39 protein-coding genes and 1 pseudogene are annotated in these 42,084 nt (G+C 72.7%); 26 read left to right on the forward strand and 14 right to left on the reverse strand.

Translation table 11 applies throughout. The annotated features are described in order from the left end of the window. The first annotated feature begins 176 nt into the window (after positions 1-176). The 9 genes from rapZ (at position 177) to pgi (ending at position 9,491) form a co-directional block, all read left to right on the forward strand. Positions 177-1,130 carry an RNase adapter RapZ gene (rapZ, locus tag A2U95_RS16590; RefSeq protein ID WP_166023310.1) on the forward strand — a complete coding sequence of 318 codons (954 nt, stop codon included), beginning with the start codon at positions 177-179 and terminating at the stop codon, positions 1,128-1,130. Beyond that, positions 1,127-2,215, forward strand: coding sequence for a gluconeogenesis factor YvcK family protein (locus A2U95_RS16595; RefSeq protein ID WP_166023312.1), 1,089 nt, complete (start codon positions 1,127-1,129; stop codon positions 2,213-2,215). The genes rapZ and A2U95_RS16595 overlap by 4 nt, the downstream gene beginning before the upstream one ends. Then, positions 2,206-3,195, forward strand: a complete 990-nt coding sequence (whiA, locus tag A2U95_RS16600; protein WP_166023313.1) for a DNA-binding protein WhiA — start codon at positions 2,206-2,208, stop codon at positions 3,193-3,195. Before A2U95_RS16595 ends, whiA begins: the two co-directional genes overlap by 10 nt. A 251-nt stretch (positions 3,196-3,446) precedes the next feature. Beyond that, positions 3,447-4,454 (forward strand): type I glyceraldehyde-3-phosphate dehydrogenase, encoded by a 1,008-nt coding sequence (gene gap / locus A2U95_RS16605; protein ID WP_166023315.1) that lies wholly within the window; start codon positions 3,447-3,449, stop codon positions 4,452-4,454. Positions 4,455-4,586: 132 nt separating this feature from the next. Beyond that, entirely contained in the window at positions 4,587-5,798 is a 1,212-nt protein-coding gene (locus tag A2U95_RS16610; RefSeq protein WP_166023317.1) for a phosphoglycerate kinase, read from the forward strand. A 4-nt stretch (positions 5,799-5,802) separates the two neighbouring features. Further along, positions 5,803-6,579 carry a triose-phosphate isomerase gene (tpiA, locus tag A2U95_RS16615; protein ID WP_166023319.1) on the forward strand — a complete coding sequence of 259 codons (777 nt, stop codon included), beginning with the start codon at positions 5,803-5,805 and terminating at the stop codon, positions 6,577-6,579. A gap of 177 nt (positions 6,580-6,756) precedes the next feature. Beyond that, on the forward strand, positions 6,757-6,993 hold the full coding sequence (gene secG / locus A2U95_RS16620) for a preprotein translocase subunit SecG (protein ID WP_166023321.1): 237 nt from the start codon (positions 6,757-6,759) through the stop codon (positions 6,991-6,993). Positions 6,994-7,310: 317 nt separating this feature from the next. Continuing rightward, positions 7,311-7,598: an RNA polymerase-binding protein RbpA gene (locus tag A2U95_RS16625; protein WP_004002138.1), complete on the forward strand. Its 288-nt coding sequence runs from the start codon at positions 7,311-7,313 to the stop codon at positions 7,596-7,598. A gap of 240 nt (positions 7,599-7,838) precedes the next feature. Then, positions 7,839-9,491, forward strand: a complete 1,653-nt coding sequence (gene pgi / locus A2U95_RS16630; protein ID WP_166023323.1) for a glucose-6-phosphate isomerase — start codon at positions 7,839-7,841, stop codon at positions 9,489-9,491. A gap of 286 nt (positions 9,492-9,777) precedes the next feature. Here the strand turns inward: pgi and pgl are convergent, their stop codons facing one another. The 5 genes from pgl to tkt are packed head-to-tail and all read right to left on the reverse strand — an operon-like array spanning position 9,778 to position 16,413. Further along, positions 9,778-10,533 carry a 6-phosphogluconolactonase gene (gene pgl, locus A2U95_RS16635; protein ID WP_277350902.1) on the reverse strand — a complete coding sequence of 252 codons (756 nt, stop codon included), beginning with the start codon at positions 10,531-10,533 and terminating at the stop codon, positions 9,778-9,780. After that, positions 10,530-11,633: a glucose-6-phosphate dehydrogenase assembly protein OpcA gene (opcA, locus tag A2U95_RS16640; RefSeq protein WP_166023325.1), complete on the reverse strand. Its 1,104-nt coding sequence runs from the start codon at positions 11,631-11,633 to the stop codon at positions 10,530-10,532. The genes pgl and opcA overlap by 4 nt, the downstream gene beginning before the upstream one ends. Continuing rightward, entirely contained in the window at positions 11,630-13,168 is a 1,539-nt protein-coding gene (gene zwf / locus A2U95_RS16645) for a glucose-6-phosphate dehydrogenase (RefSeq protein WP_166023327.1), read from the reverse strand. Before zwf ends, opcA begins: the two co-directional genes overlap by 4 nt. A 3-nt stretch (positions 13,169-13,171) precedes the next feature. After that, a complete protein-coding gene (tal, locus tag A2U95_RS16650) occupies positions 13,172-14,290 on the reverse strand; it encodes a transaldolase (RefSeq protein ID WP_166023329.1) in 1,119 nt (372 codons plus the stop codon). A gap of 35 nt (positions 14,291-14,325) precedes the next feature. Then, positions 14,326-16,413, reverse strand: coding sequence for a transketolase (gene tkt / locus A2U95_RS16655; RefSeq protein ID WP_166023331.1), 2,088 nt, complete (start codon positions 16,411-16,413; stop codon positions 14,326-14,328). Positions 16,414-16,834: 421 nt separating this feature from the next. On the opposite strand from tkt, the gene A2U95_RS16660 reads away from it, so the two are divergent. Both A2U95_RS16660 and A2U95_RS16665 read left to right on the forward strand, forming a co-directional pair. Beyond that, positions 16,835-17,791 (forward strand): heme o synthase, encoded by a 957-nt coding sequence (locus A2U95_RS16660; protein ID WP_166025292.1) that lies wholly within the window; start codon positions 16,835-16,837, stop codon positions 17,789-17,791. A 97-nt stretch (positions 17,792-17,888) separates the two neighbouring features. Beyond that, positions 17,889-18,239, forward strand: a complete 351-nt coding sequence (locus A2U95_RS16665; protein WP_166023333.1) for a hypothetical protein — start codon at positions 17,889-17,891, stop codon at positions 18,237-18,239. A 744-nt stretch (positions 18,240-18,983) separates the two neighbouring features. On the opposite strand, the gene A2U95_RS16670 is transcribed toward A2U95_RS16665, so the two are convergent. The 4 genes from A2U95_RS16670 to A2U95_RS16685 are packed head-to-tail and all read right to left on the reverse strand — an operon-like array spanning position 18,984 to position 22,600. Further along, entirely contained in the window at positions 18,984-19,991 is a 1,008-nt protein-coding gene (locus tag A2U95_RS16670) for a COX15/CtaA family protein (protein ID WP_166023335.1), read from the reverse strand. A 55-nt stretch (positions 19,992-20,046) separates the two neighbouring features. Continuing rightward, entirely contained in the window at positions 20,047-20,817 is a 771-nt protein-coding gene (locus A2U95_RS16675) for an ABC transporter permease (protein ID WP_166023337.1), read from the reverse strand. Then, positions 20,814-21,746, reverse strand: a complete 933-nt coding sequence (locus tag A2U95_RS16680; protein WP_166023339.1) for an ABC transporter ATP-binding protein — start codon at positions 21,744-21,746, stop codon at positions 20,814-20,816. The genes A2U95_RS16675 and A2U95_RS16680 overlap by 4 nt, the downstream gene beginning before the upstream one ends. Before the next feature lie 11 nt (positions 21,747-21,757). Beyond that, on the reverse strand, positions 21,758-22,600 hold the full coding sequence (locus A2U95_RS16685; protein ID WP_166023341.1) for an AAC(3) family N-acetyltransferase: 843 nt from the start codon (positions 22,598-22,600) through the stop codon (positions 21,758-21,760). 158 nt (positions 22,601-22,758) lie between these two features. On the opposite strand from A2U95_RS16685, the gene A2U95_RS16690 reads away from it, so the two are divergent. The 8 genes from A2U95_RS16690 to A2U95_RS16725 all read left to right on the forward strand — a co-directional run bounded on the left by A2U95_RS16690 (position 22,759) and on the right by A2U95_RS16725 (position 29,328). Beyond that, on the forward strand, positions 22,759-23,499 hold the full coding sequence (locus A2U95_RS16690) for a helix-turn-helix transcriptional regulator (protein ID WP_166023343.1): 741 nt from the start codon (positions 22,759-22,761) through the stop codon (positions 23,497-23,499). Continuing rightward, a complete protein-coding gene (gene sufB, locus A2U95_RS16695) occupies positions 23,496-24,917 on the forward strand; it encodes a Fe-S cluster assembly protein SufB (protein WP_166023345.1) in 1,422 nt (473 codons plus the stop codon). The genes A2U95_RS16690 and sufB overlap by 4 nt, the downstream gene beginning before the upstream one ends. 61 nt (positions 24,918-24,978) lie before the next feature. After that, positions 24,979-26,163, forward strand: coding sequence for a Fe-S cluster assembly protein SufD (gene sufD, locus A2U95_RS16700; RefSeq protein WP_166023347.1), 1,185 nt, complete (start codon positions 24,979-24,981; stop codon positions 26,161-26,163). Continuing rightward, positions 26,160-26,492, forward strand: coding sequence for a non-heme iron oxygenase ferredoxin subunit (locus A2U95_RS16705; protein WP_166023364.1), 333 nt, complete (start codon positions 26,160-26,162; stop codon positions 26,490-26,492). The genes sufD and A2U95_RS16705 overlap by 4 nt, the downstream gene beginning before the upstream one ends. 7 nt (positions 26,493-26,499) lie before the next feature. After that, positions 26,500-27,264 carry a Fe-S cluster assembly ATPase SufC gene (gene sufC, locus A2U95_RS16710; protein WP_166023366.1) on the forward strand — a complete coding sequence of 255 codons (765 nt, stop codon included), beginning with the start codon at positions 26,500-26,502 and terminating at the stop codon, positions 27,262-27,264. Beyond that, positions 27,261-28,520, forward strand: a complete 1,260-nt coding sequence (locus A2U95_RS16715; RefSeq protein ID WP_166023368.1) for a cysteine desulfurase — start codon at positions 27,261-27,263, stop codon at positions 28,518-28,520. The genes sufC and A2U95_RS16715 overlap by 4 nt, the downstream gene beginning before the upstream one ends. A gap of 17 nt (positions 28,521-28,537) precedes the next feature. Further along, positions 28,538-28,999 (forward strand): Fe-S cluster assembly sulfur transfer protein SufU, encoded by a 462-nt coding sequence (gene sufU, locus A2U95_RS16720; protein WP_166023370.1) that lies wholly within the window; start codon positions 28,538-28,540, stop codon positions 28,997-28,999. Continuing rightward, positions 28,996-29,328: a metal-sulfur cluster assembly factor gene (locus A2U95_RS16725; protein ID WP_166023372.1), complete on the forward strand. Its 333-nt coding sequence runs from the start codon at positions 28,996-28,998 to the stop codon at positions 29,326-29,328. The genes sufU and A2U95_RS16725 overlap by 4 nt, the downstream gene beginning before the upstream one ends. 103 nt (positions 29,329-29,431) lie before the next feature. Here A2U95_RS16725 and A2U95_RS16730 read toward each other — a convergent pair whose 3' ends face one another. Next, positions 29,432-29,791, reverse strand: a complete 360-nt coding sequence (locus tag A2U95_RS16730) for a DUF2200 domain-containing protein (RefSeq protein WP_206282896.1) — start codon at positions 29,789-29,791, stop codon at positions 29,432-29,434. Positions 29,792-29,847: 56 nt separating this feature from the next. Further along, the gene (locus tag A2U95_RS16735) at positions 29,848-30,726 is read right to left on the reverse strand and encodes a winged helix-turn-helix transcriptional regulator (protein WP_166023374.1); all 879 of its coding nucleotides are present in this window, start codon (positions 30,724-30,726) and stop codon (positions 29,848-29,850) included. A gap of 184 nt (positions 30,727-30,910) precedes the next feature. Between A2U95_RS16735 and A2U95_RS16740 the strand changes: the two genes are divergently transcribed. Then, positions 30,911-32,107 carry an MFS transporter gene (locus tag A2U95_RS16740; protein WP_166023376.1) on the forward strand — a complete coding sequence of 399 codons (1,197 nt, stop codon included), beginning with the start codon at positions 30,911-30,913 and terminating at the stop codon, positions 32,105-32,107. Positions 32,108-32,113: 6 nt separating this feature from the next. On the opposite strand, the gene A2U95_RS16745 is transcribed toward A2U95_RS16740, so the two are convergent. Further along, positions 32,114-33,307 carry a hypothetical protein gene (locus tag A2U95_RS16745; RefSeq protein ID WP_166023378.1) on the reverse strand — a complete coding sequence of 398 codons (1,194 nt, stop codon included), beginning with the start codon at positions 33,305-33,307 and terminating at the stop codon, positions 32,114-32,116. A 227-nt stretch (positions 33,308-33,534) separates the two neighbouring features. Here A2U95_RS16745 and dapD point away from each other — a divergent pair, with 227 nt between their 5' ends. Next, positions 33,535-34,527 (forward strand): 2,3,4,5-tetrahydropyridine-2,6-dicarboxylate N-succinyltransferase, encoded by a 993-nt coding sequence (gene dapD / locus A2U95_RS16750; protein ID WP_166023379.1) that lies wholly within the window; start codon positions 33,535-33,537, stop codon positions 34,525-34,527. Between the two features lie 296 nt (positions 34,528-34,823). On the opposite strand, the gene A2U95_RS16755 is transcribed toward dapD, so the two are convergent. Continuing rightward, entirely contained in the window at positions 34,824-35,090 is a 267-nt protein-coding gene (locus A2U95_RS16755) for a hypothetical protein (RefSeq protein ID WP_166023381.1), read from the reverse strand. Positions 35,091-35,449: 359 nt separating this feature from the next. On the opposite strand from A2U95_RS16755, the gene A2U95_RS16760 reads away from it, so the two are divergent. Together A2U95_RS16760 and A2U95_RS16765 are read left to right on the forward strand one after the other, a co-directional pair. Continuing rightward, positions 35,450-36,001 carry a SigE family RNA polymerase sigma factor gene (locus tag A2U95_RS16760; RefSeq protein WP_166023383.1) on the forward strand — a complete coding sequence of 184 codons (552 nt, stop codon included), beginning with the start codon at positions 35,450-35,452 and terminating at the stop codon, positions 35,999-36,001. Continuing rightward, a complete protein-coding gene (locus A2U95_RS16765; protein WP_240957347.1) occupies positions 35,998-37,245 on the forward strand; it encodes a WD40 repeat domain-containing protein in 1,248 nt (415 codons plus the stop codon). Before A2U95_RS16760 ends, A2U95_RS16765 begins: the two co-directional genes overlap by 4 nt. Before the next feature lie 243 nt (positions 37,246-37,488). Here A2U95_RS16765 and dapA read toward each other — a convergent pair whose 3' ends face one another. Beyond that, positions 37,489-38,376, reverse strand: a complete 888-nt coding sequence (gene dapA / locus A2U95_RS16770) for a 4-hydroxy-tetrahydrodipicolinate synthase (protein WP_166023385.1) — start codon at positions 38,374-38,376, stop codon at positions 37,489-37,491. A gap of 203 nt (positions 38,377-38,579) precedes the next feature. Between dapA and A2U95_RS16775 the strand changes: the two genes are divergently transcribed. The 3 genes and pseudogenes from A2U95_RS16775 to A2U95_RS32065 all read left to right on the forward strand — a co-directional run. Then, a complete protein-coding gene (locus tag A2U95_RS16775) occupies positions 38,580-40,103 on the forward strand; it encodes a hypothetical protein (protein ID WP_166023387.1) in 1,524 nt (507 codons plus the stop codon). 226 nt (positions 40,104-40,329) lie between these two features. Continuing rightward, on the forward strand, positions 40,330-41,748 hold the full coding sequence (locus A2U95_RS16780) for an alkaline phosphatase PhoX (protein ID WP_166023389.1): 1,419 nt from the start codon (positions 40,330-40,332) through the stop codon (positions 41,746-41,748). A 122-nt stretch (positions 41,749-41,870) separates the two neighbouring features. Continuing rightward, positions 41,871-42,084 (forward strand): annotated as a pseudogene (locus tag A2U95_RS32065) (hypothetical protein); the annotation flags it as partial.

Genomic DNA, 42,084 nt, shown 5'->3' on the forward strand with positions numbered 1-42,084 from the left:
GAGCCCGGGCCGCGGCCGCGGACGGCCGGGGGCGGGGAACCGCCGCGGCCCGCTCCGGCGGACCCGGCGGCCCGCCCCGGCGGCGAGGGCGTGGGCGGGGAAGCGGACGGGAAGGCGCGCGACGGAGACCGGGAGCGGTCGCCGGACGGCAAGGACGAGAGACGGGGGCAGCACGCATGACACAGCAGCAGCCGGGGCAGACGGCCCGGACGGACGACGGAGCGGAACAGGTGACGACGGGCACGGACACTCCCCAGGCGGCCGACACGGCCACCCCGGAGCTGGTGATCATCTCCGGCATGTCCGGGGCCGGCCGTTCCACCGCGGCCAAGTGCCTGGAGGACCTCGGCTGGTTCGTCGTGGACAACCTGCCGCCCGCCCTCATCCCCACCATGGTGGAGCTCGGCGCCCGCAGCCAGGGCAACGTCGCGCGGATCGCCGTGGTCGTCGACGTCCGCGGCCGCCGCTTCTTCGACAACCTCCGCGAGTCCCTCACCGAGCTGGACGCCCGCCAGGTCAGGAGGCGGTTCGTCTTCCTGGAGTCCTCCGACGACGCCCTGGTGCGCCGCTTCGAGTCGGTGCGCCGCCCGCACCCGCTGCAGGGCGACGGCCGCATCGTCGACGGCATCGCCGCCGAGCGCGAACTCCTGCGCGAGCTGCGCGGCGACGCCGACCTGGTGATCGACACCTCCGGCCTCAACGTGCACCAGCTGCGCGCCAAGATGGACGCCCAGTTCGCCGGCGAGGAGGAGCCCGAGCTGCGGGCCACCGTGATGTCGTTCGGCTTCAAGTACGGCCTGCCCGTCGACGCCGACCTCGTCGTGGACATGCGCTTTCTGCCCAACCCGCACTGGGTCCCCGAGCTGCGCCCGTACACCGGCCTCAACGAGGAGGTGTCCTCCTACGTCTTCTCCCAGCCCGGCGCCAAGGAGTTCCTCGACCGGTACACCGAGCTGCTGCACATGATCGCGGCCGGCTACCGCCGCGAGGGCAAGCGCTACGTGACCGTGGCCGTCGGCTGCACCGGCGGCAAGCACCGCTCCGTCGCCATGTCCGAGAAGCTCGCCAAGCGCCTGGCCGCGGACGGGGTCGAGACGGTGGTCGTCCACCGGGACATGGGACGCGAATGAGACGCCACACCCCGCGGCTCACCGGCCTGCGGCGCAGCGCGGTCCCCGCCTTCCGCGGGGAGGCCCGGACGGCCGCGCGCGCCGCCGCGGAGACCCGCGGAGCCCGGCCGCGCCGCCGCGGCGCACAGCCCAAGGTCGTCGCCCTGGGCGGCGGCATGGGCCTGTCCGCCTCGCTGGCGGCGCTGCGCCGGATCACCGGCGACCTGACCGCCGTGGTCACCGTCGCCGACGACGGCGGCTCCAGCGGCCGCCTGCGCCAGGAACTGGGGGTGCTGCCCCCCGGTGACCTGCGCAAGGCGCTGGCCGCGCTGTGCGGCGACGACGACTGGGGCCAGACCTGGGCCCGGGTCATCCAGCACCGCTTCCAGACCGAGGGCGACCTGCACGGCCACGCCGTCGGCAACCTGCTGATCGTGGCCCTCTGGGAACAGCTGGGCGACCACGTCCAGGCGCTGGACCTGGTGGGCCGGCTGCTCGGCGCGAACGGCCGGGTGCTGCCCATGTCCGCGGTGCCGCTGGAGCTCCAGGCGCTGGTGAAGGGCCACGACCCGACGCGCCCGGAGGACGTGGACACCGTCCGGGGCCAGGCCACGGTGGCGCTGACCCCGGGCGAGGTGCAGTCCGTCCACCTGGTGCCGCACGACCCGCCGGCCGTCCCGGAGGCCGTGGAGGCGGTGCTGGACGCCGACTGGGTGGTGCTCGGACCGGGGAGCTGGTTCTCCTCGGTGATCCCGCACCTGCTGGTGCCCGAACTGCTCGAGGCGCTCACGCGGACCCGTGCGCGCCGGGTGCTCTCGCTGAACCTCGCGCCGCAGCCCGGAGAAACCGAGGGGTTCTCCCCGCAGCGTCATGTGGAGGTTTTGGCACGACACGCCCCTAAACTCGCCTTGGACGTGGTGCTGGCCGACGAGGCCGCCGTACCCGACCGCGAAGCGCTCGCCGCGGCCGCCAAGCGGGTCGGCGCGGCGGTCGAGCTGGCCCCCGTGGCCCGGACCGACGGAACCCCCCGGCACGACCCGGAGCTGCTGGCGGCCGCGTACGACCGTATTTTTCGGATGCATGGAAGGATCGGCCCATGGCGATGACGTCGGCTGTGAAGGACGAGATCTCACGGCTTCCCGTCACCCGGACCTGCTGCAGAAAGGCGGAGGTCTCCGCCCTGCTCCGGTTCGCCGGCGGCCTCCACCTGGTGAGCGGCCGGATCGTGATCGAGGCCGAGCTGGACACCGCCAACGCGGCCCGGCGCCTCAAGCGGGACATCCTGGAGATCTTCGGTCACAGCTCCGAGCTGATCGTCATGGCGCCCGGCGGTCTGCGCCGGGGTTCCCGGTTCGTGGTGCGGGTCGTCGCGGGCGGTGACCAGCTCGCCCGGCAGACCGGGCTGGTCGACGGCCGCGGCCGCCCGATCCGCGGGCTGCCCCCGCAGGTCGTCTCCGGCGCCACCTGCGACGCCGAGGCCGCCTGGCGCGGGGCGTTCCTGGCGCACGGCTCGCTGACCGAGCCCGGGCGCTCCTCCTCGCTGGAGGTCACCTGCCCCGGCCCCGAGGCGGCGCTCGCCCTGGTCGGCGCGGCCCGGCGGCTGTCCATCGCGGCGAAGGCCCGCGAGGTGCGCGGCGTCGACCGGGTGGTCGTCCGTGACGGTGATGCGATCGGCGCGCTGTTGACGCGGCTCGGCGCGCACGACTCGGTGCTCGCGTGGGAGGAGCGGCGGATGCGCCGCGAGGTCCGCGCCACCGCCAACCGGCTGGCCAACTTCGACGACGCCAACCTGCGCCGTTCGGCCCGCGCCGCGGTGGCGGCGGGGGCCCGTGTGCAGCGCGCGCTGGAGATCCTGGGCGAGGAGGTGCCCGAGCACCTCGCGGCGGCCGGACGGCTGCGCATGGAGCACAAGCAGGCCTCCCTGGAGGAACTGGGAGCGCTCGCCGATCCGCCGCTCACCAAGGACGCGGTGGCCGGCCGCATCCGCCGCCTGCTCGCCATGGCGGACAAGCGGGCGGCCGACCTCGGAATCCCTGGTACCGAAGCGGGTCTGACCGAGGAACTTGCGGACAACCTGGCTGGCTGACGTTCGTTCAAAAGGCCGATGGGGAGCGCGGAGACATGCCGCGCTCCCTTCGACATTTGTGCGACCGGGTGCACGAAAGAGCGTGATCCGTCCGACTACCGACGGGTAAGCCGGGGCCCGCCGGGTATGGGCCATCTCAATGTCACTTCCGGGCCCTGCGAGCGGTAGGGTCGGAGGCGGTCGGGGACAACTCATGCAGCTCGCCGGGCGGCGGCTTTGCCGTACCGGCGCACCAACAAGGAGATGGGTTCGTGACGATCCGCGTAGGCATCAACGGCTTCGGCCGCATCGGTCGCAACTACTTCCGGGCTCTGCTCGACCAGGGTGCGGATGTCGAAGTCGTGGCTGTCAACGACCTTGGTGACACCGCGACCACCGCACACCTGCTGAAGTACGACACCGTCCTCGGCCGCCTGGCCGAGGAGGTCACCCACACCGAGGACTCGATCACGGTCGGCGGGAAGACCGTCAAGGTCCTGTCCGAGCGCAACCCGGCGGACATCCCCTGGGGCGAGCTCGGCGTCGACATCGTCATCGAGTCGACCGGCATCTTCACCAAGCGCGAGGCCGCCGCCCAGCACCTGGCCGGCGGCGCCAAGAAGGTGCTGATCTCCGCCCCCGCCAAGGGCGAGGACCTCACCGTGGTGATGGGCGTCAACGAGAACCAGTACGACCCGGAGAACCACCACGTCATCTCCAACGCCTCCTGCACCACCAACTGCGTGGCGCCGATGGCGAAGGTCCTCGACGAGAACTTCGGCATCGTCAAGGGCCTGATGACGACGGTGCACGCGTACACCAACGACCAGCGCATCCTGGACTTCCCGCACTCGGACCTGCGCCGGGCCCGGGCCGCGGCGGTCAACATCATCCCGACGACCACGGGCGCGGCGAAGGCGACCGCCCTGGTCCTCCCGCAGCTCAAGGGCAAGCTGGACGGCATGGCCATGCGCGTCCCGGTTCCCACCGGCTCGGTCACCGACCTGGTCGTGGAGCTCTCCCGCGAGACCACCAAGGAAGAGGTCAACGCGGTCTTCCAGAAGGCCGCCGAGGGTCCCCTGAAGGGCATCCTGGTCTTCACCGAGGACCCGATCGTCTCCTCCGACATCGTCTCCCAGCCGGCCTCCTGCACCTTCGACTCCTCCCTGACCATGGTTCAGGAGGGCAAGTCGGTGAAGGTGATCGGTTGGTACGACAACGAGTGGGGCTACTCCCACCGCCTCGTCGACCTGACGGTCTTCGTCGGCAACCAGCTCTGAGCCTCGAGCCGTAACGTACAGATCCACCGACGTGGGAGCAGGGCTTGGGCGGCGCAGCGAGGCGCCGTCCGGGCCCTGCTCCATGTCTGAATAAGCTCAGCCGAGTCAGCTCAGTCTCCGAGGAGTCCCTGAATGAAGACGATCGACGAACTGCTCGCCGAGGGAGTGGACGGCAGGCGCGTGTTCGTCCGCGCCGACCTCAACGTGCCGCTCGCGGAAGGCCGGATCACCGACGACGGCCGCATCCGGGCCGTCCTGCCGACCGTGAAGGCGCTCGCCGGGGCCGGCGCCAAGGTGGTCGTCGCCTCGCACCTGGGCCGGCCCAAGGGCGCGCCGGACCCCGCCTTCACCCTGCGACCCGCCGCCGAGCGGCTCGGTGAGCTGCTGGACGCCCCGGTGGCCTTCGCCGAGGACACCGTCGGCCCCGCCGCCCAGGAGACCGTCGGAGGACTCCGGTCCGGCCAGGTCGCCGTGATCGAGAACCTGCGGTTCAACGCGGGCGAGACCTCCAAGGACGACGCCGGGCGCGGCGCGTTCGCCGACGAGCTCGCCGCCCTCGCGGACGTCTACGTCGGCGACGGCTTCGGCGCGGTGCACCGCAAGCACGCGTCGGTGTACGACCTTCCGGCCCGCCTGCCGCACTACGCCGGCTACCTGATCGCCGCCGAGGTCGACGTCCTCAAGAAGCTCACCGACGAGGTCGCCCGCCCCTACGCGGTGGTCCTCGGCGGCGCCAAGGTCTCCGACAAGCTCGCCGTGATCGACCGGCTGCTCGGCAAGGCCGACCGCATCCTGATCGGCGGCGGCATGGCGTTCACCTTCCTCAAGGCCAAGGGTTACGAGGTCGGCACCTCCCTCCTGCAGGAGGACCAGCTCGCCACGGTCACCGAGTACATGGAGCGCGCCGAGAAGAGCGGCGTGGAGATCGTGCTGCCGGTCGACGCGCTCGTCACGCCGCAGTTCCCGGACCTGAGGACGAAGGCCCCCGCCGACCCGGACACCGTCGCCGCCGACGCCATGCCGGCCGACCAGGCGGGCATGGACATCGGCCCGCGCAGCGGCGAGCTCTACGCCGAGAAGCTGGCCGACGCCGCGACCGTCTTCTGGAACGGTCCCATGGGCGTCTTCGAGCACCCCGACTTCGCCCAGGGCACCCGTGCCGTCGCCCGGGCGCTGACCGAGTCCAAGGGCTTCACCGTGGTGGGCGGCGGGGACTCCGCCGCGGCGGTCCGTACGCTTGGCTTCGACGAGAACGCTTTCGGCCACATCTCGACCGGCGGCGGCGCCTCCCTCGAGTACCTCGAGGGCAAGACGCTCCCCGGCCTCGCCGCACTGGAGGACTGACCCGATGACCACCCGTACGCCGCTGATGGCGGGCAACTGGAAGATGAACCTCAACCACCTCGAGGCCATCGCCCACGTCCAGAAGCTCGCCTTCGCCCTGGCGGAGAAGGACTACGAGGCCGTCGAGGTCGCCGTGCTGCCGCCCTTCACGGACCTGCGCTCCGTGCAGACGCTGGTCGACGGCGACAAGCTCAAGGTCAAGTACGGCGCCCAGGACGTCTCCGCGCACGACTCCGGCGCCTACACCGGTGAGATCTCCGGCGCGATGCTGGCCAAGCTGAAGTGCTCCTTCGTGGCCGTCGGCCACTCCGAGCGCCGCCAGTACCACGACGAGACCGACGAGATCGTCAACGCCAAGGTCAAGGCCGCCTTCAAGCACGAGCTGACGCCGATCCTGTGCGTGGGCGAGGAGCTCGAGGTCCGCCAGGCCGGCCGCCACGTGGAGCACACCCTCGCCCAGGTCGAGGGCGGCCTGAAGGACGTCCCGGCCGAGCAGGCCGAGACGGTCGTCGTCGCCTACGAGCCGGTCTGGGCCATCGGCACCGGCCAGGTCTGCGGCGCCGACGACGCCCAGGAGGTCTGCGGGGCGATCCGCGGCAAGCTCGCCGAGCTGTACTCCCAGGACGTCGCCGACAAGATCCGCATCCAATACGGCGGGTCCGTGAAGTCCGGGAACGTCGCCGAGATCATGTCGAAGCCGGACATCGACGGCGCCCTGGTCGGCGGGGCCTCCCTGGACGTCGACGAGTTCGTGAAGATCGTCCGGTTCCGCGACCAGTGACCGCCCGTACCCGGTGGGTGATCCCGCCAGGGAGTGAGTAGGCGGCGAGGACGATTCGTCGTACCCTTGCGGGGTCCGGTGTCCTGACCAGTGCGTCGCACGAGACGCGTGAGGTCGCCAGGGGCGCCGGGCCCGCGTCGTCCATCCGAATCCGAGGAAGTTGGTCCAGCTGTGGTTATGGGGTTCCAGATCGCCCTGATCGTCTTCAGCGCGCTGCTGATGCTGCTGGTGCTGATGCACAAGGGCAAGGGCGGCGGCCTCTCCGACATGTTCGGCGGCGGCATGCAGTCGTCCGTCGGCGGCTCCTCGGTCGCCGAGCGCAACCTGGACCGGATCACCGTGGTCGTCGGCATCCTGTGGGTCGTCTGCATCGTGGTGCTCGCCATCATCACGAAGTCCCCGGGCGCCAACTGACCGGAAATCGACGCTGATCGACCGTCGTCGGCCGAAAGGCGGAGGGACGGCGGCTCCGGTCCGGATCCCTCGAACGCGCAAGGCCCCATGACGGGTACGCCTCCTGGAAGGCGGCCTATCATGGGGCCTGCGTCTGTTCGGGGGCCGTGGCTCAGAGGTCACTGGACGCGCGTTGGGCCTTACGTAGACTGTCCGGGCCTACTGAGGGCGCTCGCGGCGAAGCGCTGCGCCGACCAGCTTCGCGGCACCATCACGCAGGGAGTTAGACCGTGGCAAGTGGCAACGCGATCCGAGGAAGTCGGGTCGGGGCGGGGCCGATGGGCGAGGCCGAGCGCGGTGAGTCCGCGCCCCGGCTGCGCATCTCCTTCTGGTGCTCCAACGGGCACGAGACCCAGCCGAGTTTCGCGAGTGACGCGCAGGTTCCCGACACCTGGGACTGTCCGCGCTGCGGCTTCCCGGCCGGACAGGACCGGGACAACCCGCCGGACCCGCCGCGCACCGAGCCCTACAAGACCCACCTCGCCTACGTGCGGGAGCGGCGCAGCGACGCCGACGGCGAGGCGATCCTCGCCGAGGCGCTGGCCAAGCTGCGCGGCGAGATCTGACCCGACGTCAACGGCCGGACCCCGAACGGGTGTCCGGCCGTTCCGTCCTGCCCGTGGGAGCCCGCCCCCGCCGGAGGCCGCCGTCCGCCGTCCGTGGTTCCGGCCTGTGGACAAACGCGCCACGGGGGGACTGATCAACTAGGTTGGCAGGGGCCGCCGCACGGGTACGCGGCCCGCACACCTTGCGGGAACGAAGCCCGCAGGCGCGAAAGCCAGCAGGCACGAAAGAGGGCAGAGTCGATGAACGCAGAGAGCCGTCCGAGGCTCAACCGGCTGCCGGAGTGGAACGCTCTGGCCAAGCACCGCGAGGCGCTCGGCGAGGTGCGGCTGCGAGAGCTGTTCGACGCGGAGCCGGACCGGGGCTCGGCGTACACCCTGCGGGTCGGCGACCTCCACATCGACTACTCCAAGCACCTGGTCACCGACGAGACGCTGCGGCTGCTGCGCGACCTGGCGGCGGCCCGCGACGTCTTCGGGCAGCGCGACGCCATGTTCCGCGGCGAGAAGATCAACATCACCGAGGACCGGGCCGTCCTGCACACCGCGCTGCGCGCCCCGCGCGACGCCTCGATCGAGGTGGACGGCGCCAACGTGGTGCCGGCGGTGCACACCGTCCTGGAGAAGATGGCCGGCTTCGCCGACCGGGTCCGCTCCGGCGGCTGGACCGGCCACACCGGCAAGCGGATCCGCACCGTCGTCAACATCGGCATCGGCGGCTCCGACCTCGGCCCCGCGATGGCCTACGAGGTGCTGCGCGCCTACACCGACCGCTCGCTGGCCTTCCGGTTCGTCTCCAACGTCGACGGCGCCGACCTGCACGAGGCGCTGCAGGGGCTGGACGCGGAGGAGACGCTGTTCATCGTCGCCTCCAAGACCTTCACCACCATCGAGACGGTCACCAACGCCACGTCGGCGCGCACCTGGCTGCTCGGGCAGCTCGGCGCCGGACAGGAGGCGGTGGCCAAGCACTTCGTGGCGCTGTCCACCAACGCCGGCAAGGTCGCCGAGTTCGGCATCGACACCGAGAACATGTTCGCGTTCTGGGACTGGGTCGGCGGCCGGTACTCCTACGACTCGGCGATCGGCCTCTCCCTGATGATCGCCATCGGCCCGGACCGGTTCCGCGAGATGCTGGACGGCTTCCGGCTGGTCGACGAGCACTTCCGCACCGCCCCGCCGGAGGACAACGCGCCTCTGCTGCTGGGTCTGCTGGGCATCTGGTACAACAACTTCCACGACGCGCAGTCGCACGCGGTGCTGCCCTACAGCCACTACCTGTCGAAGTTCACGGCCTACCTCCAGCAGCTCGACATGGAGTCCAACGGCAAGTACGTGGCCCGTGACGGACGGCCGGTGGAGTGGCAGACCGGTCCGGTGGTCTGGGGCACGCCGGGCACCAACGGGCAGCACGCGTACTACCAGTTGATCCACCAGGGCACCAAGCTGGTCCCCGCCGACTTCATCGGGTTCGCCAGGCCGGTGGACGAGCTCAGCGGCGAACTGGAGGCCCAGCACGACCTGCTGATGGCCAACTTCTTCGCGCAGACCCAGGCGCTGGCCTTCGGCAAGACGCCGGAGGAGGTCCGCGCGGAGGGCGCCGCGGAGGAACTGGTGCCGCACCGCACCTTCCCGGGGAACCACCCGACGACCACGATCCTCGCCGACGCGCTCACGCCCTCCGTGCTGGGACAGCTGGTGGCGCTCTACGAGCACAAGGTGTTCGTGCAGGGCGCGGTGTGGGACATCGACTCCTTCGACCAGTGGGGCGTCGAGCTGGGCAAGGTCCTCGCCAAGCGCGTCGAGCCCGCCCTCACGGAGGGCGCGGACGTGCCCGGCCTGGACGGCTCGACGCGCGCGCTGGTCGCCAAGTACCGGGAGCTGCGCGGCCGCTGAGCCCGGGCCTCACGCCGTGGGGCCGCCGCGCGAGCCGGTTCTCCGGCCCGTCCTTCCCTTCCCGGGGCCTTCCCGGGCCCTTCCCGGGGCCGGCCCTCCGCGGTGTGAACCGTCCGGCGCGTACGTGAGGCCTGTGCCCGCCCGGCGGCCCGGCCGTCCCCGCAGGAGCCCGCGGGCGACCGTGCCGCCGGGCGGCACGGGGCGAGCACGCGGAAGCCCTCGAGCACGCGGAAGCCCCCGGCGCCGGTGACGGCGCCGGGGGCTTCGGCGGAGGCAGCGGCTCGGACTACAGCCTGGACGCCGCCGCCGCGTCGAGGAGCCAGAGCGTGCTCTCCCGGCCGTACGCCCCCGCCGCGGGGGCGTCGGCGGAGCCGGCCCCGCCGCGCAGGACGGTGGCCGCGGCCTCCGCCTTGTCCTCGCCGGCCGCCAGCAGCCACACCTGACGCGCCGCCCGGATCGCCGGCAGCGTCAGCGACACCCGTACCGGCGGCGGCTTCGGAGCCTCCCGCACGGCGACCACCGTGCGCCCGGTCTCCCGCACCCCGGGCAGGCCGGGGAAGAGGGAGGCGACGTGGGTGTCCGGGCCGACGCCCAGCATCAGCACGTCGAACTCCGGGACCGTCGCGCCGTCCCCGGCGGCCGCCGCCAGCTCCCGCGCGTAGGCGGTCGCCGCCGCCTCCACGTCGTCCCCGTGCGGCCCGTCGGAGGCCGGCATCGCGTGCACCCGGGACGGGTCCACCGGCACGGCGTCCAGCAGCGCCCGGCGGGCCTGCGTGACGTTGCGCTCCGGGTCGCCGGCCGGCAGGTACCGCTCGTCGCCCCACCACAGGTCCAGGCGGGCCCAGTCCACGGCGTCCCGCGCGGGCGACTCGGCCAGCGCGGCCAGCAGCCCGTTGCCGTTGCGGCCGCCGGTGAGGACCACCGAGGCGTGCCCCCGCTCGGCCTGGGCGTCGGCCACGGCGGTGATCAGCCGTGCCGCGGCCGCCCGGGCCATCAGGTCCTTGTCGCGGTGGACCAGCAGCCGCCGCTCGCCCCCGCTCACTTGGCCGCCGCCCGCTTCACGGCGGGACCCCGCTTCGCGGCCCGCTTGGCAGGACCCTTCACCACGTCCTCCTCCGGCACCGGCACCGGCTCCTCGGAGGAGGCCCCGGGAGCACCGGAGGCCTCCCGCGGGGCGTCCGGGGACCCGTCGCCGAAGGTCTCGGCCGCGTCGGCCGCCGCGTACAGCCGGTCCACCCCGTACTGGAGGGCGGCCGCGTACGTCTCGTCCGGGTCCAGGCGGCGCAGCTCCTCGGCGATCAGCTCCGAGGTGTCGCGCCGCTTGAGCGCCACCTGCCGGTCCGGCTGGCCCTCGATGGCGAGGGTCGCCAGCGTGCCGTCGGCGCGGTCGAGGGTGATCCGGCCGCAGTCGGTCTCCATCCGGACACCGGTCAGACCGGGCCCGGCGGACTGCGTGCGGCGCACCGGCACGTCGAGGCGTTCGGCCAGCCACATGGCCAGCAGCTCGCAGCTCGGGTTGAACTCCTCGCCCTCGACCTCGACGGCCTCGACCCGGCAGACCACCTGGTCGAGCGCGGCGGCCAGCATGGACCGCCACGGGGTGATCCGGGTCCACGACAGGTCGGTGTCGCCGGGCGTGTAGGAACCGGCGAGCGAGCGCAGCTCGCCCACCGGGTCCTCCGCCGCGTAGGTGTCGGTCACGCGGCGCTGCGCCAGCGCGCCCAGGGGGTCCTGGGCGGGGTCCGAGGGCGCGTTCACCGGCCACCAGACCACCACGGGGGCGTCCGGCAGCAGCAACGGCAGGACCACCGACTGGGCGTGGTTGACCACCTCGCCGTAGAGCCGGAGCACCACCGTTTCGCCGGCGCCCGCGTCCGCGCCCACCCGCACCTCGGCGTCGAGGCGGGACTTGGTGCGGTCGCGCGGGGAACGGGCGTGCCGCTTGATGACCACCAGCAGTCGCGCGGGGTGCTCGTGCGAGGCCTCCGACGCCGACTTCATGGCGTCGTAGGCGTTCTCCTCGTCGGTGACGACGACCAGGGTGAGCACCATGCCGACGGCCGGGGCGCCGAGCGCGCGGCGTCCCTGGACCAGCGCTTTGTTGATCTTGCTGGCCGTGGTGTCGGTGAGGTCGATCTTCATGGCCGGCGCCAGCTCCGTCCGTCTCGTGCGAGCATCTCGTCCGCTTCTGCGGGTCCCCAGGTTCCGGCCGGATATCGGGCGGGAGCGCCCTCGGTGTCCCAGAACTGCTCGATCGGATCGAGGATCTTCCAGGACAGCTCGACCTCCTCCGTGCGCGGGAAGAGGTTGGCGTCGCCGAGGAGGACGTCGAGGATGAGCCGCTCGTAGGCCTCCGGGCTGGACTCGGTGAAGGACTCGCCGTAGGCGAAGTCCATCGAGACGTCCCGGATCTCCATGGAGGTGCCCGGAACCTTCGAACCGAACCGGACCGTCATGCCCTCGTCCGGCTGCACCCGGATCACCATGGCGTTCTGCCCCAGCTCCTCGGTGGCCGTGTGGCCGAACGGGGAGTGCGGGGCGCGCTGGAAGACGACCGCGATCTCGGTGACCCGGCGGCCCAGGCGCTTGCCGGTGCGCAGGTAGAAGGGGACGCCCGCCCAGCGGCGGTTGTCGATCTCCAGCTTGATCGCCGCGTAGGTGTCGGTCCGGGAGGACGGGTCGATGCCCTCCTCCTCCAGGTAGCCGACCGCCCTGGCGCCGCCCTGCCAGCCCGCCGTGTACTGGGCGCGCACGGTCGAGGCGGCCAGGTCGGAGGGGAGTCGCACCGCGCCGAGGACCTTGGTCTTCTCGGCGGCCAGCGCGTCCGCGTCGAAGGAGGCGGGCTCCTCCATCGCGGTGAGGGCGAGCAGCTGGAGCAGGTGGTTCTGGATGACGTCGCGGGCCGCGCCGATGCCGTCGTAGTAGCCGGCCCGGCCGCCGATGCCGATGTCCTCGGCCATCGTGATCTGCACGTGGTCGACGTAGGACCGGTTCCAGAGCGGCTCGAACATCTGGTTGGCGAAGCGCAGCGCCAGGATGTTCTGGACCGTCTCCTTGCCGAGGTAGTGGTCGATCCGGAACACCTGCTCCGGGGCGAACACCTCGTGCACGAGGGCGTTGAGCTCCTCGGCCGACCTCAGGTCGTGGCCGAAGGGCTTCTCGATCACGGCGCGGCGCCAGGAGCCGTCCGTCTGGTCGGCCAGCCCGTGCTTCTTCAGCTGCTGGATGACCACCGGGAAGGAACCGGGCGGGACGGAGAGGTAGAACGCGAAGTTTCCGCCGGTGCCCTGGGCGCGGTCGAGCTCCTCGATGGTGGAGCGCAGCGACGCGAACGACTCGTCGTCGTCGAAGGAGCCCTGGACGAACCGCATGCCCTGGGCGAGCTGCTGCCAGACCTCCTCGCGGAAGGGGGTGCGGGCGTGTTCCTTGACCGCGTCGTGGACCACTTGGGCGAAGTCCTCGTCCGCCCACTCACGGCGGGCGAAGCCCACCAGGGAGAAACCCGGCGGCAGCAGACCACGGTTCGCGAGGTCGTACACCGCCGGCATCAGCTTCTTGCGGGACAGGTCGCCCGTGACGCCGAAGATCACCAGGCCCGACGGCCCCGCGATGCGCGGGAGCCGTCGGTCCAGGGCGTCACGGAGCGGGTTCGCTCCGGTGACAGGGGAGGGTGACAAGGCCTAGCCCTCCGAAGGGGCGAGCCGCTCGAGCTCGGCCTTGGTCGAGTCCAGCAGGTCGTTCCAGGCGGCCTCGAACTTCTCGACGCCCTCCTTCTCCAGCAGCTCCACGACCTCGTCGTAGGAGATGCCCAGACGCTCCACGGCGTCGAGGTCGGCGCGGGCCTGCTCGTAGGTGCCGGTGACCGTGTCGCCGGTGATCTGGCCGTGGTCGCCCACGGCCTGGAGCGTGCCGCCCGGCATGGTGTTCACCGTGTTCGGCGCGACCAGGTCGTCGACGTACAGGGTGTCCTTGTACGCCTTGTCCTTGACGCCGGTGGAGGCCCACAGCGGACGCTGGCGGTTGGCGCCGGCGCGCTCCAGGGCGTTCCAGCGGTCCGAGGAGAAGACCTCCTCGTACGCCTGGTAGGCCAGACGGGCGTTGGCGAGGGCGGCCTTGCCGCGCACCGCCTTGGCCTCGTCGGTGCCCAGGGCGTCGATCCGCTTGTCGATCTCGGTGTCGACGCGGGAGACGAAGAAGGAGGCCACGGAGTGGATCTTCGACAGGTCCAGGCCGCGCTCCTTGGCCTTCTCCAGGCCGGCCAGGTAGGCGTCCATCACCTGGCGGTAGCGCTCCAGGGAGAAGATCAGCGTGACGTTGACGCTGATGCCCAGGCCGATGACGTCGGTGATCGCGGGCAGGCCCGCCAGGGTCGCCGGGATCTTGATGAGGGTGTTCGGGCGGTCCACCAGCCAGGCCAGCTGCTTGGCCTCGGCGACCGTGGCCCGCTCGTCGTGCGCGAGGCGGGGGTCGACCTCGATCGACACCCGGCCGTCACGGCCGTCGGTGGCGTCGAAGACCGGGCGCAGGACGTCGGCGGCGTCGCGGACGTCCGCCGTGGTGATCATCCGGATCGCCTCCTCGACCGTCACCTTGCGGGCGGCGAGATCGGTGAGCTGGGTGTCGTAGCCGTCGCCCTCGGAGATCGCCTTCTGGAAGATCGACGGGTTGGTGGTGACGCCGACCACGTGCTGGTCGGCGATCAGCTCCTGCAGGGCGCCGGAGGAGATCAGCTTGCGGGACAGGTCGTCCAGCCAGATCGCCACACCCTCGTCGGAGAGGCGCTTGAGTGCGTCTGTCATGGTTCTTTGCATCTCCTACTTGATCGGTATCAGCGTCAGCGCCGCGCGGCGGCGAGGGATTCCCGGGCCTGGGCGGCCACGTTCTCGGCGGTGAAGCCGAACTCGCGGAACAGCACCTTGGCGTCGGCGGAGGCGCCGAAGTGCTCCAGCGAGACGATCCGCCCGGCGTCGCCCACGAAGCGGTGCCAGGTGAGGCCGATGCCGGCCTCGACGGCGACCCGCGCCTTGACGGACGGGGGCAGGACGCTGTCCTTGTAGGCCTGGTCCTGCTCGTCGAACCACTCGACGGACGGCATGGAGACGACCCGGGTCGGGACGCCCTCGGCCTGGAGCTGCTCGCGCGCCTCGACGGCCAGGTGCACCTCGGAGCCGGTGGCGATCAGCACGACCTGCGGCTCGCCGCCTTCGGCCTCGCGCAGGACGTAGCCGCCGCGGGCGGTGTCCTCGTTCGCCTCGTACACCGGCACGCCCTGGCGGGTGAGCGCCAGACCGTGCGGGGTGCCCTTGCCGAACTCCTTCGTCCAGCGGCGCATGATCTCGCGCCAGGCGATGGCCGTCTCGTTGGCGTCGGCCGGGCGCACGATGTTCAGGCCCGGGATGGCGCGCAGCGAGGCCAGGTGCTCCACCGGCTGGTGGGTCGGGCCGTCCTCGCCCAGACCGATCGAGTCGTGCGTCCACACGAAGGTCACCGGCAGGTGCATCAGCGCGGAGAGCCGGACGGCGTTGCGCATGTAGTCGGAGAACACCAGGAAGGTGCCGCCGTAGACGCGCGTGTTGCCGTGCAGGGCGATGCCGTTCATCTCGGCGCCCATGGAGTGCTCGCGGATGCCGAAGTGGATGGTGCGGCCGTACGGGTCGGCCTCCGGCAGCGGGTTGCCCACGGGGAGGAACGAGCTGGTCTTGTCGATGGTGGTGTTGTTGGAGCCCGCCAGGTCGGCGGAGCCGCCCCACAGCTCCGGCACGACCGAGCCCAGCGCCTGGAGCACCTTGCCGGACGCGGCACGGGTGGCCACCGAGGTGCCCGCCTCGAAGACCGGCAGCTTCTCCTCCCAGCCGGCCGGCAGCTCGCCCGCGGCGATGCGGTCGAACTCCGCGGCCCGCTCCGGGTTGGCCTGGCGCCACGCCTGGAACTGCTTCTCCCACTCCGCCCGGGCGTCACGGCCGCGGTCCAGGGCCTTGCGGGTGTGGCCGATGACCTCGTCGGAGACCTCGAAGGTCCGCTCCGGGTCGAAGCCCAGCACGCGCTTGGTCGCGGCGACCTCGTCGTCGCCGAGCGCCGAGCCGTGGGCGGCCTCGGTGTTCTGCGCGTTCGGGGCCGGCCAGGCGATGATGGAGCGCATCGCGATGAACGACGGCCGGTCGGTGACCGCCTTCGCGGCCTGGACGGCCTCGTAGATGGCCGCCGGGTCGAGGTCGCCGTTCTCCTGCGGCTCCACCCGCTGGACGTGCCAGCCGTAGGCCTCGTACCGCTTGACGACGTCCTCGGAGACCGCGGTCTCGGTGTCGCCCTCGATCGAGATGTGGTTGTCGTCCCACAGCAGGACCAGGTTGCCCAGCTTCTGGTGGCCCGCCAGGGAGGAGGCCTCGGCGGCGATGCCCTCCTGGAGGCAGCCGTCACCGGCGACGCAGAAGACGAAGTGGTCGAAGGGCGACTCGCCCTGCGGCGCCTCGGGGTCGAACAGGCCGCGCTCGTAGCGGGCGGCCATCGCCATGCCGACGGCGTTGGCGACACCCTGGCCCAGCGGGCCGGTGGTGGTCTCCACCCCGGTGGTGTGGCCGTACTCCGGGTGGCCGGGGGTCTTGGAACCCCAGGTGCGGAAGGCCTTCAGGTCGTCCAGCTCCAGGCCGAAGCCGGCCAGGTAGAGCTGGGTGTAGAGGGTCAGGGACGAGTGCCCGGCCGAGAGGACGAAGCGGTCACGCCCCACCCAGTCGGCGTCGGACGGGTCGTGGCGCATCACCTTCTGGAAGAGCGTGTACGCCGCGGGCGCCAGGCTCATCGCCGTACCGGGATGGCCGTTGCCGACCTTCTGTACGGCGTCAGCTGCCAGGATGCGGGCGGTGTCCACCGCGCGCTGGTCCAGCTCTGTCCACTCGAGGGCTGTGGTGGTCGGCTTGTTGCTCACCCTGGGTCAGGGCTCCTCTCCACATGTCGAAAGCCGGTGAGGTGTGCGCCCACCGGTACCACCGACGGGTTCCGCGCCGCCGGCGGGTCGAGCCTATCCCGTGCAAACACTGGGTTCCCCCGTGTGACCAGAGTGTGGCCACAGGCCTGTTCCTTCTGCGTTCGCCCCTGCTCACATGGGCATTCCTTCTGGGTTCGCGTCCGCTCACATGGGCGCGCCCCACGGCATGTCACGGGGGCGCGTCACGGTGCGCGGGACGCTCCACGGCCGGGTTCCCCGGCGGGTGCGGCCAACACGAGAGCACCCCCGCGAATCGCGGGGTCTGGGCAACGTCTAGAGTGGCGTGGTACGCGCGAGCCTTCGCCGGACCTTTCCGACAGGTCCGATTCGGCGAGGGCTCGCTGGGATGTCTCTGTCAGGGGTGTGCGTGACGGCCGTTGAATCCCGTCCAGCGGCGGCATTCGGGACGAGCAGCCCGAGGCCGAACCGCCGGCCGTTCCGGGCCCGGGCCATGGCGTTCGTGGCGCTGACCAAGCCGCGGATCATCGAACTGCTGCTCATCACCACCGTGCCGGTGATGTTCCTGGCCGAGCAGGGTGTTCCCGACCTCTCGCTCGTGCTGCTGACCTGCCTCGGCGGATACCTCTCCGCGGGCGGCGCCAACGCGCTGAACATGTGGTACGACCGCGACATCGACGCGCTGATGGACCGCACCTCGCAGCGCCCGCTGGTCACCGGCATGGTGAGCCCGCGCGAGTGCCTCGCCTTCGGCATCGCCCTCGCCGTCGGGTCCACCCTGCTGTTCGGGCTCACGGTCAACTGGCTGTCCGCCTGGCTCGCGCTGGGCGCGCTCTTCTTCTACGTCGTCGTCTACACGATGATCCTCAAGCGCCGCACGGCGCAGAACATCGTCTGGGGCGGCATCGCCGGCTGCATGCCGGTGCTGATCGGCTGGTCCGCGGTGACCGGCTCGCTCTCCTGGGCGCCGGTCATCCTCTTCCTGGTCATCTTCTTCTGGACGCCGCCGCACTACTGGCCGCTGTCGATGAAGGTCAAGGAGGACTACGCCCGGGCGGGCGTGCCGATGCTGCCGGTGCTGGCCGGCAACAAGGTGGTCGCCCGGCAGATCGTCGTCTACAGCTGGGTGATGGTCGCGGTCTCCCTGCTGCTGACCCCGCTGGGCTACACGGGCTGGTTCTACACCGCCGTGGCGCTGGCGGCGGGCGGCTGGTGGCTGTGGGAGGCCCACGCGCTCATGGGCCGCGCCAAGGCGGAGGTCACCGGCGCGAAGCTCAAGGAGATGCGGCTGTTCCACTGGTCGATCACCTACGTCTCCGTCCTCTTCGTCGCCCTCGCCGTGGACCCGTTCCTGCGGTAGGCGAGGCCCTCGTTCCGTGACGACGCGAGGGGTGGGTGGCCAACGCCACCCACCCCTCGCGTCGCCCGTTCCACTACCCGTCGGTAGCATCCTGACCATGGCAGACACGCAGCAGGTTGACGAGGCGGCCGGGCCGGACGCGAAGGCGGAGCGGCGCGCCGCGCGGCTCGCCAAGGAGATCGGCGCCTTCGCCGCGAAGCACGGTGGCGCGGAGGGGCAGGTGGCCCACCTCGGCCGCAAGGGCGCGAGGATCGTCCTGGTGGGCGAGGACGGGAACTGGGGCGACCTGGTGGCCCCCACCTACGAGGTGGCGCGCAAGGCCGTGGAGAAGGCGGGGATCACCGTCCACGAGGAGTTCGACGGGGAGTTCGCCGCGAAGGTGAGGACGGGGCCGTACGAGTGGTCCCGCATGGCGGGGATCCAGCTCGGCGGGCCCGCGAACCCCTGAGCCCCTCCGCCGCCGAGCCGCCGCGTCCCCCGGAGCCCGGGCCGACGCGGCGGCTCCGTTTTCCCCCGGCCCGCGCTTCCCCCGCCCCTGCTTCCCCGCGCCGGAGCTGATCGCGCCGCGGGGGGCGGGCGGATGTCCGCAGGCACCGGCCCCGCCCGTTCCGTCTGCGGGCAATCGTGCCGCTGGGGCGATGGGGGTCCCCCCAGACTTCGTCCGGGGGCACCCCCACCTGCTCGAGCGAAGTCGAGAGCTTGGGGGAGGGTGGGCGCAGGCCTCACGTGCGCACGTGACGGTCCGCTCCGAGGAACCTGAGTCCCCTGGGAAGGGGGCGGGTCGGGGGATGAACGGTGCTGTCCGCCCGGGCCCCGGCTTGTGCACGCCGCTGTGCGGTCCCGTGCGTACGGCACCGCATGCTTGCGCGTGGTGGGGCGGACCGCTCGCCGCGCAAGGCGCCGCCCTGCGCCCGCCCGTGCCGCCCCCTGGGCGGCCCAGTCGCCCGCAGGACGGGGCGGGGCGGGCGCGAGGCTGCTCGCCGGGGCGGCGAGGGCGGGCCCGCAGGGTGGTGGGTTGTCGGGCCGGCTGCCGCTGGCCGGGGCGATCACGTCCGCCCGCAGGACGGGGTGACCGGGGCGGGCGCGCGCGGGACGACGCGGCGGTGCGGGGGACGGTGGCGCGGGGCGGGCGTGACGCGCGGCGCCCCGCCGTGCGCGGCACGGCGGGGCGAAGAAGAGGGCGAGGCCCGTGTTACGCGGCGACCGGCTCCGCGGGGGAGGGGGCCGCAACCGCACCGGGGTCCGTGGAGGGACGCTCGCGCAGGGCCAGCAGGACCCGCAGCGTGTAGATCCACACCAGCGCGGAACCCAGCATGTGGAGCCCCACCAGCAGCTCGGGAAGGTCCAGGAAGTACTGGACGTACCCGATCGCGCCCTGCGCCAGCAGCACCAGGAACAGGTCCCGCGTCCGCGCCAGCGTCACCCGCGGGGAGTCGAACAGCTTCAGCCCCACCCAGAGCGCCACCGTGAGCAGCACCGTCAGCCACGCCAGCACCGCGTGCGCCCGCGTCACCGACTCCCAGTCCACCGGCATCCGCGGCACGTCGCTGGAGTCACCCGCGTGCGGACCCGCCCCGGTGACCACCGTGCCCACGGCGATCAGCAGCACCGTGACCGCGACCAGCGTCCAGGCCAGCCGCCGCAGCGGCGGCGCCGCCAGCGGCCGCGGGGCGGCGTCGCCCTCGCCGGCCCGGTGCCACATCACCGTCGCCGCCGCGATCAGCGCGGAGGAGAGCAGGAAGTGCGCGGCCACCGTGTACGGGTTGAGGCCGACCAGCACCACGATGCCGCCGAGCACCGCGTTGCCCATCACGATCCAGAACTGCAGCCAGCCGATCCGCGTCAGCTGCCGGCGGAACGGCTTGGTGGAACGGGCCGCGACGATCGCCCAGCCCACCGCCGCGCACAGCACGTACGTCAGCAGCCGGTTGCCGAACTCGATGACGCCGTGCCAGCCCATCTCGCGCGTGGTGGCGAGGGAGTCCGCCGTGCACTTGGGCCAGGTCGGGCAGCCCAGACCGGACCCGGTCAGGCGGACGGCGCCGCCGGTGACCACGATGACCACCGACATGACCAGCGCGACGAGCGCCGCACGGCGGACCGTCCGGGGATCGGGGGTCCAGCGGTCGGCGATGTGGGCGAGGGGATTGCGGACCGCCGCTGCGGCTCCGCCACGGATCTCGTTCGACACGCGCACCATCGTAGGCCCGGGCTTGTGCACGGTTTCACGAGGGGTCGCCGTGCGGCCTGTGACGTTACTCCCAGCGGAAGAAGCGGCCCGCCGCGGCGAGCCCCGCGGCCGCCCACGCGGCCAGGATCCCCAGGTCGCCCCACGGCACGCCCGCGCCGTGCTGGAGCACGTCCCGCAGCCCGCCGGAGAGCGCCGAGATCGGCAGCAGACCCAGCACCGACTGCGCGGCCTCGGGGAACTTGTCGAGCGGCACGACCACGCCGCCGCCCACCAGCAGCAGCAGGAAGACCAGGTTGGCCGCGGCCAGCGTGGCCTCCGCCTTCAGCGTGCCCGCCATCAGCAGGCCGAGGCCGGAGAACGCGGCCGTGCCGAGGAGCAGCAGCAGGAGCACCACCAGTGGGTTGCCCCGCGGGGACCAGCCCAGCGCGAGGGCGATCGCGGTGAGCAGCGCGATCTGCAGGACCTCGGTGACCAGCACCGAGAGCGTCTTGGCGGTCATCAGCCCCCAGCGCGGCAGCGGCGAGGCGGCCAGCCGCTTGAGCACGCCGTAGCGGCGCTCGAAGCCGGTGGCGATGGCCTGGCCGGTGAAGGCCGTGGACATCACCGCCAGCGCCAGTACGCCGGGCGCGAGGAAGTCGACGGCCCTGCCCTCGCCGGTGTCGACGATGTCCACGGAACTGAAGAGCACCAGCAGCAGCGTCGGGATGACCACGGTGAGCAGCAGCTGCTCGCCGTTGCGCAGCAGCATCCGCGTCTCCAGCGCGGCCTGCGCGGCGATCATGCGGCCCAGCGGCGCGGCGCCGGGCCTCGGGGAGTAGGTCCCGGTGGCGGTCATGCGCGCAGCTCCTTGCCGGTGAGCTCGAGGAAGACGTCCTCCAGCGTGTGCCGTTCCACGGCGATGCGGTCGGGCATCACGCCGTGCTGGGCGCACCAGGAGGTCACGGTGGCCAGCAGCTGGGGGCCGACGTCCCCGGTGATCCGGTAGGAGCCGGGGACGGTCTCGGCGGCGGTGGAACCGGAGGGCAGCGCCTTGAGGAGCGAGGCCACGTCCAGGCCGGGGCGGCCGGAGAACCGCAGGGTGTTCTCGGCGCCGCCGCGGCACAGCTGCTCGGGGGAGCCCTGGGCGATCACCGTGCCGCCGTCGACGATGGCGACGTCGTCGGCGAGCTGCTCGGCCTCGTCCATGTGGTGGGTGGTGAGGATGACCGACACGCCGTCCTCGCGCAGGTCGCGCACCAGGTCCCAGGTGGCCCGGCGGGCCTGCGGGTCGAGGCCGGCGGTGGGCTCGTCGAGGAAGACCAGCTCGGGGCGGCCGACGACCGCCATGGCGAGCGCGAGCCGCTGCTGCTGGCCGCCGGAGAGCCGCCGGTAGGAGGTGCGCCCGCACGAGCCGAGGCCGAGCCGCTCGATCAGCGCGTCGACGTCCAGCGGGTGGGCGTGCAGCTTGGCGACGTGACGGAGCATCTCCTCGGCGCGGGCGCCGGAGTAGACGCCGCCGGACTGGAGCATCACGCCGATCCGCGGGCGCAGTGCCGCCGCCTCGCGGACGGGGTCGAGGCCGAGGACGCGGACCGTGCCCGCGTCGGGGCGGCGGTAGCCCTCACAGGTCTCGACGGTGGTGGTCTTGCCCGCGCCGTTGGGGCCCAGCACGGCGGTGATGCCCGCCCGGGCCACCAGGTCGAGGCCGTTCACCGCGGTCTTCGGCCCGTACCGTTTCACCAGGGCCCGGACCTGGACGACCGGGGCCGCGGGTTTGCTCTGCATGGGACACGAGTCTAGGTTCGCGCGGCGCCCGCCCGTTCCCCGGGTGGCACCTCGGCGGCCGCCGGACGCGGGCGGTGCTCCGGCAGCCAGCCCTCCGCGAAGGCGACCGCCTCGGCCAGCGGGAAGAGCCGGGCCTCCGCCGCTCCGGCCCGGCCGCGCAGCACCAGGCCGGGGCGTTCGCGCGCGAACGCCTCGCCGAGCCGGCCGAAGTCGTCGGAGTCGAGCACCACGTCGGTCACCAGCTCCCACCCGTGCGGGCCGGGCCGCCCCTGCTCCGCCACGGGCGCGGGCACCCGGTACTCGGCGAGGTGGAACGCGGTGCAGGAGTCGTAGCCGGCGCCCAGCAGCAGGACGCGGGCGCCGAGCTCCTCGAGCCGGGCGAGCGGGCTGCGCTCGCCGAGGGAGCAGTCCGGCGCGTGACCGCCGGTGATCTCCGCGGCCCGCGGGCCGACGGCCGCGAAGGAGGTCTGCGGGTGCGCGCTGCGCAGCGCGCCGGGCCAGGTGCGCACGGTCTCCGGGACGATCCCCACGCCGGAGGCCGGCGTGGTCGACGGGTCGTAGGCGGGCATGGTGGCGCGGATGGCCTCCCACCACGCGCGGGGCACCGGGGGGTTCTCCCAGTGGGCGGGGTCGGAGAGCCCGTTCGACTGCGCGGGCACCACCAGGGTCCCCTCGGGTCCCAGGGCGTCGAGGAGCGCGTGCACCACCGCGACCGCGCCGCCGTTCACCCATCCGAGCGAGCTGAGCGAGGAGTGGACCAGGAGGACCTCGCCAGGCCGCACGCCCAGGGCCCGCAGATCGGCGGCGAGCGAGGGGCGGGTCACCAGAGGGCCGGAAGGCGGTGTCGCGGGCATGGCGGGAAGGGTGACCGAGGCGGTCCCGTCCGCGCAAGCCGTTTACCGGCGAGCACCTTTCCGCAGGTCAGGTTAGGTGTACCTAAGTGATGAAAGGCACCGTCGGCCCCGATGGGCGCGGGTTGTCCGTGCGCCGGTAATTACGCAACAATGGCGTTGTGAAAAACGTCGGCCAGGAAGAAACCGCGACCGGGGAGCGTTCCACACGCAACCGGGTCGCGCGCTCGATCCTGGACCACGGCCCGTCGACCGTCGCCGAACTCGCGGGGCGGCTGAGGCTGACCCAGGCGGCGGTGCGCCGGCACCTCGACGCCCTGGCCGCCGACGACGTGGTCGAGGCCCGGGAGCGCCGGGTGTACGGCGCCCGCACGCGCGGGCGGCCCGCGAAGGTGTTCGTGCTGACCGACGGGGGCCGGGACGCCTTCGACCAGTCGTACGACCAGCTGGCCAAGGACGCGCTGCGCTGGATCGCGGAGCAGGAGGGCGGTGAGCGGGCGGTGGCCGCGTTCGCCCGTGCCCGGCTGGCCGCCCAGACGGACGCGTACCGCAAGGTGCTGGAGGCCGTCCCGCCGGAGCGCAGGGCCGAGGCACTGGCCAGGGCGCTGTCCGCGGACGGGTACGCTGCCAGTGCGCGCAGCGCTCCCTCCCCGCAGCTCGGCGAGCAGCTCTGCCAGCACCACTGCCCGGTCGCCCACGTGGCTGAGGAGTTCCCGCAGCTGTGCGAGGCGGAGACGGAGATCTTCTCCGAGCTGCTGGGTACCCACGTCCAGCGGCTGGCGACGATCGCGCACGGTGACGGCGTCTGCACGACGTTCATCCCCAAGATTTCCAAGAGCGACGATCACGCAACCAGTGATCATTCATCATCTACGAGCACGGCCGGGAGGAACCCCGCATGACTCTCCCCACGGAGACTGCCCACCCCGAACTCGAGGGTCTGGGTAAGTACGAGTACGGCTGGGCGGACCCCGACGCGGCCGGCGCCTCCGCCAAGCGCGGCCTGAGCGAGGACGTCGTCCGGGACATCTCGGCGAAGAAGTCCGAGCCGGAGTGGATGACCAAGCTCCGCCTCAAGGGCCTGGGCCTCTTCGAGAAGAAGCCCATGCCGAACTGGGGCTCGGACCTGTCGGGGATCGACTTCGACAACATCAAGTACTTCGTGCGGTCCACCGAGAAGCAGGCGACCTCCTGGGAGGAACTGCCCGAGGACATCAAGAACACCTACGACCGGCTGGGCATCCCGGAGGCCGAGAAGCAGCGCCTCGTCGCCGGTGTCGCCGCCCAGTACGAGTCGGAGGTCGTCTACCACCAGATCCGTGAGGACCTGGAGGAGCAGGGCGTCATCTTCCTGGACACCGACACGGCCCTCAAGGAGCACCCGGAGCTCTTCAAGGAGTACTTCGGCACCGTCATCCCGGCCGGCGACAACAAGTTCGCCGCGCTGAACACGGCCGTGTGGTCCGGCGGTTCCTTCATCTACGTGCCGAAGGGCGTGCACGTGGAGATCCCGCTCCAGGCCTACTTCCGCATCAACACGGAGAACATGGGCCAGTTCGAGCGGACCCTGATCATCGTCGACGAGGGCGCCTACGTGCACTACGTCGAGGGCTGCACGGCGCCGATCTACCAGTCGGACTCGCTGCACTCCGCGGTCGTCGAGATCATCGTCAAGAAGAACGCCCGCTGCCGCTACACGACCATCCAGAACTGGTCGAACAACGTCTACAACCTGGTCACCAAGCGCGCCGTGGCGTACGAGGGCGCGACCATGGAGTGGATCGACGGCAACATCGGCTCCAAGGTGACGATGAAGTACCCGGCCGTCTACCTGATGGGCGAGCACGCCAAGGGCGAGACCCTGTCCATCGCCTTCGCGGGCGAGGGCCAGCACCAGGACGCCGGCGCGAAGATGGTCCACATGGCGCCGAACACGTCGTCCAACATCGTCTCCAAGTCGGTGGCGCGCGGCGGCGGCCGCACCTCCTACCGCGGCCTGATCGAGATCGGCGAGGGCGCCCCCGGCTCCAAGTCGAACGTCCTCTGCGACGCGCTGCTGGTCGACACCATCTCCCGCTCCGACACGTACCCCTACGTGGACGTGCGCGAGGACGACGTCTCCATGGGCCACGAGGCGACCGTCTCCAAGGTCTCCGAGGACCAGCTCTTCTACCTGATGAGCCGCGGTCTCTCCGAGTTCGAGGCGATGGCGATGATCGTGCGCGGCTTCGTCGAGCCGATCGCCAAGGAGCTCCCCATGGAGTACGCGCTCGAGCTCAACCGGCTGATCGAGCTCCAGATGGAGGGCGCGGTCGGCTGACGCCGGCCCCCGCCCCACCCGTCAAGTCCCTGAAGCAACGAAAGCGAGCATGACGACAGCCATGGCTGACGCTCAGAATGCCCCGGTGGGCTCCACCACCGCCGGATCGATCGCGGTGGCCGCAGAGTCGACCGTCGCCACGCGCATGAGCGCGCCGCCCTCCTTCGACGTGGCGGACTTCCCGGTCCCGCACGGCCGCGAGGAGGAGTGGCGGTTCACCCCGCTGGCGCGCCTGCGCGGCCTGCACGACGGCACCGCGACCGCCGCCGGTGACGGCGTGAAGGTCACCGTCGACGCCCCCGAGGGCGTCACGGTCGAGTCCGTCGGCCGCGAGGACGCCCGCCTCGGCCGGGCCGGCAAGCCGGTCGACCGGGTCGCCGCCCAGGCGTACTCGGCGTTCGAGCAGGCCACCGTGGTGACCGTGCCCAAGGAGACCGTGCTCACCGAGCCGGTCCGGGTCCAGGTCGCCGGCCAGGGCGGCACCTGCTTCGCCCACACCGTGGTGGAGCTGGGCGCGTTCGCCGAGGCCGTCGTGGTGATGGACCACAGCGGCGACGCCGTCTACGCGGGCAACGTCGAGTACGTGCTCGGCGACGGCGCCAAGCTGACCGTCGTGTCCGTGCAGGACTGGGACGAGAAGGCGGTGCACGCCGGCCAGCACAACGCGCTGGTCGGCCGCGACGCCACCTTCAAGTCCGTCGTCGTCACCTTCGGCGGCGACGTGGTCCGCCTGCACCCGCGGGTCGAGTACGCCGCCCCCGGCGGCGAGGCCGAGCTGTTCGGCCTGTACTTCACCGACCAGGGGCAGCACCAGGAGCACCGCCTCTTCGTCGACCACAACATCCCGCACTGCAAGTCCAACGTGGTCTACAAGGGCGCCCTCCAGGGCGAGCAGGCCCACGCGGTGTGGATCGGCGACGTGCTCATCGAGGCCGCCGCCGAGGGCACCGACACCTACGAGATGAACCGCAACCTGGTGCTGACCGACGGCGCCCGTGTCGACTCCGTGCCGAACCTCGAGATCGAGACCGGTGAGATCGTCGGCGCCGGCCACGCCAGCGCCACCGGCCGCTTCGACGACGAGCAGCTCTTCTACCTGATGGCCCGCGGCATCCCGGAGTACGAGGCCCGCCGCCTGGTGGTCCGCGGCTTCTTCGCCGAGCTGGTCCAGCAGATCGGCGTCGCGGACATCGAGGAGCGCCTCCTCGCGAAGATCGACGAGGAGCTGGAGGCCGCGGTCGCATGACGACCTTCGTACGCGCCTGCGCACTGAGCGAGCTGGAGGAGGACACCCCCAAGAGGGTGGAACTCGACGGCACGCCGGTCGCCGTCGTGCGCACCGAGGGCGAGGTGTTCGCGATCAACGACATCTGCTCGCACGCGAACGTCTCGCTCTCCGAGGGCGAGGTGGAGGACTGCCAGATCGAGTGCTGGCTGCACGGCTCCGCGTTCGACCTCCGCACCGGCAAGCCGTCCGGCCTTCCCGCGACGCGACCCGTCCCCGTATATCCCGTCAAAATCGAAGGAGACGGCGCAGACGCAACTGTGCTCGTCTCCCTCACCCAGGAGTCCTGAGGCACCCATGGCAACGCTTGAAATCCGAGACCTGCACGTCACCGTCGAGGCCGACAACGCCACGAAGGAGATCCTCAAGGGCGTCGACCTCACCGTGAAGCAGGGCGAGACGCACGCCATCATGGGCCCCAACGGCTCCGGCAAGTCGACTCTCGCCTACTCCCTGGCGGGTCACCCGAAGTACACGATCACCGGCGGCACCGTCACCCTCGACGGCGAGGACGTCATCGAGATGTCCGTCGACGAGCGCGCCCGCGCCGGCCTCTTCCTCGCCATGCAGTACCCGGTCGAGGTCCCCGGCGTCTCGGTGTCGAACTTCCTGCGCACCTCCGCCACCGCGATCCGCGGCGAGGCCCCCAAGCTGCGCACCTGGGTGAAGGAGGTCAAGGAGGCCATGGAGCGCCTCAACATGGACCCCGCCTTCGCCGAGCGCAACGTCAACGAGGGCTTCTCCGGCGGTGAGAAGAAGCGCCACGAGATCCTCCAGCTCGAGCTGCTCAAGCCGAAGATCGCGATCCTCGACGAGACCGACTCCGGCCTCGACGTCGACGCCCTGCGGGTCGTCTCCGAGGGCGTCAACCGCGTCCGCGAGAGCGGCGAGGTCGGCACCCTGCTGATCACGCACTACACGCGCATCCTGCGCTACATCAAGCCCGACCACGTCCACGTCTTCGCGGGCGGCCGCATCGTCGAGTCCGGCGGTCCGGAGCTGGCCGACAAGCTGGAGAACGAGGGCTACGAGGCGTACACGAAGGGCGGCGCTTCCGAGTGACACAGCTGCCGGGCCTCCTCGACGACCTTGAGGCGATCCGCAAGGACTTCCCCATCCTGGACCGCGAGGTCCACGACGGCCGGAAGATCGTGTACCTGGACAACGCGGCGACGTCGCAGAAGCCGCGCCAGGTGCTCGACGCCCTCAGCGCCTACTACGAGCGCCACAACGCCAATGTCCACCGCGGGGTGCACGTGCTCGCCGAGGAGGCCACGGCGCTGTACGAAGGCGCGCGCGACAAGGTGGCGGCGTTCGTCAACGCCCCGAGTCGCGACGAGGTGATCTTCACCAAGAACGCCTCCGAGTCCCTGAACCTCGTCGCCAACATGCTCGGCTGGGCCGACGAGCCCTACCGGGTGGACAGCGACACCGAGATCGTCATCACGGAGATGGAGCACCACTCCAACATCGTGCCGTGGCAGCTGCTGGCGCAGCGCACGGGCGCGAAGCTGAAGTGGTTCGGCCTCACCGACGACGGCCGCCTCGACCTGTCGAACATCGACGAGGTCATCACCGAGAAGACGAAGATCGTCTCCTTCGTGCTGATCTCCAACATCCTCGGCACCCACAACCCGGTCGAGGAGATCGTCCGCCGGGCCCAGGAGGTCGGCGCGCTGGTCTGCGTCGACGCCTCCCAGGCCGCGCCGCACATGCCGCTGGACGTGCAGGCGCTGGGCGCCGACTTCGTGGCCTTCACCGGCCACAAGATGTGCGCCCCCACCGGCATCGGCGTGCTCTGGGGCCGCCAGGAGCTCCTGGAGGACCTGCCCCCGTTCCTCGGCGGCGGCGAGATGATCGAGACGGTGTCCATGCACTCCTCGACCTACGCCCCGGCGCCCCACAAGTTCGAGGCGGGCACGCCGCCGATCGCCCAGGCGGTCGGCCTCGGCGCGGCGATCGACTACCTGTCGAACATCGGCATGGAGAAGATCCACGCGCACGAGCAGGCGATCACCGAGTACGCGGTCAAGCGCCTGATCGAGGTCCCCGACCTGCGGATCATCGGCCCGGCCACGGCCGAGGACCGCGGCGCGGCGATCTCCTTCACGCTCGGCGACATCCACCCGCACGACGTGGGCCAGGTCCTCGACGAGCAGGGCATCGCCGTCCGGGTCGGCCATCACTGTGCCCGCCCCGTCTGCCTGCGGTACGGAATTCCCGCGACCACGCGAGCGTCGTTCTATCTGTACTCCACGCCGGCCGAGGTCGACGCCCTGGTCGACGGCCTGGAGCACGTTCGGAACTTCTTCGGCTGAGAGGACGCGGCGGAGCCGTGAAGCTGGATTCGATGTACCAGGACGTCATCCTGGACCACTACAAGAACCCGCACGGGCGTGGTCTGCGCGACGGCGACGCCGAGGTGCACCACGTCAACCCCACCTGTGGCGACGAGATCACCCTGCGCGTGAAGTACGACGGCACGACGGTCACCGACGTGTCGTACGAGGGACAGGGCTGCTCCATCAGCCAGGCCTCCGCCTCCGTGCTCAACGAGCTGCTGGTCGGCAAGGAGCTGGACGAGGCGCGCAGGATCCAGGAGACCTTCCTGGAGCTGATGCAGTCCAAGGGGAAGATCGAGCCGGACGACGCCATGGAGGAGGTGCTGGAGGACGCGGTGGCGTTCGCCGGCGTCTCCAAGTACCCGGCCCGGGTGAAGTGCGCCCTGCTGAGCTGGATGGCCTGGAAGGACGCGACCGCGCAGGCGCTGGACGCCGGCGAGAAGGAGACGGCATGAGCGAGACCGTTGAGATGAAGCCCGCCTCGGAGGAGGAGCTTCGCGAGGCCCTGATGGACGTCGTCGACCCCGAGCTGGGCATCGACGTGGTCAACCTGGGCCTGATCTACGGCATCCACGTCGACGACGCGAACATCGCCACCGTCGACATGACGCTGACCTCGGCGGCCTGCCCGCTGACCGACGTGATCGAGGACCAGGCCAAGTCCGCCACCGAGGGGCTGGTCCAGGAGCTGCGGATCAACTGGGTCTGGATGCCGCCGTGGGGCCCGGACAAGATCACCGACGACGGCCGCGAGCAGCTGCGGGCGCTCGGCTTCAACGTCTGACCTCCCTGCCGACGGGACGGGCCACGGCCTCCCCCGTCCGCCGTTCCCCCCGAGGGACCCGGCGGACGGGGGAGGCCGTCGTCGTGCCGGGAGGCCGGCGCGGTCAGTCGGTGGTGCCGCGCAGGACGGAGGCCATCTTCCTGCCGCGGGCCAGCTCGTCGACCAGCTTGTCCATCCAGCGGATCCGCCGCATCAGCGGGTCCTCGATCTCCTCGACGCGGTGGCCGCAGATCACGCCGGTGATCAGGGAGGCGTTCGGGTTCATCGCGGGGGCGTCGGCGAAGAACGTCTCCAGGTCGACCCCGTCGGCGACGGCCCGTTCCAGGGCCGCGGTGTCGTAGCCGGTGAGCCAGGTGATGACCTGGTGGAGCTCCTCCTCGGTCCGGCCCTTCCTCTCCACCTTGGTCACGTAGTGCGGGTAGACGGCGCCGAAGGCCATGCGCCGGATCCGGTCGGTGGCCACCCTGTGCTCCCCTCGTCCTCGGTCGGCCCACTGTAGTGCGGCGGCGGCCGGAGCACTCACCCGGCGGCGCGGACGGCCCGCAGCGACTCCGCCACGCCCGCCGCCACGTCGGTGACCGGGTACAGGACCTGGCGGACGGTGCGGTCGCGGTCGATCACCAGGGTCAGGCGCTTGAGGCGGCTCACGCCGCCCGCCCGGAAGGTGGGCAGGCGCAGCGCGGCGGCCAGGACCAGGTCCGCGTCCGACAGGAGCGGGAAGCGGAGCCGTTCCGCGTCGGCGAACGCGCGCTGCTCGTCCGGGCGCTGGGTGGAGACGCCGTGCACGGTGGCGCCCGCCGCGGTGAACTCCGCGAGGCCGTCGCGGTAGGTGCAGGACTCCAGGGTGCAGCCCGGCGCGCCCGGGATGTCCGCCCAGCCGGGGGGACGGGCGTCCTCGCGGGCGTAGGCGCCGGGGAAGCAGTACAGGACCGTGAACGGGGTGTCGGGGGAGACCGGGTCGCGGGGCGCGCCGTCCAGGTCGGTCAGGGTCAGCGGCGGCACCCGGGTGCCCGTCAGGGCCCGCACGCGCTCCGCCTCCGCGGACGCCCCGGCCGTGGTCGCCGTGGTCTCCCCCTCCCCCAGGAGCCAGGTGTCCCCCCAGTCCTGGAGCGCGATCAGCACGGGCAGCAGGGCGCGTCCGCGCGGCGTCAGCCGGTACTCGTGGCGCACCGGCCGCTCCTGGTACGGCTCCCGGGAGAGCACGCCGGCGTCCACCAGCAGCCGCAGCCGCTCGGCCAGCACCTTGCGGGACACGCCGAGCTCGCGCTGCAGCTCCTCGAAGCGGTGCAGGCCGCGGGCGGTGTCCCGCACGATCAGCAGCGTCCACCAGTCGCCGACCACCTCCAGGGACTGCGCGATGGCGCAGGAGGCGTCGTGGAGGCTGGTGCGCTGGGCCATGGCCGGACTCGCTTCGTCGGAGGGTGGGTGCGGGGGCGCCGGGGACGGGCCGGGGGACCGACGTGTTGACCCGGGACAGCCATGCTGACATAGTCCGTTCCCAAAAGGAACGGACCTGTCGGCGGCGGATCCGCCGGCGGTCCGGGGGCGGGTCCGGGGGCGGGTCCGGGGCGGGAGGAACGGGATGCGCGGGCTGCGGGAACTGCCGGGAGCGGTGTGGCTGCTGGCGGTGGGCGTCTTCGTCAACGCCTTCGCCGGCTTCGTCTTCGTCTTCGTCTTCCTGTACCTGACCGGACCGCGCGGGATCGAGGCCGGCGGGGCGGGGCTGGTCATGGGAGCGGCGGGCCTCGGCCTGATGGCCGGCAACTTCACCGGCGGCTGGTTCGGCGACCGGTACGGCCACCGGCGGACGCTGCTGGCGGCGGCGGCCTGCGGGGGCGTGCTGCTCGCCTCCGTCCCGGTGCTGCCCACGCCCCTGCTGGCGGGGCTGCTGCCGCTCGCCCAGTACGCGCTGGGCGTGGTGCGGGTGGCCAACTCCGCGCTGGTGGCGGTCACCGTCCCGGAGGGGGCGCGGCGGCAGGCGTTCGCCGTGATCCGCAGCGCCGCCAACGGCGGGTTCGCGGTGGGGCCGCCGCTGGGGGCGCTCATCGCCACCCGGGCGTCGTACGACTGGCTGTTCCTCGCGGACGGCCTGGGCACACTTTTCTTCGCGGCGTGGACCGCCCGGGTCGTGCCGGCGCGGGGAGCGGGGCGGCGGCGGGAGGAGCGTGCCGGCGCGCCCCTGTGGCGCGAGCTGAGGGCACGCCCCGCCGTGCTGGTGCTGCTGGCCGGGATCCTGCTGGTGGACGTCACCTACCGGCAGCTCTACACCACCTTCCCGCTGCACCTGGCGGACCAGGGACTCGGCACGCAGGTCTACGGCTGGCTCGTCGCCGTCAACGGCGCGATGATCGTCTGCCTGGAACTCCCGGTGGCGCTGGCCCTGCGGAACCGGCCGGCGCTGCTGATCGTCGCCGGCGGACTGGCGCTGGTGGGCACGGGCTACGCGGCCCTCGCGACCGGGAGCGGCCTGGCGGTGGCGGCGCTCATGATGGTCCTGCTCACCGCCGGGGAGATCCTCTACAAGACCACCGCCACCGCCTACGTGGCGGACGAGTCGCCGGAGCACGCCGTCGGACGCTTCCAGAGCCTGTACGCGGGCGTCTCCATCAGCGGCACGGTGCTCGCCGCGCCACTGGGCGGCGCGCTGTACGAGGCGGCGCCGGGGGCGCTGTGGCCGGCCTGCGCCTGCGCGGCGCTGGGCGCGGCGGCCGCGGTCCTCTGCGCACACCGGCTCGCCCGGCGGGGCGGGGGAGTGCCTTCCCCCGTCCCCGCCGGGTGACCCCGCTCAGGCGGGAGGGGCGGGAGGCGTCGGCGGGGCTGGAGGCGCGGGCGGTGCGGGGGGCTCGGGAGACGTCGGCGGTGCGGGAGGCGCCGACGGCGGCGCGGCGTACCCGGGAGGCGCGGCGTACCCGGGATGCGCGGGCGGAGGCGGCGGGGCCGCCTGCGGGCCGGCCGCGGCCAGCAGGGTCTCGGCGAAGTTCTCCCGGCGGATGCGCTGGTCCACGTAGAGCAGGCCGACGGTGTTCATGGACAGGGTGAAGGTCAGGCACTCGACGACGAGGACCACCAGGGCCAGGACGAGGAGCAGGACCACCGCGGCGATCCCCAGGGCGGGCGCGGCGTCCGGGGAGTCGACCGAGGAGGCGAAGGTGGGGATCATGCCGATCACCCCGACCAGCACGCAGATCATCATCGCCAGGTACGCGATGCCGTAGGCGATGATGCCCATCAGGTAGGAGATGCCGAAGATCCGCCACCAGTCGCCCTTCACCAGGGCCGCCGAGCGGCGCAGGGAGGCCACCGGTCCCAGGCCCTCCAGGACGGTGATCACCGGTGCGAACACGAGGCGGTAGGACACCCAGACCGCGCCCACCAGCGCCGCGCAGGCCAGCAGGACGCCCAGGACGGCGAGCGTGACCCCGCCGGCGCCCCCGAGGTGGGCCCCGCCCGCGACGCCGGCCATGCCGAGGCCCATCACGACGAGGAACGGCAGCGCCACGCACGCGGTCAGCAGCAGCGTGCCCAGCATCCGCAGGGTCCTGGGGCCGGCCTGCTCCCAGAGCGCCGACCAGGTCACCCTGCGGCCCACCACGGTCTCCCGCAGCGCGACCATGGAGGCCACCATGCCGAGCAGGAGGACGAGCACCAGCCCGAACGTCATCCCGAAGGGGGCGAACACCGCCAGGAGCGGAGGGGACGCGTCCTCGACGTCGAGGCCGCCGTCGACGAGGACGAGCACGGGGAGCAGGAACACGAGCCCGGCGGCGAGCGTGACCAGCAGGTAGAACCCCAGCAGCGGCAGCCAGGACCGGCCGAGCGCCAGGAACGACCCCTTGATGATGTCGCCCACGCCGAGCGGGCGCAGCGGGACCACCCCCGGCTGCGGGGCCCAGACCCTCGTCCCGTGGTACGGGTGGGGCGGCTGCTGCGGCGATCCGTACGGCGGAGGCCCGTACGGCGGTGGCTGGTTGTACGACATCGTGGTGCTGCTCCCACCCCAGGGCGCCGCGGGCGGGTGACCTGCGGCGCGTGGCTTCACGTGAACAGGGCGAACGTTAGTTCGCCGAATGTGCGGCGGTCATGTCAGGGACCCGGCAACGAACGGGCCGGCCGGACTGCCGGACCGCGGCGTGCGCCCCTGATGAGGACGCCGATCCGTGGACACCGGTTCGCCTGGGGCCCGCCGCTCCGGATAGCGTTTCCCCCATGACCGACACGACTGCCACCACCCGCGCCACCGGCGCCGTCGCCGCGGGTCTCGCGACCATCGCCGCCGACGGGACCGTTCTCGACACCTGGTTCCCCGCCCCCGAGCTCGCCGACGCCCCCGGCCCGACCGGCACCGAGCGGCTCTCCGCCGAACGCGCCGTCGAACTCCTCGGCGAGGGCGCCGTGAAGGCGGCCGGCCCGGACACCCGCCGTGGCGTCGAGGTGGTCGCCGTCCGCACGGTCATCGCCTCCCTGGACGACAAGCCGGTCGACGCGCACGACGCCTACCTGCGCCTGCACCTGCTCTCCCACCGCCTGGTCAAGCCGCACGGCCAGAGCCTGGACGGCATCTTCGGCCACCTGGCCAACGTCGCCTGGACCTCGCTCGGCCCGGTCGCCGTCGACGACATCGAGAAGGTGCGCCTCAACGCCCGCGCCGAGGGCCTGCACCTCCAGGTCACCTCCATCGACAAGTTCCCGCGCATGACGGACTACGTCGTGCCCAAGGGCGTCCGCATCGCCGACGCCGACCGGGTCCGCCTCGGCGCGCACCTGGCCGAGGGCACCACCGTGATGCACGAGGGCTTCGTCAACTTCAACGCGGGCACGCTGGGCACCTCGATGGTCGAGGGCCGCATCTCCGCCGGTGTGATCGTCGGCAACGGCTCCGACATCGGCGGCGGCGCCTCCACCATGGGCACCCTCTCCGGCGGCGGCAACGTCGTCATCTCCATCGGCGAGCGCTGCCTCGTGGGCGCCGAGGCGGGCGTGGGCATCGCCCTGGGCGACGAGTGCGTCGTCGAGGCCGGCCTCTACATCACCGCGGGCACCCGGGTCACCATGCCCGACGGCCAGGTCGTCAAGGCCCGCGAGCTGAGCGGCGCGTCCAACATCCTCTTCCGCCGCAACTCGGTCACCGGCACGGTCGAGGCCCGGCCCAACAACGCGGTCTGGGGCGGACTGAACGACGTCCTGCACAGCCACAACTGACCACGGGCGGCCGTGCCCCGCGGCCGCCTCGTCGGCCAGCGGCCCGGCCTGCCACCGAGCCGTCGGCAGTCGTCGACGCCGGTCCCGGTCACCGGTCCCGCCGACCGGCGGACCCCGAGAAGCCCACGGCTCCGACGAGTTCGGACGCCGTGGGCTTCCGCCGTCGCCGGCGGTTCGGGGCGGGAGCGCGACGATCCCCCGGGTCGGCGATCGCCACCGCCGGCGACGGACACGCGGGACAGCGAGGTCGCACCGGGGACGAGTCGCCTGCTGCCCAGGTCCTGGAGGCCGTCCCGCTACATCTGGCGGAGCCAGGCCACGACGAACACCACCCCGCCCGCGCATGCCGGCAGCGCTGCGGGCAGTACCCAGGCGCCGATCCGCTCACCGCGCACGAACCGGGCGCCGAGCCGGTCGTGCAAGGCGGCGACGGCCCAGAGCAAGGCCAGGGCTGCGACCGCGATGGGCAGTCCGACCGCGAAATGCGCCAGCCACGCTCCGGCGCGCGTCGGCCCGCCCCAGGAGGTGTCGTAGGGCCCGCCGTCGACGAACCCGTACAGCACCCCGCGGGCGAGGAAGAGGATCGTCCCACCGGCCGCGACCGGTCATGACACCTTCGCTCCACGCGCGCAGGAGACGCGGTCGGGAATCCGCCGAACCGCCGGCCGCACACCCGGGCCGTGGCCACTCGGGCGCACCGTGCCTCCGCCGACGCCGGACAGCGAGGCGCGCACCCGGCCGCCGTCGGGGCGGTCGCGGAGCGGGCGAAGCGGTGACGGGAGCGCCCTTCGCCGGTCCACGGGCCGGGGAGGACGCTCCTTCGTGCGAGAAAGTCGTGCGCGCCAGACATAGCGGGGATGGTGTGCACGCGTCAGGTAGGGGGAGGGGCGGGGCGCCGGGTGCCGCCGGGAGGAAGGTGACGATGGATGCCGAGGACCTGCGCGGCTTCCGCGAGTTCGTGGACCACAGGTCGTCCGCGCTGCTGACCACGGCCGTGCTGCTGTGCGGCGGGGACCGGCACGCGGGGGAGGACCTGCTGCAGAACGCGCTGGTCAAGGCGGTGGGCAGGTGGCGGCGGATCGAGGACCCGGAGGCGTACGTGCGCCGGATCCTGTACCGCCAGCAGATCAGCCGGTGGCGGCTGAAGTGGCCACGGCAGGAGGTCTCCGTCCCCGAACCGCCGGAGGACGCGGCGGCGGGCGGCGACACCGAGACCCTGGTCGAGAGGCGGCTGCTGATGCGTCAGGCGCTGGCCGCGCTCACCGACCGGCAGCGCACGGTGCTGGTCCTGCGCTACTACGAGGACCTGCCGGAGGGCGACGTGGCCCGGCTGCTGGGCTGCTCCGTCGGCACGGTGCGGTCCACCACCCACCGTTCCCTGGCCAAACTGCGCACGCTGGTGCCGGAGGCGGCGGACGGCGGGCGGACACGACGGCCGGCATCCGAGTTCTCAGCCGTGGAGGTGCGTCCGTGAACGGGATCGACGAGGCCGGCGCCGTGGTGCGCGCCGCCCTGCGGGAGCAGGCCGCCGCACAGGCGCCCGCGGAGCCGCTGCTGGTGGAACGGGTGCTGACGGCGCACCGGCGCCGGGCGCGACGGCGGATCGGGGGTGTCGCCGCGGTGGTGGCCGCCGTCGTGGGACTGGCGTTCTGGTCGCCGCTGCCGGGTGGTTCCGGGTCCGCCCCCGCCGGGGACCGGGGGCCGTCCACGACGGAGGTCGCGGCCCGTCCGGACCAGTCGCCGCCGCGGGACGTGATCGAGGCGGGGGACGTGGTGATGGCCGGTTACGTCGAGCAGGAGACGACCGCCTCCGGCACCTCGGGCAGGGGCGAACTGCGGCGCACCTACTGGCTGCTCGACCCGGACTCCCAGACGTACGAGAAGGACGAGCGGTGGTCGCTGGTCGCGGTCGCGCCCGGTGGGCTGCAGGCCGCGGTGCTGGAGCGTGAACTGCCGGTCCGCAGGATCGGCATCCTCGACCTACGCACCCGCGAGGTCGAGCGGTGGATCGAACTCGACGGCGACGAGCGCCAGGGGATCGCGGGACTGGCCTACTCGCGCGACGGCGCGTCCCTGGTGGCGACCACGTACCTGAAGGACCCGGACAGCGGGGTGCCGGTCCCCGTGAAGGAGGAGGGCCAGGACGGCATGGAGGTGGAGGTGCCGTTCGATTCGGGCCGCTCCGGGTTCTGGGTCGTCGACGTGGCGTCGGGCCGGGGCCGGTGGAGCGCGGTGGAGACCCTCACGGATCCCTTCCTCCTCAACGCACGGCAGGACTTCGAGTTCACCCACGACGGGAAGGCGGTGCGGGCCGGGCTCGTCAGCGACGCGCGGTCCGAGTTCCACGACCTGGACGGACTGCCGATCGGGCCGCCCGAGGGTGAGGCGCACTGGGAGTGGTCGGTGGAGGCGGGACGCTCGCCGGACGGCAGCCGGATGGCGGGGCCGTTCGCCGGAAGGACCCGGGAGACCTCCTCGTGGATCCTCGACGCGCGCACCGGGAAGAAGGTCGCCGAGGTGCCGGGGCAGCAACTGCTGGCCTGGGCGGGGAAGGACCAGCTGGTGGCCTGGGACACCGCGAAGGACGGCGGGCCGGAGTTCGGCAACCGCCTGGTGCTGGTGACCGTCGGCAGCGACAGGACGGTCCCGCTGAGCGGTCCGCGCGGCGACGAGGCGGACGGCGGGGGACGGTGGCAGCCGATCTTCGTCCGCCGCTGACCTCGCGCGTGGGGCCACCGTCGCTCCCGCCGCCCCGCCCGGGAGCCGGGCGGGGCGGCGGGGCGGGGCGGCGGCGGGGCCGCATCACCGGCGGCCTTTGGGGGAGAGCCAGGCGCTGTGCGGTCAGGGCCGGCCTGCCGTTCGCGTGGGCCCGGCGACAGCCGCCGGGGAACCACGGGGCCGGCCGTCCGGGGGCGTGGCGACGTACCCGGCGGGACCGGGGAGTTGGACGTGGCGCGGGGATCAGGCGCCGCTCAGGGCCGCGTACCGTTCGCGCAGGTCCGCCGTGACCTCGGCGGAGGCGGCGCGGAGGGGGGCGCGGACCGGGCCGGCGGGAAGGGCGAGGGCGGCGAGGAGGGCCTTGGCGGTGACCGTGCCGGGGAGGCCCGCGGACATCATCGCCTCGATCAGCGGCACCGCCGCCCGCTGGAGCCGCGCCGCCCGCGCCGTGTCCCCCGCGTCGAACGCGTCCACGACCGCCCGGAAGTGCGCGGGCGCCACGTTCGCGACCGTGCCGACGTAGCCCGCGCACCCGATCGCGTAGGAGGACAGCACGTACTCGTCACACCCCGTGTAGACCGCGAGTTCCGTCTCCGCCAGCAGCTTCTGGGTGCCGAGAAGGTCGTAGGCGCAGTCCTTCACCGCCACCACCCGCGGATGCTCCGCGAGCCGCAGCATCGTCGGCGTCTCGATCCGCACGCCGGTGCGGCCCGGGATGTCGTACAGCATCACCGGCAGCCCCGTCGCGTCCGCCACCGCGCGGAAGTGCTCCTCCAGCGCGTCCTGCGGCGGGCGGCTGTAATAGGGGGAGGCCACCAGCAGCCCGTCCGCGCCCGCCCGTTCGGCCTGGCGGGCCAGCGCGGACGTGTGCGCGGTGTCGGCGGTGCCCACGCCGGCCAGCAGCGAGGGACCGTCGCCCACCGCCGCCCGCACCGCCCGGACCAGCGCGGACTTCTCCGCGTCCGAGGTGGTGGGGGACTCGCCCGTGGTGCCGTTGAGCACCAGCCCGTCGCACCCGCCCGCGATCAGCCGGCCGGCGAGGACGGCCGCTCCGTCCAGATCGAGCGAACCGTCCTGGGTGAAGGGCGTGACCATCGCGCACAGGGCGCGGCCGAAGGGAAGCGTCGTCATGCCTGGAGTGTCGGTCCCCCGTCGGTGAAGGTCCACTTAAAAGTTCTCCCCTGTACCGCGAAGCGCAGCTGAAATGTCACCCCCGTGTCAACCCTTGTGAAGGGATTCGCCCGGAAGGGGGATACGCCGTCCCGGGGGCGAGGGTCACCCGTCTAGGCTGGTCGTCCTGCCCCACGCGACCGCGACCCAGGAGAACCCCACCGATGTCAGACAGCACCCCCCTGCCGCCGGTACGGCTGCCCTCCGACGCGGAACTGGCACGGGACGCGCTCGCCACCCCGCTGCTCTCCCGGGCGGCCCGGCTGGCCCGCTGGGCCGGCCCGGACACCCGGGTCGACTCCGGCGGGGGGCTGGTGGAGGAGCAGCTCCCGGCCGCGGCCGAGGCGCTGGGGCTGACCGGCCAGGCCACCGCGGCCGGCGAGGACGCCGCGGCCGGCGAGGACGCCGCGGCCGGCGAGGACACCGCCACCGCCGCGGCCGCCGAAGCGGCGGAGGAGGCCCAGGCGGATGCCGCCGAGGCGTGGCGCGTCGCCGTCGACACCGGCCTGGTGGAGATCCTGGACGAGGAGGAGGGCACCGTCGGCGCGGGCGGGAACCTGGCGCTGCTCACCTCCGGCTCGCCCGCCGACGTCCTGCAGGTGTGGCTGGACGCCCTGGACGCGGCGATCGCCGACGCCTCCGTGCCGGACCTCGACGACCTGCTCGACGTGATGGACGAGGGCGGCGAGATCGACTTCTCCTCGCTGGACTGGGACCCGGAGGCCGAGGCCGAGTTCCTGGAGGGCGCCCTCGCCAACCTCTACCTCCTCACCGTCGACGAGCGGGCCCCCGAGGGGGCCCCGGTGCCGCTGCCCGCGCTGGCGGCCTCGGTGATCGTGCCCCCGGACGTCGCCCATCCGACCGACGAGATGATGGAGGAGGTCTCCACCGCGATGATGCGGCTGGACGACCAGTTCCGGATCCTCGAACCGGTCGGGCTGGCCGACTTCCGGCCGGTCGACGAGTCGCTGCTGACCGAGGAGGGCCAGGCGGCCCCCCAGGCGGCCGACGACACCCTGGAGGACCTGGAGCGGTACGGCGTGGTCCGCCTCACCCCGCTCGGCCTCTACGGGCTGCGCGCCCGGCTGCTGGACGCCGGTCACGACGCCCCCGCCGTCGGCGACCTCGCCGACAAGGGCGCCGACGCGCTGCTCGACGGCACCGCCCACTACGGTCCGGCCGCCGCCCGCTCGGAGATCGAGCTGTGGCTGGCCCGCCGTCAGCCCCTGTCCGCGGCGCGGGAGTTGCTGGCCGCCGCACGGGGCGGCGACGCGGGCGCCCCGCTGCGCCGGCTGCACTGCCAGCAGGCGCTGTCGCTGGCCGGCGCCGAGGCCGAGCCGGCGCTGCGGGAGGTGCTGGACGACCCGGAGCTCGGCGGGCTCGCCCGGGTGTGGCTGGCCGAGCGCGGTGCGACGGGCATCCCGGCCCCCTCCCAGGAACTGGTCTTCTGGCTCACCGTCGACACCGTCGCCGCCCAGCTCGCCGCCGAGGGCAACTCCGAGGAACTGGTGGCGCTGGTCGAGGGCCTGGCCGCGCAGCACAGCGGCTTCTTCGACACAGCCTGGCGGGTCGACCACCCGGCCACCGCCGAGGTGCTGGAGGCCATGGGCAGGCTCCACCCGGACAAGAAGGTCGCCAAGGAGGCCCGCAAGGCCGCCTACAAGGCGCGCTCCCAGCAGGGCGGCTGACGGCCCGGAGACCCGGGGCGGCGGCGGGGGGCCGGAGGGCCGGGGGACACCGGGGGCGCGGGCGCGCGGGCCGCCCGCGCTTCACGCAACGGAGCTCGGCGCGCACCCCTGGTGTTCAACCGGCGTTCAGACATGGACGCGACGGTGTGGCCGGGACGTGGCGCGTGCCGGCAGGGGGGCAGGGGCCACGGCGCCACCACACCGTCCTCACCGTCCGGGAGAACCCATGTCACTCACGCGCAGGGACTTCGCCAGGGAGTCGGCCCGCACCGGCGCCGGGATCGCGCTGGCCGGCAGTGTCGGCGTGTTCGCCAGCGCTCCCCACGCCCTGGCGGCCGAGGACATCGTCACGCCCGACGGCGAGGCCGCCGGCCCCGGCTACGGTCCGCTGCTGCCCGACCCGGACGGCCTGCTGGCGCTGCCCGCCGGGTTCTCCTACCGGGTGCTCACCCGTGCCGGTGAAACCCGCCTGGAGTCCGGCGAGCCCACCCCGTCCCGCCACGACGGCACGGCTGCCTTCGACGGCGGCCGGGGCACCGTGCTGCTGGTCAACAACCACGAACTGGGCGGCCCCCGCTCCCGCTGGGAGCACCCCGTGCCGCTCGCCGGGGGCCTGGTGTACGACCCGGCCGCCGCGGGCGGCTGCACGGTGGTGGAGGTCCGCGCCGACGGGCACGTCACCGAGTGGGTGGGCATCGCCGGCACCGCCACCAACTGCGCCGGCGGCAGCACCCCGTGGGGCACCTGGCTGACCTGCGAGGAGACCGAGGACAAGGCCGGCCAGAACGGCATGACCAAGGACCACGGCTACGTCTTCGAGGTCGACCCGCTGGACGAGCGCGCCAACCTGGACCCGAAGCCGGTCAAGGCGCTGGGCCGCTACGCCCACGAGGCCGTGGTCGTCGACCCCGGGCGCGGTCACCTCTACCTCACCGAGGACGCCTCGGGTCCCAACGGGCTCTTCTACCGCTGGACCCCGCCGGAGGGCTTCCGGCACGGCCGCGGGCGGCTCGCCGCCCTCCCCGACGACGCCGGGACCCTCCAGGCCCCCCGGTGCTTCGACTCGGCCGGCCGGTTCGTCGACGACCTCTCCCGCGCCACCCGCATCGGCACCGTCTACGGCGTCGACTGGGTGGGCGTCCCCGACCGCGACGCCCGCACGGTGCCGGTGCGCAGGCAGTTCGGCGCCGGCGAGATCACCCGGGCCCGCAAGCTGGAGGGCATGTGGTGGGGTGACGGCGGCGCCTACCTGGTCTCCTCCTTCGCCCGTGCGGAGAGCCCCGGCAACGCCCACGACGGCGCGGTCTGGTTCTACGACCCCAAGCGCCGCACCCTCACCCTCAAGGTCCTCATCGGCGTCAACCCCGACCCGGAGGCCGAGGGCGGCTACGACGGCCCCGACAACATCACCGTCTCGCCCTACGGCGGGCTGGTCGTCGCGGAGGACGGCGAGGGCCTGAGCCACCTGTTCGGCGCGACCGACAGCGGACGGACCTACCCCATCGCCCGCAACGAGCTCAACGACAGCGAGTTCGCCGGCGTGACCTTCTCGCCCGACGGCAGGACGCTGTACGCCTGCATCCAGAACCCCGGCATCCTGCTGGCGATCACCGGACCGTGGAAGCGGCAGAAGCGGAAGGGATGACCCCCCTCCCCGCACCGGGGACCTGAGCGCACGCCGAGGGCCGGGGGTGCGGGCGCGCGGGGTGACGCGCCCGCACCCGCACCGTCGGAACGGTCCGGACGCACCACCAGAGCACGACCCCGGTGCCGTCCCCGGTGCCGGTCCGCACCTGGAACCCGGCGGGTCACCGGGCCGGGCAGGGCCACCACGGCAACGTCACCCGGCGCGCCTGCGGAGGCCCGGGCGACGCGGCGTTCCGCGTGGTGCCGCCGCTGGAGGCGGCGGGCCGGTGGCGGCGGGCGCTCGGGGCGGCCCGCCGCCACCGGCCGGGGCGGCGGGAGCCGTCAGAGGGCCTGG

The sequence above is a fragment of the Streptomyces chilikensis genome (assembly GCF_001642695.1).
GTDB classification, from domain to species: domain Bacteria; phylum Actinomycetota; class Actinomycetes; order Streptomycetales; family Streptomycetaceae; genus Streptomyces; species Streptomyces chilikensis.

Coding starts and splice junctions, on each gene's coding strand:
- rapZ (WP_166023310.1), top strand. CDS start 177: ATGACACAGCAGCAGCCGGGGCAGACGGCCCGGACGGACGACGGAGCG.
- A2U95_RS16595 (WP_166023312.1), top strand. CDS start 1,127: ATGAGACGCCACACCCCGCGGCTCACCGGCCTGCGGCGCAGCGCGGTC.
- whiA (WP_166023313.1), top strand. CDS start 2,206: ATGGCGATGACGTCGGCTGTGAAGGACGAGATCTCACGGCTTCCCGTC.
- A2U95_RS16610 (WP_166023317.1), top strand. CDS start 4,587: ATGAAGACGATCGACGAACTGCTCGCCGAGGGAGTGGACGGCAGGCGC.
- tpiA (WP_166023319.1), top strand. CDS start 5,803: ATGACCACCCGTACGCCGCTGATGGCGGGCAACTGGAAGATGAACCTC.
- secG (WP_166023321.1), top strand. CDS start 6,757: ATGGGGTTCCAGATCGCCCTGATCGTCTTCAGCGCGCTGCTGATGCTG.
- A2U95_RS16625 (WP_004002138.1), top strand. CDS start 7,311: ATGGGCGAGGCCGAGCGCGGTGAGTCCGCGCCCCGGCTGCGCATCTCC.
- pgi (WP_166023323.1), top strand. CDS start 7,839: ATGAACGCAGAGAGCCGTCCGAGGCTCAACCGGCTGCCGGAGTGGAAC.
- opcA (WP_166023325.1), bottom strand. CDS start 11,633: ATGAAGATCGACCTCACCGACACCACGGCCAGCAAGATCAACAAAGCG.
- tal (WP_166023329.1), bottom strand. CDS start 14,290: ATGACAGACGCACTCAAGCGCCTCTCCGACGAGGGTGTGGCGATCTGG.
- A2U95_RS16665 (WP_166023333.1), top strand. CDS start 17,889: ATGGCAGACACGCAGCAGGTTGACGAGGCGGCCGGGCCGGACGCGAAG.
- A2U95_RS16670 (WP_166023335.1), bottom strand. CDS start 19,991: ATGGTGCGCGTGTCGAACGAGATCCGTGGCGGAGCCGCAGCGGCGGTC.
- A2U95_RS16675 (WP_166023337.1), bottom strand. CDS start 20,817: ATGACCGCCACCGGGACCTACTCCCCGAGGCCCGGCGCCGCGCCGCTG.
- A2U95_RS16680 (WP_166023339.1), bottom strand. CDS start 21,746: ATGCAGAGCAAACCCGCGGCCCCGGTCGTCCAGGTCCGGGCCCTGGTG.
- A2U95_RS16685 (WP_166023341.1), bottom strand. CDS start 22,600: ATGCCCGCGACACCGCCTTCCGGCCCTCTGGTGACCCGCCCCTCGCTC.
- sufB (WP_166023345.1), top strand. CDS start 23,496: ATGACTCTCCCCACGGAGACTGCCCACCCCGAACTCGAGGGTCTGGGT.
- sufD (WP_166023347.1), top strand. CDS start 24,979: ATGGCTGACGCTCAGAATGCCCCGGTGGGCTCCACCACCGCCGGATCG.
- A2U95_RS16705 (WP_166023364.1), top strand. CDS start 26,160: ATGACGACCTTCGTACGCGCCTGCGCACTGAGCGAGCTGGAGGAGGAC.
- sufC (WP_166023366.1), top strand. CDS start 26,500: ATGGCAACGCTTGAAATCCGAGACCTGCACGTCACCGTCGAGGCCGAC.
- A2U95_RS16725 (WP_166023372.1), top strand. CDS start 28,996: ATGAGCGAGACCGTTGAGATGAAGCCCGCCTCGGAGGAGGAGCTTCGC.
- A2U95_RS16735 (WP_166023374.1), bottom strand. CDS start 30,726: ATGGCCCAGCGCACCAGCCTCCACGACGCCTCCTGCGCCATCGCGCAG.
- A2U95_RS16740 (WP_166023376.1), top strand. CDS start 30,911: ATGCGCGGGCTGCGGGAACTGCCGGGAGCGGTGTGGCTGCTGGCGGTG.
- A2U95_RS16745 (WP_166023378.1), bottom strand. CDS start 33,307: ATGTCGTACAACCAGCCACCGCCGTACGGGCCTCCGCCGTACGGATCG.
- dapD (WP_166023379.1), top strand. CDS start 33,535: ATGACCGACACGACTGCCACCACCCGCGCCACCGGCGCCGTCGCCGCG.
- A2U95_RS16760 (WP_166023383.1), top strand. CDS start 35,450: ATGGATGCCGAGGACCTGCGCGGCTTCCGCGAGTTCGTGGACCACAGG.
- dapA (WP_166023385.1), bottom strand. CDS start 38,376: ATGACGACGCTTCCCTTCGGCCGCGCCCTGTGCGCGATGGTCACGCCC.
- A2U95_RS16775 (WP_166023387.1), top strand. CDS start 38,580: ATGTCAGACAGCACCCCCCTGCCGCCGGTACGGCTGCCCTCCGACGCG.
- A2U95_RS16780 (WP_166023389.1), top strand. CDS start 40,330: ATGTCACTCACGCGCAGGGACTTCGCCAGGGAGTCGGCCCGCACCGGC.